The organism is Emticicia fluvialis (assembly GCF_024793945.1).
Taxonomy (GTDB): Bacteria; Bacteroidota; Bacteroidia; order Cytophagales; family Spirosomataceae; genus Emticicia; species Emticicia fluvialis.
Genome location: NZ_JANUSD010000008.1, coordinates 1 through 57671 on the forward strand (window position 1 = coordinate 1; position 57671 = coordinate 57671).

A 57671-nucleotide genomic window follows, 5' to 3' on the forward strand; every position below is an offset into this window, starting at 1 on the left:
AAAATAGGACTATTTATGTACTTTTTGAATCTTACCAGGTAAAATATCGCTACGCCGCTTAGTAAAACCCGAATCATTCCTATCTGAACTAAAAAAAGAAGCTGCCCCTTTTTGGACAGCCTCATTTTTGTTTACGTTTACTCCTGCACATCACCCGTATAAAACTGCAGCAGTTTCTGCTGGTAGCGTACCTGAATGGTAGCGCGGGCTACATTTACTTTGGCTGATGCCAGCGAGTTTTGTGCCGTAAATAAATCTATTAAGGTAGCCAGACCATTCTGAAAGCGGCCTTGCTGTAACTCAAAAGCGGCTTGTGCTGCTGATAACTGCGCCTTTGCAGTGGTGTACTGTTGTTGTGCGGTTTCGTAGTCGGTCAAGGCTTGTTTAATTTCTGCTCTGATCTGGTCTTGCCTGTCCTGAATATCCAGTTGGCGGTTCATTTCTTCTATGCGGTTTTTGGCAACAGCCGTTTTGGTCTGGTTGCGGTCAAATATATTCCAAACCAGATTTAACCCTGCATATACGTTTACCTGATTGCCTAACTGGCGTAGCATATTGCGTTGCTCAATGCTGCTCAATACATCATTACCATTGATATTCTGCTGGAAAAGGTACCTGCCTGCGGTGGTTAAACCTCCCGTAGCAACCAGTTGGGGTTTTAAATTGGCCTTAATAATCGGGGTTCTCAAGGCAATGGCCTCACGTTGCTGCTTCAGTGTCAATAAATCATTTCTTCTGTTATAAGCTGAACTGATTGCCTCCTGCGTTGAATAACCAGGCAGGCTCTCGTCGGGTAAATCCTGAAAATCGTACTCCCCGGCTGGCAGGTTTAATCTACGGATTAAGAATATCTTGTGGCTCTGTAGCAGGTTTCTGGCAGCTATTACCTGTTGCTCGTCCAGTCGGGTTTGTGCCTGTTGCTGGTAAAGTTCATTGGGTAATCTAAGGCCGGCTTTTACCAGCCCTGTCAGCACGGTATCACGTTCTTTAGACAGTTGCCAGTTCTGTTCGGCAATCTCAATTAACCGGCGGTCGAGCGATAATTGCAAAAATGCCAGGCTCAAGTCATTGGTTAGTTGCTGACGCGTAAATTTAAGCTGAGTGGTTGCCGCTTCTTCTGTTTTTTCTGATACCAGCACCTGATACCTACGGGCAGCGCCATCGGCCAACACATAGTTACTGTTGGCCTGCAGGTTTAGCCCTGTATAAGTACTGGCTACCAGAGAAGGCGTAGCCACGGTAAGCAGGTTACTGCCCGACTGGAAATTGAAGCCGCCGTTAAATGTAGCATTAGGCAGGAAGAGGTTCTTGCTTCCGTAAACATCCCATCTGGCAGATTCAACGCTATTCTGTGCTTTTTTAATGCCCACATTCTGCTGTATGGCCATTTGAAGCGTTTCCTGAAAACTTAAAGTTTTTACCTGTGCCGAAAGGGTGAATCCACAGCCCCAGATACATAAAATCAATATGACTCTTTTCATTATTTAGTTGCCGGTTTATTAACCACTTTTACCAGTGTGCTATCTATTAATGAGTTTCCTACGTTCAGGGCCACCACGTCTCCTTCGTTCAGGCCTGCATAAACCCGGTAATGAAGCCCGTCTCCTGCACCTATTTTGATGGGTCTGTAAAACACACGGTTGTCTTTAATAACAGGTGCAAAATACTTATCACCTTTCACCACCAATGCCTGAGCAGGCATGCTTAGAAACTCCTGAGCAGGCAGGTGAATCAGCACTTTCAGAAAACTGCCTGCCAGTATCTGGTTATTGGCGTTGTTGTATTCAATCTCGGCCAGCATCATGCGCGTGCGCGCATCCAGTTCGCCGGTCATACGGGTAATACTGGCATGCAGGGTATCGGCCGAGCCCGGTACAAGAATATCAACCGGTGTACCCGGGCGGATAGAGGCGGCATCGGCCTGCTCTATAAATATTGTAATCCTTAAACGATTTACCTGTGACACCGTAACCACAGGCAACGCACTGGTTTGTGAGGATGTAGCAGCCTGCAATAAAGCGCCTACGTCGGCATAACGTGCTGAAACGTTACCCGCAAAAGGAGCTCTGATGATGGTGTAAGACAACTTCTCCCGCTGGGCATCCAGGCGGGCTCTGGCCATTTCAACATCGGCGCGTGCTTTATCGGTTTCCTGCTCGGTTACATATTTTTTCGACAGCAACGACTCAACCCTGTGCAGGTAGCTTTGCTTTTGTTTCAAATCTGCCTCTAAGGCCAGTTTTTCCTGTTCCAAATCCGGAGACTCAATCACAGCAATGGTCTGGCCTGCTTTTACGTTCTGCCCTTTGTCTACATATAATTTTTGCAGATAACCACTTATTTTGGCAAAAAGTGTAACCGATTGGTAAGGACGCGCCTCTGCCGATAACATCAGGGTTCTTTCTGACTTTTGCCTGCTGATAGTAATGGTGCTTACCGAGGTAGCATCGGCTGTTTTAGAAACCGGAGGTTCGGCAGAATCAGCCCGGTTTATCACAAAAATCCCAACCCCTACAGCCACCACAATGATGGTCAATAATCCGATCCGGCGAAGATTTTGTTGATTTTTCATATTACTTACTTGTTTTAAATGTCTGTTTGTTTCAAGGGTTTTGTTTTATCAGGCTTCTGATTGGCTGTTGTCATCTTGGTCGTCCAGCAGGCTTATATTTGCTTTGGCTTTACCTTTATATAAACCGGCATACACGGCCGGAACTACAAAAAGCGTAAACAGCGTGGCAACAATCAGGCCACCTATAACGGCACGTGCCAATGGTGCATTTTGTTCTGAGCCTTCGCCCAGGCCAATCGCCATCGGAATCATCCCTAACACCATGGCAAGGGCTGTCATCAGAATAGGGCGCATACGTACCTTTCCTGCCTCGGTAACGGCTTTTAGCACGGTATAGCCTTCTGCCCGCAAATCATTGGCATAGCTCACCAATAAGGTTGCGTTAGAAGCGGCAATACCCACCGCCATAATTGAGCCCATCAGCGATACTACATTGATGGTAGTGCCGGTGGCAAAAAGAAACAGGATGATGCCCATCAATGCACCGGGAATTGATACCAGTACAATAAGTGGGTCTTTCAATGACTGAAACAAAACTACCATCAGTACATATACCAGCAATATGGCCAGCACCAGACCCTGAGCCATATTAGTAAATGACTCGTTCATTACCTGACCTTGTCCGCGCACGTTAATGCTGAATCCCTTAGGCAACTGCCCCATTTTTTTTATGATGCGCTCAATATCTGCTGACACTGAGCCTAAGTCGCGGTCTTCTACATTGGCCGATACATTCAGCACACGCTGGATATTCTCATGGTTTATCTGGCTTGGCATAACGCCCGGGGTAATTTCTGATACATTACGCACCGTCTGGGCTATCTGCCTGGGCACGTCTGTTGGCTGAATTGTCGAGTTACTGCTTAAGGCATTGGCCGTAGCGCTGGTGGTGAGCGGCAGATTCATCAGGTCACTTACCGACTGAATCTTGCTGCTTGGTGTTTTTACTACTACCGTATAGTTTACATTATTGGCCGGGTTCAGAAAATAAGAAGGTGCAAACAAACCACTCGACGACAGGTTTACCAATAAATTACTGGCCACGTCTCTCTGGCTAAGGCCCACCTGTGCTGCCCTGATGCGGTCAACGTCTACTTTCAGGGTAGGGTAGTCTAGTACCTGTTTAATGGTAACATCTTTTAAGCCGGCTACTTTTCTCAGTGAATCCCGCAATACTTTGGCCATTTCGTAGCCTTTGTTATAGTCGGTTACTTCTATCTGCACATCAATCGGCGAACTCAAGCCGAAGTTCAATACCTGCCCCACCATGTCGGCTGTCTGAAAATACGACTGTGTTCCGGGAAACTCGTTATTCAGAACCTCCCTTATCTTGTTTCTGTATATCTCGGTTGGTTTGTGGTCTTTCTTCAGGGCAATCATAATTTCGGCGTCCATACCGTTTACGTTGTCAGACTGCACATAGGCCAGGTTAAAGAAAATCGGCACACCGATATTGGCGCTGATAGTACTTAATTCTTCCGGAGGAACAATCTTCCTTACGGCTTCTTCAATTCTTTCTACATATTTTTCTGTTTCTTCAATACGCGTGCCAAAAGGCGCTCTGAAATGCAGTTTCATAAAGCCCGTATCTGTAGTGGGGAAGAAGTCGGTACCTACCATTGGGGTTATGAGTACAACCGTTAGCACTACCAGAACAAGCGAGCCTGCCAATAGCAAGCCCTTCTGTTTCAGCATTTTGCCCAGGCGGCTGGCGTAGGTATTTTGCAGACGTTCAAACTGGCGGTCTCTCCAGCGGTCAAATCGGCTGCCATGTGCTTCATGCGCCCCTGCCGAAAGCATTAATCTTGAAAGCAGCGGCACGAGTGTGCGCGATAGCACGTAAGAGGTAAGCATGGCCACTACTACCGACAAGGCCATTGGCACAAACAGAAACCCTGCCGGGCCAGTAATGAACAAAACCGGAATAAATACAATACAGATAGATAGCGTAGCAACCAAAGCAGGCGTAGCAATTTCGGCTGCCCCGTCTAGTATGGCCCGAACGAGCGATTTACCCATGCCTAACTGGCGGTGGATACTCTCAATGGCCACGGTGGCGTCGTCAACCAGCATACCTACGGCTAATGACAAGCCGCCCAGCGTCATGATGTTCAGCGAGTTGCCCGTCAGGTCTAAAACAATAATGGCTGTCAGGATTGCCAACGGGATAGACGTGATAACGATGAAAACGTTACGCCAGTTACCCAGAAATCCGAATATCATCAAACCAACCAGAAATATAGCCAGAATCATCTCGTGCAACACGTTATCTATGGCTGCACTTACAAATATACTCTGGTCGAAATCGGTCGTTATTTCCAGACCTTCAGGCGCCACTTCTTTTATTTTAGGAATCATGTTTTTTGATGATTCCACAATGGTAAGAGTAGAAGCGCTTGATTTACGCAAAATGGTAAGATAGCTGGCGTGCTTGCCATTAATGCGTACAATATTGGTTGGGTCGGCAAATGAGTCGGATATCTTACCGATGTCTTCAATTTTAATGGTCTGGCCGTTAATTACCTTTACCGGAATATCATAAAACTGGTCAACCGTACTCGGACTGGCGTTCAGTGCTATGTTATATTCGGTTTCGCCCATACGGGCTGTTCCTGCCGGCAGAATAACGTTTGAGTTCTGCAGGGCAGAAATAACATCAGCGGCCGACAACCCTTTGGCTGTTAGCTGGGCAGGGTCTATGTCAATATTAATCTGGCGTTGCTTCCCCCCATAAACACCGGGGGTCTGCAAGCCCGGAATAGTAAATAAACGCAAACGCAGAAAGTTATTGGTGTAGTCGGCCACGGCATCTTCGCCCATGGTGTTACTTGAAATAATCATGTGTAACACCGGCAGGTTAGAGGCATTATAAGGCAGTAAAACAGGTGGCTGCATACCCGGAGGCATCTGCCGGAGGGCTGTGGATGATACTGCCGAGATTTGTGCCAGCGCCTGGCCCAGGTCTGTGCCGGGTTGAAAATACACCCGTAACAAGCCAATACCCGGAATAGAGCTTGACTCAATACGCGACACCCCCTGTACCTGAGAGGAAATACCCCTTTCGTTATTAATAACAACCCGGCGCTCCATATCCTGGGCAGAAAGACCCGGATATGCCCAAACGATGTTAACAACAGGTATATCAATTTTCGGGAAAATATCCGTTTGCATCGAACGGATTGCCATAATGCCCCCGAGCATCATCAAAAATGCCATGACGGCAATGGTATAGGGGCGATTAAGGGCTAATCGAACAATCCACATAAGTAAAGATTTAGGTTTTAATTATAACTATCAGACCGGCAGATTAACTAAGAACCGAGGGCTCCAGTTGCCATACAGCCAGGTTTTCCTGCAAATGTTTTTCAGATGATGTTCCCGGAATGGGAATAATATTTGATGACTTTCTCAAAAGCCAGAGTAACGAAAGTTGAGGCAGGGTAATACCCAGCTCTGCGGCTTTCTGCCGGTATTTCGGGGCTTTATCGGTGTCAATCATTGCTGTGGGGCAATAGGCAATAAACGCAATGTTTTCGGCGGCACAGGCTTTGGCAAAGTCCAGATGTGTCTGGTTAGTAATGCTGAGCGAATTTTGTACCGAAACTATTTTTGTAATGCCCTGCGCCAGCCTTAACTGCGCCGGTTTTACATTAGATAAGCCAATCTCTTTGATTTTCCCCTGCTTCTTCAGTGTTGCCAGCATCCAAACCGATTCCTCAATTGGTACTTCGGGGTCTACATCATCCAGCTGATACAAATCAATGGCTTCCACATTCAGGCGTTTCAGGCTGGCTTCAACAGCGGTTTTCAGATAACCGGGCTTACCACTGGCGAATATCTTGCCGGGAGCATATTTTACTGCCCCTCCCTTGGTAGCTACTATTACTTCATGCCTGAAAGGCTCTATGGCCTCGGCTAAAATCAGTTCAGAACAACCCGGGCCGTAGGCATCAGAAGTATCAAAAAAATTGACACCCAGTTCGTAGGCCTTCCGTATCACTCTGATAACCGCCTGGCGGTCGGTGGGTTCACCCCACAACCCCGCCCCCGTTGTAGCACGCATGGTACCCAGGCCAATCCGGTTTATAACCAGCGAATTGCCGATGGTGTATTGTTTGGTAAGTATGTCCATGAATACTATAATAGAAAATAGGCCACAAAGTTCAGTTTACAAAGCCTGTCAAGCACGGTAAGTATTGCATGAAGAATGGTAAAAATCGAAGATGCAGATACCCAAAACTCATGTATTATATAATTATAGCAAGATTTATTATAATTTGCAAATCATAGCCGTTCTCTTATAGTGTACTTTCAGGCGGTATGCATGCGGTATTCGCGGGGTAGCATTCCTGTTGATTTTTTAAAGAATTTGGTAAAGTTGGTTGGTTCGTCAAAGCGTAGCCGGTAGGCAATCTCTGTTACAGAGAGTTCTGTTGTATGCAGCAAAGATTTGGCCTCAAAGGCCAGTCGTTCATTAATCAGTTGTTTGGCCGACTTCCCCAGCTCGCGGCGTAGCATATTGCTCAGGTGATTAGGGTGTACATTCAGTTGCTCGGCAAATTCGTTTACCGAAAAAACCTTTCCTGTTCTGCCTTTTGATAGCAGCAGAAAGTGTTCTTCCAGCAGGCGTTCGAAAGCGCTGGTCAGTCTTTGGTTTTTTGAATCACCGGCCGTTTGGTTGGTATGTGCCTGGTAGGTTTCCTGTGCCTTAATAAAAAAAATTTGGATCAGATGGCGCAGGATGTCCCAGCGAGACGCACCCGTATTACCTGCTTCTTTCAGCATGAGATCAAACAGGTCTATAAAGGGCTGTTGCTGGTCGGGTGTCAGGTCAAATACAGCCCTGCCTTCCAGCTGATACATGGGCAGGTCTTTTACGCACTGCAGGCCTTCCGGGGTAGAGGCAAAGAAATGCTCGTTGAAAAAGCAAATGTATCCCGTCAGGTCTTCCAGCCGATGGTATTGCTGCAAATGCCAGGGGCTTAAAAAATACAGCGTGCCGGCCTGCATCATAAAGTCTGAAATACCAACTTTAAACGCCAGCCGTCCGCTTGTTATAAGGGCAAAAATGTAGCAGTCGCTTCTGTAAACAGGGCTAAGGGCAGGTCTTGTTTTCATGGCTTCTTCAAACCTGTATAGCTGGAAATCAGACGAATACGGATTGGGTAAGCCTAAAGCCTGCATCAGTTTTGTGATGCCAATAAATACTTCGAAGTCAGGCGTTTTCACAAAAATTGGTTAAAAGCCCAAAAGTACAAAATGAAAGCAGAAATAGAATTTAAAAACTAATTAAATTCGTCCTTAAAAAACCTGATTTGCTCATGTTTTTTGGCCGTTCATCCCAAACGCATAATTTTTTAGACCAAGTATCTTGCATTGCATAGTACCTTTTATTATCTTTGTCATGTTAAATCGAGCAGAAACTGCTTTAAACGATATAGATAATATGGATTTAGAAAATGCTCAAGTGCAGATGCGGAAGGGGATACTGGAGTACTGCATCTTACACATAATTTCGAGGGGTGAGATTTATGCCTCCGAAATTCTGGACGAACTTATCAATGCCAGAATAATGGTAGTTGAGGGTACGCTCTATCCACTGTTGACACGCCTTAAAAACTCTGGTCTTTTAGATTACAAATGGGTTGAGTCAACCTCGGGGCCGCCAAGAAAATATTATGTATTAACCGAAACCGGGCAAATGTTTCTGGAAAACCTTAATGGTACCTGGAATGAGCTGTCAGAATCGGTAAGTACCATTATCAGCAAGAAAACCAAATAATCTTACAATACTGAAGACTTACCTTTCTTTTAAATAAGCCACAGCGGCAATTTCCGGTGGTATTTACAGTTTAAGACAATGAAAAAGACAATACAGATAAATATAGCAGGCGTAGTTTTTAATATTGAAGAAGATGCCTACGACAAATTAAGTAACTATCTGCGTTCTATCCAGCAGTATTTTTCTTCTTATGAGGGCAGTCAGGAAATAGTTTCTGACATCGAAGCCCGCATAGCCGAAAAATTCTGGATCAAGGGCAAGTCAGACACCGTGGCTCAGGTAATAACCCTTGAAGGTGTAAACGACCTCATCCAGTCGATGGGCAGTGTGGCCGACTTTGAGGCATTTCAGGAAGAAGAAGACCTTAAAAGCAAAGCTAATGCCAAAGCAGAAAGTACCGCGGCAGGTTCTGAGCCATCTGGGGCTTCTGCTCAGGATACCACCTCTGCAGGCCAGGCAGCCCAGCCTGCAGCCCCTAAACGCCTGTATCGTGATGTAAAACGCAAAGCACTCGGAGGTGTACTCTCTGGTCTGGCGCATTATTTCAATATGGATGTGGTTTGGGTACGCATCATATACTTGTTTTTATTTCTGGGTATTCCGCCTTTGATTGATGACCTGGCGTCAATTTCTGCTTTTGTTTTTCTTGGCTACTTTGTTTGCTGGATAGTGTTTCCACCCAATGCCAACCTTGAAGAAGACGAGAAAATCAAGAAATTTTATAGAGACAACGACAACAAGGTGCTGGGTGGGGTAGCCAGTGGTCTGGCGGCTTATTTCGGAGTCGACGTTACGGTTATCCGCTTATTGTTCGTTATTGGTGTGCCTATTGTGTTTATTGGTGGTATAACCTATATTATTCTCTGGATTGTGGCGCCTAAAGCACAAACCCTTACCCAAAAGATGGAAATGAAAGGTGAGCCAGTTACACTTTCTAATATTGAAACCAATATTAAAGAGGGTCTTAAAGTAGACAAAAGCGCTCCTGAAAATGCCTTGACCAAGATATTGTTATTCCCATTCCGTTTAATAGCGGTTGTTATTAAGGGTATCGGCGATGTATTAAAGAATCTGGGGCCTGTAGTAAGAATTCTTGCGGGTATAGTGCTGATGTGTTTTGCATTGGTAGCTTTAGTAGCGGTAGTAGGCTCTGTGGCTGCGTTTTTCGGAGTAGCCAGTGGTATAGAAGGTACCGAGTTTTTTGATAACAGCCCTTTCAGGGTGTTTGCAGATGACATTCATCCAACTGCCGGTCTGTTTGCCTTTATGGCTATGTTTACCCCTTTTCTTGCTCTTTTACTGGTTGGTTTAATATTAATAACCAACCGCCGGATAGGTACCCGAAATTTCTGGGTTTCGTTACTCGGGCTATGGCTGGCCGGTTTAATGGGAACGGGTATTCTGGCAACTAAATATGCCATGAATTTCAAGAAAAGCGGCAGGGTTGAAGTAACCAAAAACTTCCCTTTACCAACCCAGACCCTGGTTATTGATTCTTATGACAACCATGATGATGAGTTTGACGGAATAGAAGTTAAAAATCAGGTGAGCGTAGAGCTGAAAGGCTATGAAGGCACAGACCTGAAACTGGAACAACGCTTTGAAGCAAAGGGCCGCACAAAAGCAGAAGCAGAGCAAAACGCCAGAAATGTATTATATGAAGTAAAACAGCGTGACTCGGTGCTTGTGTTTAATGAAGAAATGCTATTGGGAGAAAAGGCGCGTTTCCGCCGCCAAGACCTTGATATGACACTTTACATACCTTATAACAAAGATTTTAAGCTAACAAGAAGATTCTATTATGAGGTGTTTAGTCGTTGGAATAATGAATTTGATGTAAACGATGACGATATAGACCGATATACCTTCGTAATGAAGAGGGATTCTGGTATGGTTTGCCGCGATTGCCCCAAACTAAGCAATGAAGAACGCGAAGCCTTAAGAAACAGAGACAATTATAACGACGATGAAATATCGTTTGATACTGAGGTTTTTGAAGGCAAAGGTCAGTTTGATAAAAAGTTTGATGTACGCAATTTTAAAGAAATTGAAGTTGGAGGCGCATTTGTTGTAACGGTGCGGCAGGGAGAAACGTTTAGTGTTGAGGCTAATTCAGACAGCCAGGATAATATTGATGATCTGGATGTAAATGTAAACGGTGGAACCCTTGAAATAGAATACAGAGATAAATTCAGTTTCAGCCGCCGGAATGAAAGAACACGCATTAATATTACGATGCCAAAACTGGAAGGTCTTGACCTATCGGGCGCATCGAGCGTAAAAGTAATAGGCTTTAAAGACAAAACTCAGGACATTAACATTGAATTGTCTGGTGCAGTAAAACTGGCCTTGGACGTTGATGCACGTGAAATAGGCCTGAACGCCTCTGGCGCCTCTAATGCAGACATGCGCGGTTCGGCTAATAAGGTAGATGTAGATGCATCTGGTGCCAGTCATATTAACACACGCAACATGGCAATTGACCAGGTTGAGGCTGACGCAAGCGGGGCAAGTAGCATAAGGCTGGGTAAAGTAAGAGCGCTGAACTCTTCTCATACCAGCGGCGCAAGTAAAATTACCCGTGAGTAACATAAACACGGAGTAGCCCGGAACAAAAAAACTCCTTTTTATTTTGATAAAAAGGAGTTTTTTTTATTTTTGTAATAGATTGATAGTCAGTAGGCTTATCTATAAAATGTAGTTTTTTTCGACGTTTATATAATATTTTAGAAAAAAAACGTTTGACAATTAGTACATTTTAGCAACAAAATACTTGACAAATTAAAAATTGTTATACTTTTGCAGCCACAAATTTTTTGTAACATTAAATAAGGAATAAACTATGTATTGGACACTCGAACTTGCGTCATACCTTGAAGACGCTCCGTGGCCCGCTACAAAAGATGAGTTGATAGATTTTTCGATTCGTTCAGGAGCACCCATTGAAGTTATTGAAAATTTACAAGAATTAGAAGACGACGGACAACCGTACGAAAGCATCGAAGAAATTTGGCCTGATTATCCGACCAAAGATGACTTTTTCTTCAACGAAGATGAATATTAGGTTTTCAGTTATAAAAAGAGCAATAAACACCGTTTATTGCTCTTTTTTCTTGATGAGGCTTGTTATTTTAATTCTTCTTTCAGAAAATACCCCGTATAGCTGCCTTTTACTTTGGCAACCTGCTCAGGTGTGCCCTCGGCAATAATCTGTCCTCCTTTGGTGCCGCCTTCCGGCCCCAGGTCAATCAGATGGTCAGATACCTTGATTACATCCAGATTATGTTCAATAATCAATACCGAATTCCCCTTATCTGCCAGCTTTTGAAGTACCTCCAATAGCTTTTTGATATCCTGAAAATGCAGGCCTGTGGTAGGCTCGTCTAGTATATAAAGTGTTTTACCTGTATCTTTCTTAGATAACTCTTCGGCCAGTTTCACGCGCTGAGCCTCACCGCCAGACAACGTTGTGGCATGCTGGCCAAGCGTAATATAGCCCAGGCCTACATCAAAGAGCGTTTGTACTTTTCTGAAAATTTTCGGCTGAAACTCAAAAAAATCAAGTGCCTGTTCAACCGTCATGTCAAGCACATCTGCTATTGATTTGCCTTTAAAGCGTACTTCCAGGGTTTCACGGTTAAACCGCTTGCCTTTGCAGGTCTCGCAGGCTATGTGTACATCAGGCAGAAACTCCATCTCAATCTTTTTCATTCCTGCGCCTTCGCAGGCTTCACAACGGCCGCCTTTTACATTAAACGAGAACCGACCAGGCTTATACCCTCTTATTTTGGCTTCCGGTAATTCAGCAAACAAAGTACGTATGTCAGAAAACATACCTGTGTACGTGGCAGGGTTACTTCTAGGCGTACGTCCAATCGGGCTTTGGTCTACCTCAATTACTTTATCAATAGCCTCAAGCCCCTCAACCGATTTATACGGCAGTGGCTCTCTTTTAGAATTATAGAAATGACGGTTCAGAATCGGGAACAGGGTTTCATGAATCAACGAAGATTTGCCGCTACCACTTACGCCGGTAATAGAAACCATTTTACCTAACGGTATTTTCAGGGTAACGTTTTTCAGGTTGTGTCCGGTAGCCCCTTTAATTACCAGCGCTTTATCGTTGCCTTTTCTACGTTCTTTTGGTATGTCTATATTTATACGGCCACTTAGGTAGTCAGAGGTGGTACTTCTGTTTGCCAGAAACTCCTGTGGTGTACCTTTGGCTACAATGTTTCCGCCATGTCGGCCGGCTCCGGGGCCAATGTCCAAGATATAGTCTGACTCCAGCATCATGTCTTTGTCGTGCTCTACTACCAGAACCGTATTGCCCAAATCTCTCAGGTCTTTCAGGGCCTGTATCAGTTTTACGTTGTCTCTCTGGTGCAGGCCAATGCTGGGTTCGTCCATGATATACAATACGCCCACCAGCTGTGTGCCAATTTGCGTGGCAAGACGAATCCGCTGCGATTCTCCCCCTGAAAGCGTTCTTAAAGGCCTGTTCAGTGTCAGGTAGTCTAAGCCAATACCCAGCAGAAACCCCAGCCTCTTTCGTATCTCTTTTAATATCTCTTTGGCAATAATATTCTGGCGGTCAGACAACCTGCTTTCCAGGTTTTCAAACCAGGCAGCAATTTCACTGATATCCAATTCTGCCAGTTCGGCAATATTTTTTTTGTCTATTCTAAAATGCAGCGATTCTTTTTTTAACCGCAAGCCATTACAATCAGGGCAGGTTCTTATTACCAGAAAGTCGCGTACCCAATCCTGTATTTTATCGTTGTCAGAGTCCTGCTGGCGTTTCAGGAAGGTAATAACCCCTTCAAAATTGGTGTTCCATTCAGTGCCAGGATATTTTTTTGATGGCACGGCCACCGGCTCTTCACTGCCATAAAGAATGGTCTTCAGTGCCTCGGGTGGTAGTTTATCAATCGGCGTTGAGATATTGGCCTTAAAACTTTTCAGTATAATTTCTATCTGCTTGAAAATCCACAAATCGCGGTATTCGCCCAGTGGTGCAATACCACCGCGGCTAATGCTCAGCGATTTATCAGGAATAATTGATTCTTCGGTTATTTCTTCAATCGTGCCCAAACCATTACAGGTAGGGCAGGCGCCATAAGGCGAATTGAACGAAAAACTGTTGGGCGACGGGTCTTCGTAAGAAATACCCGATTTAGGGTCGGTCAGGTTCTGCGAAAAATACTGTGCTTTGTCTTGTGCATCTACCAGCATCATAGACCCTTTGCCTTGCTTCAAGGCCGTGCTGACCGACTGGTTTAAACGATATCGGTCTTCAGATTTGGGTACTATTCTGTCAATAACCACTTCAATATCATGTATCTTGTAGCGATCCAGCTGCATTTTTGGCGTTATGTCTGCTATTTCGCCATCAACGCGCACTTTGTTATAGCCCATTTTTGCTATCTGAACAAACAATTCCCGATAGTGTCCTTTCCGGCCTTTTACCAATGGCGCCAGTAAAGTGATTTTCTGGTTTTCGTGCTGTTGCAGAATCTGGTCAATAATCTGGTCCTGCGTTTGCTTCACCATTTTATCGCCGGATACATAGCTGAATGCCTCACTGGCACGCGCAAATAGCAGGCGAAGGAAATCGTATATTTCGGTGGTTGTACCCACTGTAGAGCGGGGATTTTTTGAAGTAGTTTTTTGCTCGATCGAGATAACCGGCGACAAACCATTGATTTTATCTACATCCGGCCGTTCCATGTCGCCGATGAAACTTCGTGCATAAGAAGAGAAGCTCTCCATGTATCGTCTCTGGCCTTCGGCATAGATGGTATCGAAAGCCAGTGAAGATTTGCCACTACCCGAAATACCTGTAATAACGACAAGCTTGTTACGGGGGATGTTGACGTCAATATTTTTTAGATTATGTTCTCTGGCACCTAAAACCTCTATCTGGTCAAAGCCGGTAAGGTCGATGTCGTTCAATTGTTTTTCGCTCACAAGTATAAGGCAGATTATTTAAAACTAACGAAAAACAGGGGCTTGTGGTTCCTGTTTAAAACTAATTAAGCGGCCATAGCCGCTTAATTTCAGTATCATACATGTACAGATTTCTTAGTACACCAGAATCCTGTTATTAATCATCTCCCGGGCCGCTTCAGCTATACCTTCAGGGTCAAAACCACACTCACGGTGCAGCTCAATCTGCTCACCATGTTCCACTATACGGTCCGGAATACCCAGGCGTTTTACCTTGGCGGTATATTCATTATCAGCCATAAACTCTAGTACGGCACTTCCCATGCCACCTTTCAGGCAACCGTCTTCTACGGTTATTACTTTATCAAATTGTCTGAACACCTCATGTAAAAGAGCTTCGTCCAGTGGTTTTACAAATCTTAAATCGTAATGTGCTGCGCTTATACCTTCGGCCTCTAACATTTGGCAGGCCTCTACTGCATAATTGCCTATGTGGCCAATAGTTAGAATGGCAATGTCTGCACCATCTTTTATTTTTTGCCCTTTGCCGATGGTCATTTTTCTGAGTGGTCGTCTCCAGTCAGGTAAAACTCCCTCGCCACGCGGATACCGTATCGTAAAGGCTGTTTTCAGCTTTTGCGACTCATCCAGCTGGAAGGTGTACATCATATTCCGCAGCTCTTCTTCATTCATAGGGGCGGCTATTATCATATTCGGTATGCAGCGCATGTAAGCAATGTCATAAGCGCCATGATGCGTAGGGCCGTCGGCACCGGCAAAACCCGCTCTGTCGAGGCAAAAGATAACCGGTAGCTCTTGTATGCACACATCATGAATTACCTGGTCGTAGGCGCGCTGCATAAAAGTTGAATAGATGTTGCAATAAACTACCATTCCCTGGGTAGCCATTCCGGCAGAGAACGTAACGGCATGTTGTTCGGCAATGCCTACATCAAATGCCCTGTCTGGTATGGCTTTCATCATTATATTTAATGATGACCCTGAGGGCATGGCAGGTGTAACACCAATAATTTTAGTGTTTACTTCGGCCAGCTCAACAATGGTATGGCCAAATACATCCTGATACTTAGGAGGCATTGGCTTGTCATATACTTTTTTCTTTATTTCGCCGGTAACTTTATCAAAAAGCCCGGGGGCGTGCCATTTGGTCTGGTCTTTTTCAGCCGGGGCATATCCTTTACCTTTTACTGTAAGACAGTGCAGGATTTTCGGGCCCGGAATATTCTTCAGGTCTTCCATTACGCTTACCATGTGGTCAAGGTCATGACCATCAATGGGGCCAAAATAACGGAGATTTAACGCTTCAAATAAATTACTCTGGCTAAGCAAGGCGCCTTTCATGGCGTTTTCTACCTTTTGCACAATTTCTCTGGCACTTTTGCCAAAGGTGCTCATTTTACCCAGAAGATTCCAGACATCATCTTTGGCCTTATTGTAGGTCTGTGATGTGGTAATGTCGGTCAGATACTGCTTCAGCGCCCCAACGTTGGGGTCAATAGCCATGCAGTTATCGTTCAGAATAATCAGCAGATTGGCATCTTTAACATCACCGGCATGGTTCATTGCTTCAAAGGCCATTCCGGCTGTCATAGAGCCGTCGCCGATTACGGCAATGTGCTGGCGTTTTTTGTTGCCGTTTTGCAGCGAGCCAACCGCCATACCCAGGGCGGCTGATATTGATGTAGAAGAATGCCCAACACCAAACGTATCGTATATGCTCTCTTTTCGTTTCGGGAAACCAGAAATACCGCCATAAAAGCGGTTAGTATGAAACTGTTTTCTGCGGCCGGTAAGAATCTTATGGCCATAGGCCTGATGCCCCACGTCCCAAACGAGCTGGTCATCCGGCGTATTGAATACATAATGCAGGGCTACAGTTAGCTCAACCACACCAAGGCTTGCGCCAAAATGCCCACCATAAACAGACACAATATCTATAATAAACTGTCGGAGTTCGTCGGCAACCTGCGGAAGTTTTGAGCGGTCAAGTTTTCTTAGATCGTAGGGTTCTTCAATATTTTCCAGAAGTTCGCCGGGTGTGATGAGCATATCTTTATAACAAATTACAAGTCGATTGTTCTGCTTAAACTAAAGAAATTATAAAATGTTTATTTTCATTGTAAAAATTTACATTTTTCGCCCAAACAGTTTGCCAACCATACTTAATTTTGAAGTATGAAGTTAAATGAAGCCAACAAAGGTATAAAAAATAACAGAATTTACTTGAACTAATCTTTCTTTTGGCTGGCACGATAAAGCTTATGCTTTTCTTCTTTGGTAAGGCTTTCATAGCCAGATTTCCCAATTTTGTCCAGAATAGCATCTACTTCATCCTGGTCCGGAAAATAATTGGGGTCCAGGCCGGAGCTGCTCATACCTTTGTTAGATACCGTAGACTCACTGTATCTTCTTTGCGGTATTTTCATTTTGGGCTTTGGTCTCCAGAAATCACTCCACCAGTCAGCAACGGCTTCAATAGGGCTGCCCAAGTTAACCCCTTTGCGCAATAAATAAATGTAAGAATAGCCTGCCAAAGCACCACCCAGATGAGAAATTCCACTGCTGGGCACTATAAAAGAAAGGAGCAGAAAAAACCAGGCAATGTATTTTATTTTAATAAGAAAAAGCCCGAAAAAATAAAACTCGTATTCAGGCAGAAGCGTTACGGCCGCAAACATAACCGCACATACCGCAGCAGAAGCCCCCAGTATTGTTGAATTGATGTTATTAACCTGAGGCGCCAATAAAAGCAGGTTATAAATACCCACGTAAATAATGCCACTGAAAACCGCCCCGAGAATATATATACTTAGCAGTTTACGACTGCCTATAAACTCCTGTACCAGGGTTCCAAACCAGAACAGGGTCATCATATTAAAGAGCAGGTGCCAGAAACTGTAATGCGTAAAACCGTAGGTAAGGAGGGTCCAGGGTTGCATCACAAGCTCCCTTAAAGGCGCAACCAATATAATGTTGTTATTGATGGCTCTTTCAATAACACTGCCGCCGGGAACAAAAGACAATATAAAGCCTGCCAGAATTAAAGACAAGAAAACCACCGCATTGATGAGCATTAGTTGCACCAATGTGTTCCCACGACGAAAAGGTCTTTTTATGTCTTCTAAGAAATTTGCCAACTTCTCTGTTTTCCTTAAACAAATTTAAACAAAAAATTAATACCGCATTTTTCCGAAACCGAAATATCTTAACAGAATGAAGCCTACCAGCAGGCCGCCTACGTGTGCAAAATGAGCTACTCCCATTGATGAGCCATGAACCCCAGAGTATAACTCATAGATACCATAAAAAGCGACCAGATACTTGGCCTTAATGGGTATCGGGAGCGGGAAAATAATCAGCTCGTTATTCGGGAACAGATAAGCGTATGCTATCAGAATACCGAAAATCGCGCCCGATGCCCCCACCATTGGCGTTAAGGCCAGTAAAGCGTAAGCATCTGACTCCGGCGAGAACTGTAGCATATCGTAAATATTTACAAAAGTGTAAATAAAGCTAGCTCCGACCCCCGTTATTAAATAGTATATTAAAAAACGTTTCGAACCCAAAAATGTTTCAATGCCCGAGCCAAAAATAAGTAAAGCAAACATATTACTTATTAAGTGGTTAAGGTTGGCGTGCATAAACATATAAGTAACGGGCTGCCATATCTTAAAATTCGGGTTCAGTAGCATCGATTCGCCAGGCAGAATCGGATTATAGAACGCAAATTGTTGTGTAATGTAATCATCATTGAGAAAGCGCGACAGAAAAAATACTACAACATTTATTATCAATAAATTACGGGCAACAGGGCTTAAATAAAACATATCTTTTGATTTATTTTTTAATAATGAGTTCGGCCAGGCGTTCTACCGATAAAATGGTCATAATCGGTTCTCCACTCGGAGTATAACCCGGAACAGCCGTTTCAAAAAGTTGATGAATCAGTAAATTTATTTCAATTTTCGAAAGTTCGCCAATATATTTGGCAGAAGATTTTTTTGAGAACGAGCGCGCCACATTCTCAATCACATCCAGATGTAAATCGCTTTGGTTGGTCTTATATTGTTGTAATAACCCCTCAAAAATCTCTTTTTCGTTTTCTTCCTGCACCTCCGGTGGTACACCACTTATTTTGATGGTGTTCTGCCCGAATTCTTCAAAAGAAAAACCCAATGCCTTAATCTCATCCTGTATCTCAAGCACCAGTTGAAAATCAGCAGGATGGAGGTCCACAGTTTTCGGGAAAAGCAGTTGTTGCGTAAACGAGTTTTTATTTTTCAGGTTGTTATGATACTTCTCGTAAAGAATACGCTCATAAGCGGCTCTCTGGTCAATAAGCATCAAACCACTTTTGGCCTGCGCCACAATAAACCTGTTCTGAACCTGAATAGCCGTTATTTCTTTTATTTCGGCCAGCCTTTTGCTTTCGTCAAGAATAATATCATTGGCTTTGCTGCCCAGTGTTATGGGTGCATCGGCAGGAGAGGCGGCACTCTGAAAACCCAGCGTACTCTGGTTATTGGGCTTGAAACTCTCCATCCCTTCAAACAGTTTACGCCAGTTTTCGGTATTTCCTCTGTCTCTTAATGAATCAGTCATTGACGCTAGTGACTCAAGCCCCCTTCGTGGTTTTTCAAAATCTGAAATGGACTGGCTGATGGGCGTTGGTGTGTCGCTGAACCTGCCGGTTGAAGTGATATTGCCAAAATTAATATCAGATTCAAAATCAATAGTAGGTGTCAGGTTATATACGCCAATGGCCCGTCTTACTGCCGACCTGATGATGGCATACACGGCTCTTTCGTCATCAAATTTTATCTCCGTTTTGGTAGGATGAATGTTAATGTCTATGTGTGATGGGTCAATCTCAAGAAATAACACGTAAAACGGGCTGCTGCCTTCGGGTATTGTGGCCTCAAAGGCACTTAGCACGGCATGGTGCAGGTAATTATGCTTGATAAACCGTTTATTGACAAAGAAAAACTGCTCACCGCGCCCTTTCTTGGCCGACTCCGGCTTACCCACAAAGCCTTCTACATTTACAAAAGGTGTTTCTTCTTCGCAATTAGCTAATTGCTCGCGGTAGTTTTTGCCAAAAATATCAATAATCCTGCGGCTTAGTTTTCCGGCCGGAAGGTTATAAACCTCCACATCGTTATGGTAAAGCGTAAACTGAATTTCGGGGTGTGCCAGTGCCACACGCTGAAACTCGTCCAGCACATGCTTCATTTCAACCGGGTTCGACTTCAGGAAGTTTCTTCTGGCTGGCACGTTAAAAAACAGATTTTTTACCTGAAAATTAGTACCCTTGGTACAAGATACAGACTCCTGACTTTTTAACTCCGAGCCTTCAATTCTAATCATCGTTCCCACCTCGTCATTTTGTCGGCGTGTACGTAATTCTACCTGAGCCACCGCGGCTATTGAAGCCAGCGCTTCGCCCCTGAACCCCATGGTACGTATGGCAAACAAATCATCGGCTGTTTTAATTTTTGAGGTAGCGTGCCGTTCAAAACTCATGCGTGCATCAGTGGCCGACATCCCCACGCCGTCGTCAATTACCTGTATCAGGGTTCTGCCGGCATCTTTTACAATCAGTTGTATGGTCTGGGCCTGGGCGTCTATCGAATTCTCCAATAATTCTTTTACTACTGAAGCCGGTCTTTGCACAACTTCTCCCGCCGCAATCTGATTGGCAATCGAATCAGGTAGTAAATGAATAATATCTAGCATTTGTATGTATTTTTGCCCTCTTAACTGTTTTTAATTATCTAATTAACCTTAATTTTAAACCAAATTGTTCCTGTCTTGCAAATAAATTCAACCCCAAAGGCTTACACTTGCTCAGGGCCGCTTACAATTTTACACTTATTGGTTTTCAAAAAAAGTACAAAGCATTTGCACCGCAAAATTGACGTTTTCTAAAATGAAAACAGAAAAAAACTTTATTTAATTTTAGTGGCTCTTCAAACGAACCGCTTCAAAGATGAGTTCTTATAAAAAAGCAGCGTGTTTAAATAGTAGCTCAGCTTTAGTCAATCACTTTAAATTCTTCTCGTATGAACAAAAAGATAGGAATACTTCTTGCCGGGGTGGCTGTATTAGCTCTGGCTTTTTTTGGCGTAAGGGCCTATACCAAAAGCAAAAGCCCTGCTGATACCGCATCGTTTAATAAGAATGGCTTATCGGTTCAGGTAGATTACTGCCGCCCTTACAAAAAAGACCGTGTGGTTTTTGGCCAGCTGGTGCCTTATGGCAAAATCTGGAGAACCGGTGCAAACGAGGCCACGCTCTTTATGGTAAAGCAAGATGTAAAAATTGCAGGCAAACCACTAAAAGCCGGATCATATACTTTATGGACAGTACCCAATGCGGATGTATGGACTATAGTGTTGAACAGACAAACCGGGCAGTGGGGCACCAAATATGATGAGTTGCAAGATGTACTAAGGGTAGATGTGCCAGCCGGCAAAACCACCCGAACCGTAGAGCAATTTAAAATAGACTTTGCTGCAGTGGCAGGGGGAGCAAACATGGTTTTGCTTTGGGAGAACACCGAGGTAAAAGTACCTGTTACACTTTAAGATAAATACTTTGTAAGTAAGAAGAATTTCCGAACTTTACAGCATGGATTATATAGAATTATCGTTACAGGCAGATGCCGATTTTGTGGAAATTCTGATGGCAGAATTGGCCGAGTTAGGTTTTGAATCGTTCGTTGAAACCGAAGACGGGCTGGAGGCCTACATTCAGGAAGAAATTTTCAATGATATGGCCGTGAAGCAAATGCTGGAAAGCTACGCTGCGCGCACGGGTATTTCGTATCAGTTTAAAAAGATAGTAAGGCAGAACTGGAACGCAGAATGGGAGAAGAATTTTCAGCCGATTCAGATTGGTGAACAGATTTTTGTTCGGGCTGATTTTCACGAACCCAGGCCAGGGTTTCCTTATGAAATCATTATTACACCCAAGATGTCGTTCGGTACGGGGCATCATGAAACCACCTCTATGGTAATGGAGCATCAGCTTAACATTGACCATACGGGCAAAAAAGTGCTTGATGTTGGCACAGGTACCGGTATTCTGGCTGTTTTGGCGTCAAAACTGCAAGCAAGCCATATTAGTGCATTTGATATTGACGAGTGGTCTGTTGAAAACACCATAGAAAATATACGGCTGAATAATGTAACAAACGTAAGTGTAAGGCAGGGTACCATAGAAGACCAACCACAAGATGTTTACGAAATTGTACTGGCCAATATTAACCGGAATATCCTTATCAGCCAGATACCGGCGTATGTTAAATTCATGGCTCCGGGCGCCGAACTGATAGTTAGTGGGTTTTATGAAAAAGATATTGCTGATATTCAAACAGTTGCCGAGTCGGCGGGGCTAAAAAAACTGGCTCATCTAAGCAAGAATAATTGGGCGGCAGTCGTTTTTAAATATAAGTAATTTAAAAGGGCGAACACAATCGCAGTTCTTTTCATATGCGGCACCTAACTATTATCTTCTGTTGTGGTATTCTTTTGTCGGTTGGGGCAAAGGCACAATCAATCAGGTTGTCAGAAAACCCACAGACCTTTATCAGTGAGATTAAGACGGTAATGGGCGCAGAAAAAAATGCAATAGCCATTGCTATGGGCGATAAGTTTGAGGTTTACTGGACAACCCGCTTTACCGACAGCCAGAAAACGGTATTGATGAACACAACCAGGCGGATGGGGCTGAAAGGGCATAAAATGGCACAGTTTTATTACCTCTTTCTGCTGATTGATAAACTGATAACACAAGAAAACTATAACAATACACGCCTTGATAATTTTCTGGGGGTGGCGCAAAAGACGGTTGAGCAATATGACCTAAAAACAGCTACCCGTGTTTTTGAAACCTTTAAGGATTTTCTGGAGAAGCGCAGAATCTATGCCTCGGGCTTTAACCGGTTATATGTACTTGGGGGTACATTCGATTTCACGTTCTCTGGTAAAATGCCAGAAGCAGCAAAAGCTGCCCCACCTGCCACTACGGCAGCTCCTGCCCCTGAAGAAGAATCAAAATTATTTGATGGCTGGGACGTACCCGTACCCGTAACACCGCCGCTTTCTGCTGGCAATGGGTTACAGGAGTTGACTAAGAAACCCATGCCGGTGTTGTCTGGTGTGGCTGTTGAGTTCAGCAATGCCGACCTGGTTATGGCCACCGCCAGCGACTCAGTGGCTATTAGCCAAACTTCAGGCACCATAGCGTTGAAAGACGGCGTTTTTGTAGGTAAGGCCGGCACAATCACCTGGGCTAATCTCGGACTACCTCAGATTTCAGCAACTTTGGCCGACTATACCTTTGAAGTCAGAAACCCGCGTTTTACAGCAGAAGATGTTACTTTTACCTATCCCGACCGCCTGACAGCCCCGGTAAAAGGAGTGCTGGAGTTTAAAGGCGAAAAGCGCGCCAAAAATGTACCGGCATCGTATCCGCGTTTTATGTCTTACCAGAGCGACGCCTTCATCAAGAATATCGATAAAAGTATTGAGTACAAAGGTGGGTTTTCTATTATCGGCAAAAGAATCTTTTCTTCATCTGCCAGCAATAGTTATGCATACATTACAGTAAAACAAGACGGCAAAACGGTTTTTAAAACCAGTAGTACGCGCTTCGAAATTAATGATGCTTTCATCAATGCGCAGTTGGCCAGCTTTGTAACCTACATCGGCCAGGACTCAATCTATCATCCGGCCGTAAAACTCAATTACATACCTGCCGACGGCCTGCTGAAATTGAATAAAATAGAAGCCGGCAGCTACAGAGATGCCCTGTTTATAGATTCGTATCATCAGTTGGGTATCAAATGCGATGCCATGCGGTGGAATCTGGCAGAAGGCAAAATGGATTTCTATATTGTATCCGGCAAAACGCAGGTACCGGCCTTGTTTGAATCGCTCGATTTCTTTGACGCCCAAAGGTTAGGCAGGCTCAGCGGTGGTGGCAGTTTTAATCCGTTGCTGGTGGCCTCTAATTTTGTGCAGAAAAACAACAAATCTTCTTTCAGTGTGCATGAGGTAGGCGCATTTAATAATAACCGGGTATCGGCCCAGAACCTGAAATCAGGCTTTATGCTGGCCGAGCAGCAAGGGTTTTTATACTATAACCCCATAACAGACCTCTACAGCATTACCAGAAAAGGGCAGCATTATCTGGCTGCCAACACTGGTAAAAAAGATTTTGACGACCTGCTCATACCTTCTATTTATGGCAGCAGTAAAGACTCTACCGCTAATGCTTCCTTAAACCTGACAGACAAATCACTGTTGATAAGGGGGGTGAAGCGTTTTAACCTGAGCGATTCGCTGGAAGCGTATGTATTGCCTTATGATGGTATCGTAAAAGTAGGTAAAAACAGAACCTTTGCCTTTAATGGTCAGCTAAAGGCAAAAAACTTTCGTTTTTCTGGTAAAGAACTGGTACTCGATTACGAGAAGTACTCGCTCTCTTTGCCCAGGATAGATTCAATTACCTTTACACCCCCGGATGCCTATGCCAAAGGCGCTACCAAAGAGATAGGCAGTAAATTTAAATATGATAACGCAGGCGTGGTGTATCTCAACAAACCTGATAACAAGTCCGGCCGGATGCATTTGCCGCAGTATCCTATCCTGAAAATAGATAAGGGTGTAATTGTTTATTTTGATGATGCCTACAGAGGCAACCGGGCATTTAACCGTGAAGTGCGATTTGAGGTGCCGAAAATAGACTTTGACAGCCTGAACGTAAAACCTTTGGAGTTTAGTGGCACCTTCTATTCGGGCAATATATTTAAACCGTTTAAAGAAAAGCTAAAAATTCTGACAGATACCACCATTGGCTTTTCGCATAAAGTGCCCGGTGGTAAGTATCCTATATATGGCAGCGAAACCTCTGTTAAGTTTGCCTCTGAGCTGGTGATGGACGACAAAGGCCTGCATACCACAGGAGACATTAATCATCTGGCTGCCACTTTAACATCTGACGAAATCTTCTTTTTTACCGACTCATTAACAGCCAAAGGCAAGTTGGGTAAAGTGCTGGAAACCGCCAGGCCCGGTGGGGCTTATTACCCTAAAGTAGATGTAAAAGACTACACCCTGAAATGGGTACCCAAAGCAGATTCAATGCTGATTGCCTCTACTGAAGGGTTTGATTTTTATCTGGCATCTTCATCTTTAAAAGGGAAAATACTATTAAGAAAAACCGGATTATTTGGTGCAGGTAACCTGGTTCGTAACGATTCAGAGACCAGCTCTGAACAATTCAAGTTTAATAAAGAGGGCTTTTTTGCCGATAACTCGCAGTTTAAAATCAAGGCCAGTTCTCCCTTAACCAAAGCTGTATTGTTGGCAAAAAACGTAGATATTAATTTCAATATCACCAAAAGTCTGGTAAATATTGTGGGTAATGAAGGCAATAGCTTTAATGATACCACAAGGCAGACCTCTTTGGAGTTTCCGTATGCAGCCTATAAAACCAATATAGACAAAGCAGAGTGGAATATTAAGAAAAAACAGATAAGCATGAAAGGCGATTTAGCCTCTACACTATTTGCATCAACTAATTCTGCTCAGGAAGGGCTGGCTTTCAAAGGAAGTTCGGCAGTTTATGATATTGAGCAATTAACCTTGAATATCGGCGGAGTGCCATACATTCAATCGGCAGATGCCAGAATCATGCCTAACAAAGGGCAGGTGGCTATCAGAAAAGACGCCGAAATGCTGCCTTTTAAAAACGCCCGACTGACAATTGACACCCTGAATGGCTTCCATAACCTGAGCAATGGTAACATACAGATTCTTTCCAAAAGCAGATTTACCGGCGATGCCTCCTATCAGTTTGTGAATGCCAGAAAAGATACTTTCAATATAAAAATGGGTGACTTTGAGTTAAGAGAGGTAAAGCTCCTGGCAGGGCCTGACGGCAGGAAAACAAAAGAGAAGGGGTATTCTACCTATGCTCATGCCACCGTCAGAGACCGCGATAGCGTGTATCTGTCACCAAAAATCATCTATCAGGGAGAAATTTCTATGTGGGCGCCTGTTAAAACCCTGGCTATGGATGGTTTCGTATTGCCGGTACTTAAAAAATATCCTAAACTGGGTGGTTACTGGATACCATACAAAGGAGAAAAATCTGAAGAAGTGGTTATTACAGTTGATAAAAACCTGAAAAGTGATGAAGAACCGCTGTTTGCCGGTTTGCATTTCAGAACTACAACTTCTACCAATGGATTGTACCCTACGTTTTTGTCTGCCAAAGAAACCGAAGAAGACCAGGATGTTTTTGTGGTAAACGGTGTCTTGCGCCGAGACGAAACAAACAGGCTGTTCAGTATAAAACCTGATGACCCCAAAGCCACAGCTGTTAATAAATACGAGCTGATTGAAGACAAGGGTATTATTAATCTTGAAGGCAAATACAACCTGTTGGGTAAAGAACTGGCACAGTATATGCAAACAACAGGTTTTGCTACTTTAAGACTCGATTCGTCAAGGCATCAGTTTAATACCATGATGCTGGTAAACTTCCCGGTGGCACAGCCTATACTGGCTAATATGGCTACTAAAATTGTAAAAACTAACCTTGACCTGGGTGTAAACGAAGCCGCCATTGAGCTTAATTCGCCTGAGTTAATTTCAAAAATCTCGTATATCGTAGGCGAAAAAGACATTGAAGACTACAAGCTGCGGTCTGCTAAAGAATATGTGCCGTTATTCAGGTTTTCGCCCCGCTTTATCAATACCATTGTATTCAGCGACCTGCAGTTGGTCTGGGAGCCTAAGCAGAACGCCTACAGAAGCGTAGGCAAGCTGGGGGTATCAAACATTGGCGAGACAGATATCAATGCCAAAATAAATGGTTATGTAGAGATACGGAAAAACCCAGTTACCGGCGACGAGGTCTATGTTTTTCTGGAGCTATCGCCAGAAAGCTGGTATTATATGGGTTACAAAGAAAATGAAATGGGTATTATATCTTCTGATGATGCCTTCAATGCGCTGGTAACTAAAGGAGAGCGAAGAAAAGACCGTGGGTATCAGGTTATAGCCGTCGACCACTCAGAGGCCATTCTTTTCAGAAAGATGTTCCTGGAAACCTACCGCGGCCTGAAAGAGCCAGCTAAAGGAACCAAAGCTGACCCCAAGAAGCTGGCAGAAGCGCCCAAAGAGGCAACGCAGAAAAAAGAAGAAAAGAAAAAGAAAGAAGAAGCAGAAAAAGAGGGTTTTTAATATGATTAAGGGTTGGCCAACTAAGAAGCCAGCCCTTTTTTGCAAAGCAAACAACCTGAAACAGCAGCAGGAATATTGATTGATCAGCACAGCCCCGCACAACCCGAATAATGAAAACCGAAAGAACAGATAAGATTGAACTAAAACAATTGCAATGATGTTGCATATTTGTTCTATCTTTGTGTCACGGTTTCTGTGATACAATTTCACATGGAGTATGCGGAAAATATTCACTCATTATCATAATCTCAATAAAGTAGGTCTGTGGCTTTCTATACTCTGCATGGTGCATTGTCTGGCTATGCCTTTTATAATAACATCATTACCTTATCTGAGTAAAAATACCATCAGCGAAAAATCAGAGTTTTTTCTGATTGCCATAAGTGCCTGCCTGGCGGTTTATCTTTTGTTAAAAGATTACAAGAATCATCGTAATTCGCTTCCCCTTGCTTTGTTAACTCTGGCATTGGCATTTAATATGCTGGGTATCTTTATTGTTTCTAACGCCTACGAAACCATTTTTAATGTAAGCGGCGGTCTGTTAATGTCCCTTGCTTATGGCTTAAACTGGTATTTTCATAAAAGAGCCTGCCATAGCCACCAGCATTAATCATCCATAAAAAAGGCCCTCATTTTCATGAGAGCCCCGGTATAAAATCTTATTCTTTCCAACGCCAGTCTTTGCCAATTATCAGCTCGTTTTTCAGATTCTGTTTAATCAAAAACTCTTTGGTTTCTTCATCATTCATTTTCTTTGTAGGCAATGCATCAGCATTGGCCAGGGCATAAAGCATCATGGCTGTGAAGCGAACATTATTGTTAATTTGTTTTTTATCAATTAAATCAAAGCGGTCGCAGTTGGCATGATAACAGTTGTAGGCTTTTACCGGGAAACTGCCCGACGGCGAGCAAACCGGCACTCCCTGTATCATAAACGGCTGGTGGTCTGAGTGCAAACCGGCTCCGTTCGGATTGGTGTTGGTATAGCTGGAATCAATTTTTCTGATTTTAGTGCCTACTTCATCAAAGAAAGCCCTCAGTTCAGGGCGCCCCATTGCATTAAACCCGCGGGCATTGTTTACCATGTCCAGATTCATCATTAACTGAACCTTATCCAGTTTTCCCTCATCCAGATATTTTTTCACCATGGCCTTAGAGCCCAGCAGGCCTTGTTCTTCGCCCATAAACATCACAAACTCAATAGTTCTTTTGGTTTTCAGTTTCAATGCCTGAAACACCCGTGCTACGTCTAAAACAGTAAAAGAGCCAATACCGTTATCCATTGCACCTGTTGCCAGATCCCACGAGTCCAGGTGTCCGCCAATTACAATTTTGTCATCTTTAAGTTTTTTAGAACTTCCGGGTAGGGTAGCTATCACGTTTCTGGCTTTAATAGGGCGGCTGAAATTCTGCATATCAATTACCGCCAGCAGATTAGGCTCTTCGTTCATCCATTTCCGAATCTGCTTGCCACTTTCAACCGATACACAAACAGCAGGAATCGGAATCAGCGCGCCGGTAACAGAGGCCGTTCCTGTAAGCAGTACGCCTCCTTCAACCGCGTTGGCAATAATTACCCCCGCTGCGCCGTATTTAATGGCCAATGCTGTTTTTTCAGAGCGGTGCAGGTTTTTCTTGCCTTTGTTTTCCGGCGATTGCAGGTTGATATTGAACAACGCAATTTTACCTTTAACCTGATCTTTTACTTTTTCAAAGTCAGCCTCTACACCGTCGCCACAATCTACAATCGGGCCTTTGATGTGCGACGAAACCGGCGAATGCGCCAGTGCCACTACCTCAACATCTCTGAAATTATCACTGCCTTTGGGTACAATAGCCAGGCTAACGGTGTCTCTTGCCCACGATTCAACCTCAAAAGGCATATATTTCACGTCGGCAAAACCGTATTCCTTCAACAAGTTATAGGCAAAATCCTCAGCTTTTTTACCATTCGGGCTTCCTGTAAGGCGATGCCCGATGCTTGAGGTGGCTTCACCCAGAGTTTCATACGCACGGCCGCGATTCAGGACATCATCATTGATTTTTCCGAAAACTTCTTCCAACTCGTCTTTGGGTAAAGTAAAAGCAGAAAACAACGAGACGCTTACAACAACTGTCAAAAGTAAAATTCTCTTTCTCATCTACACTGTATTTATTTTAATTTCATTTAGTTTATACCCGTAATATTAGGTATAAAAATCGTAATTATTTCTTTGTTGAACAAAAAACCGTTTTTTAACGGTTAATATAAAAACCAAAAGCCGGCGAAGGTATGCCGGTTTAAAATTCATATATTATCTGGATACAGAAAGAAAATTCCTAAAAATAACAATATGAGTACAATACAACTAATGAAACACGATGGGATTACCCCACCCGTAGCAAAACCGCAACCCAAAGAATTATCAGTACATGGCCACACCCGCATAGATGAATACTATTGGCTTAATGAAAGAGAAAACCCCGAGGTTATAGCATATCTGAATGCTGAAAATGCCTACCTTGAGCAGGTGATGGCTCCGGTAAAGGATTTTGAAGAAAAGCTATTTCAGGAAATGAAAAGCCGTATTCAGGAACAAGACGAATCGGTGCCGGTTAAGGAAGGCAACTATTTTTACTATTACCGATATATGGAAGGTGGCGAATACCCCATTTATTGCCGCAAAAAAGAAAGTTTGAATGCGCCTGAAGAAATACTGCTCGACGGTAATAAACTCGGGAAAGCTAAACCTTATTTTAATATCGGCGGGTATGAAATTACCGATAACGATGAGGTGATGGCCTATGGAATAGATACCGTTAGCAGACGCAACTATACCGTCAGATTCAAAAACCTGAAAACAGGTAAATTATATAAGGAACAGATAAAAAACACAGAAGGAGGCTACTATGCCTGGGCGGCAGATAACAAAACATTTTTTTATATCCGCCGTGACCAGCAAACGCTGCTGGGGTATCAGGTATGGCGCCACGAATTAGGTACCGATGTAAAGACCGACGTACTGGTATATGAAGAAAAAGACAACCAGTTTTACATGGGGCTTTATAGAATGAAATCCAAAAAATACATTGCCATCAGTTGCGACCACAACGGCGTATCTACCGAATACAGATTGTTAGAGGCTGCAAAGCCATTGGGCGAATTTAAAGTATTTGCCGAAAGAGAACGCGGGCATGAATACGTAATTGAGCATTTGCATGATAAATTTTATATCCGCACTAATCAGAACAAGGCCGCTAACTTTAAACTATTGGAGGTAAAGGAAAATGAAGCAGCCGATAAAACAAAATGGAAAGAGGTAATTGCTCACAGAAAAGATGTTTTTCTGGAGTCGATGGAGGTATTCACCAACCATCTGGTATTGCAGGAAAGGAGAGAGGGGCTTATTCAATTGCGGGTAATTAATCAGACCAGCGGCAATGACCATTATATTGAGTTCAGCGAACCCGCCTATGATGCCTACATTGGCACTAATCCAGACTTTAACACCCATGTGCTCAGATACATTTATACATCGCTTACAACGCCCGGTTCTACATTTGACTATAACCTTGATACCCGTGAGGTAGAATTGAAAAAACAGCAGGCCGTTTTGGGCGACTTCAATAAAAACAATTATGTATCTGAACGGGTTTTTGCAACAGCTCGCGACGGAGTAAAGGTACCGGTTTCAATTGTTTATCGTAAAGACACACTGCTAAACGGCACGGCCCCTTTGTTACAGTATTCTTATGGTTCTTACGGATACTCAACCGATGCCACCTTTAGTTCGGTACGTTTAAGCCTCCTCGACAGGGGGTTTGTTTATGCCATTGCTCACATACGCGGGGGGCAGGAAATGGGCCGCGAATGGTATGACAGCGGCAAAATGTTTAATAAGAAAAATACATTTTATGACTTCATTGACTGTTCCCGGTTCCTAATTGCTAACCAGTATTGCAGCCCCGCCAAATTGTTTGCCATGGGGGGTAGCGCAGGTGGGTTACTGATGGGCGCCATTAATAATATGCAGCCTGATTTGTACAAGGGCATAGTAGCAGCCGTACCATTTGTAGATGTGGTTACTACCATGCTTGATGAAAGCATACCACTAACCACCGGAGAGTTTGAAGAATGGGGTAACCCCAAAAACAAAGCGTCTTATGACTATATGCTGTCTTATTCTCCTTACGACAATATCGATGCTAAGGACTATCCTAATATGTTGATAACTACCGGTTTACATGATTCGCAGGTGCAATATTTTGAGCCCGCAAAATGGGTGGCCCGATTACGCACCAGAAAAACCGACCAAAACCTGCTGTTATTGTATACAGACATGGAGGCTGGGCATGGGGGTGCATCAGGTCGTTTTTCTTCTCTGAAGCTGATAGCGAAAGAGTATGTATTTATGCTCGATTTAGCCAATGCCTTACATTGAAATTTCGAAAGGCAGGTGTAGTTCAGAAATATTCAGGGCTAAATGCGGTTTTAACCGGGTGTTTTTACCAATTAATCATATTTTCAAAAAAAATGAGCCCGTTTTTTTTAAATTTCTAACTATTTGTTTTTTATTTGCCACCATATTCCGAACAGATTGTGACCTTAATATTTTATTTAGTCCAATTTTTTTACAACATTTTATTTTTGAATTAACAAAAAATTCCCCAACATGAAGAAGGCAATACTAGTATTTGCGTCGTTATTCGTCTTTGCCCTGACAACGCAAGCTCAAGACACCTGCAAAGTTTGCAAGCCATACAAATGGGAGGCAGGCCTCCTGCTTGGAGTTAACCAGAACTATGGAGACATGCAAGAAGATGCATCTTATCTTTCACAAAACCGTCCTATGTTCGGCGCATTTGTTCGTCGTCACCTGGGTAACTATTTTGCGGTAAGAGGTCAGGTCTTCTTTGGTGGTTTAGCCGGAAACGATTTGGATAACCCTAACGGAAGATGGAATTATCGTCGTCTGAAATTTACTTCACCTCTTTCAGAATTATCTTTACTTGCTGAAGTATATCCTTTCGGCGAGCGCAAGTATTTCTGTGACGGAGGCTTTAAAAGAAACCTGACACCTTATCTATATGGTGGTCTTGCAGGTGTTTTCACTAATCCTACAGTAACGGTTCAGTCGGGTGCTACTGCCCCTCCGTTGCAATCATGGATGGATGAAGACAAAGCAAACCTTAAAAAAGGTGCGCTTGCAATTCCGTTTGGTTTAGGTGTAAAATATAATGTAGCAGAAAGATGGACATTGGGTCTTGAAGTGGGTTACCGCTACGCGTTCTCTGATTATCTTGATGGAACAAGCCGCGCTACTACAAGCCTTGTGTCTAATAAAGCTTATAATGATGGTTACGCTGTAGGTAATTTACTGGTATCTTACCGTTTTGGTGATAAAGACACAGATAAAGACGGTGTTGTTGATCGTTGCGACGCCTGTGTAAATGAAAAGGGTCTTCGTAAATTCCAGGGTTGTCCTGACACAGACGGTGACGGTATCCCTGATAAAGATGATGCCTGCCCTACTCAGGCTGGTCCAATGGCCTTGAATGGTTGTCCTGACACAGATGGTGACGGCGTAGCTGATAAAGATGATGCCTGCCCAACTTTAGCGGGTCCTGCTTCTTTGCAGGGTTGTCCTGACCGCGACAAAGACGGCGTAGCTGATAAAGATGACGCTTGTCCTGACGTGCCTGGTTTGAAAGCCTTGAAAGGTTGTCCTGATACAGACGGTGACGGTATTACAGATAAAGAAGATGCTTGTCCTAACGAACCTGGTCCGGCTTCACTGAAAGGTTGCCCTGATACAGACGGCGACGGTATTCCTGATAAAGATGATGCTTGCCCTAGAGTTGCCGGTTCTGTAGCAGCTAAAGGTTGCCCTGACCGCGACAATGACGGTGTAGCTGACGATAAAGATAAATGTCCTGACCTGCCTGGTCTTGCATCAAACGATGGTTGTCCTGAAGGTTACGTAAACGGTATGGCTCCGGGTTACAGAACGCTAAGCGGATGTATGATTACCAAAGAAGAATTGGATGAACTAAGCGCAGCAGCTCAGGGAATTGAATTCTACAGCGGAACCAACAAATTGAAACCAACATCATACAAAAAACTTGACCGCGTTTGTACATTGTTGCAAAGATGCCCTGATAGTATGCTTACTGTAGTGGCATACAACGATGGCCCAAGCACAGCCGCCAACCTTCGTGCTGCTAAATTGCGTGCCTGCGCTGTTTATGCTTACTTCTTGAAAAAGAAATGTATCAGCAAAGCACGCATGACCTACGAAGGAAAAGGAGACGAAGATCCTTCAACTCCTTACACAACTCCGGATGGCAAGAAAACCAACACTCGTATTGAGTTCCAGTTGAAATAAGAGCTAAGTAATAAAGTAATAAATAAACCCCGGCTACGCAGTATGTGTATCCGGGGTTTTGTTTTGTATCAATGCAGATGGCCTGTTTTAAGCGCTATATTATCTTTAAAATAAACTGTTATTGTTGTGTGATATCCACATTGGTTATAATCTAATTCAATATTCAGTCAGCCATACCTGGGGTTTTTATTTGTTTAATTTTAATAATTCAAAACCAATAGGAGCTACTTCTTCGGCTGAGTTAGACAAAACCACAACCGCTGTTTTTTTGGTTTTATCAAAAGCAACCAAGGTTCTGAATCCCCCTGTTCCTCCCGAATGCTGATAAATGTTTCTATTTTTAGTTAAATGCCAGCCCAGACCAATAATCTGTTGGCCCTGTTCAAATGTAATGGCGTGGGTAAGGTCTATTGCTTTTTGTAGATTTGCAGGTGCCTTGTTCATGTTGGCTTGTGTATATATAACCATGTCGTTAATTGTCGACCGTATGCCGCCCGCCCCTGCCAGGCTGTTCAGGTCCCAGGGTGAGGTGGCTTCACCTTTTTCGTTGTAGCCCTGCGCAAAGTTGCCTTCCTGTTTTGCGGGTATAGTAATGAATGTATGTTTCATATCCAGAGGGCCGGTTATTTTCTGAGCCAGAAGTTTTTCGTAGGTGGTGTGGTTTTGTACAGCTAAAATATTACCTAACAATCCCACGGCAAAATTAGAATATTCATAGTTGAGGCCTACTTCACGGAACGGCTTAAAGTGTTTCAGATAGGTGTACATCCGTTCGGTATCATAATTTTTGTAGGGTTCGTCTATTGGGTCTCCTTTTTTGTAAAGGTTAATGGGCAGCCTTGGTAGCCCCGAACTGTGGTTTGACAAACTTTTAAGCGTAATAGGCACACCCTTGAATGCCAATGTAGGAATAGAATCCGGAAGATATTTGTTAATTGGGTCATCGAGCGCCATTTTGCCTTTTACTACCTCATCAGCCAGTAGAATAGCAGTAAAGGTTTTACTGATAGAGCCTATCTCGAACAACGTTTTGTTTGGGTCTGGTAATTGGTGGTTTCCTCTTTTGGTTTCGCCATAATTGTAGGTGTATACCTTGCCATCAGTAACAATGGCCAAAGCCAGGCCTGTGGTATGTTTTAACTGGATATATGGCCTTACTATACTATCAACCTTAACATCTAAGGCGGTCTGCATCTTGTTATCGGTTGCAACCAGATAATCTTTTTTAGGTTTATTATCGGCATTAGGCCGGAAAAGTAGCGTAGATATTTTATCTGATGCGTCTAATGCTAAATAAACGTCCTGGGTTGCTTTTTCAAAAATACCTTTGTAGAAAGCCACACCATCAACGCTTTTTACAAACACTGAAGATTTCCATGTACCCAGTTGGTTATGAAGCTGCGTTATTACATTTTTTAGTTCAGTTTCGGGCAGTTGCTTCCTGAACACTTCTCCGGTCAGTTGAAAGAGATTAGCCGGATTTTTTTCGTTGAATGCGTTCTCGACGAGCACCCTTACTGAATCAATTTTTTTTTGGTTTGATTGCCCGGTGGCAGAAAATGAAAGTAGCAGAAGAAATAGTATTTTTTTCATGAGGTATTGGTTTAACAGGCTAAATGTCGGTCTGTCTGGTTATATCTCAAAGTAAAACTTTATAAGAGGTAAACCGGGTGTCAAACGATTATCATGTTTTTTTGGCGTAACAAACTAAAACTCCGATTTTTATCGTTATTCTTGCAAAAATTTTAAATCGTTTTAGAAATGAATAAAAGATTGTTTCTGGCAACTCTAGGGCTGTTTTTGAGTTGGTCAACCTTTGCTCAGCATTCATCTGCCACAGGTATTAAGTTTGAAGAGAAAACTTCATGGAAAGAAATAATTAAAAAGGCCAAAGCAGAGAAAAAGCTTATTTTTATGGATGCTTACACTACCTGGTGTGGCCCATGCAAGGCGCTTCAGGCAAAAGTATTCCCCGATAAGCAATTGGGCGAATTCTTTAACCAGAACTTTGTTAATGTAGCTATGGATATGGAAGAAGGCGAGGGCGTGAAGTTGTCTGGCATATATGATGTACAAGCCTACCCAACCTTGTTTTTTATTGACCCTAATAACGGGAAAGTGGTGCAGTCGGTTTTAGGATATACCGAAGCCCCCCAGTTGCTGAATACGGCAAAGCGTGCCGCTGCTAAAAGAAAAGTATAATAGCAGGCTGATGCCGGTTTTGTAAGATATGAACGAAAAAGAGGGGCGGATGTTCCTCTTTTTCGTTCACAGGCAATCGGGTTTACTGTTTTTGCAGTAGTGCCATATAAAAACCGTCATACCCCTCTTTGGCAGGTGACGTGCGCTGCTCGCCAATGAGCTCAAAACCTGTATGGGTGGCCAGAAACTGCTGCACCTGCGCTTCGCTTTCAGAGGGCAGTATACTACAGGTGGCATAAACCATTTTGCCGCCGGGTTTCAGCATTTTTGAGTAGTTACTTATAATTTCGGTCTGGGTTTTTCTGATGTTATCCAGAAACTCAGGCTTTAGTTTCCACTTCGCGTCGGGGTTACGTCTTAAAACACCCAGGCCAGAACACGGCACATCTAATAGCAGTCTGTCGGCGCTTTCTTTCAGCCTTTTAATGGTTTTAGCCTCTATCAGTTTGGTTTCCACATTGCCAATACCATTGCGGCGGGCACGTCTTTGTAGTTCCTGCAGCTTATAATCTTCTACATCCATGGCAATAATGCGGCCTTTGTTTTCCATCAGCGTAGCCAGATGCAATGTTTTGCCTCCTGCACCGGCGCAGGCGTCTATAACACGCATACCCGGCTGAACATCCAGAAACGGCGCTATTAACTGGCTGCCGGCATCCTGCACTTCAAAGAGGCCGTTCTTAAAGGCCTCGGTGGCAAATACATTGGCTCTGCGTTTTAATACCAATGCATCATGGGCATCAGGCAGGGTTTCTGTTTCAATACCAGCCTCGTTGAGTTTCTTTTGTAGTTCAGCTACACTGGTTTTTAAGGTATTGGTGCGTAACACTACCGGAGCCTGGTGATTCATGGCCTGCAGTTCGGCGTTCCATTGTTCGCCCAATTCTTTTTCACCGGTTTCATCAATCCAGTCCGGCACCGATTCTTTTATTTTTCTGGTGTGCTGGGCTTCTTCATAACGGGCTGTAATATTTTTTAGATTCAGACCAGCAAATTCCTGCCAGTCGGGTAGTTTATCTCCCTGCAACACGCGCCAGGCGCCGAATATCTGCCAGAATTGAGCCGCCTCTGTAACTTTAGAGCCAGAGAGCTGAGTTACAAATTTCAGTAACCGCCACCAGCGTACAATCTCATAAGTGTTTTCGGCAATAAAGGCTCTGTCGCGGCTGCCCCATTTTTTGTTAGATTTCAGCACATATTCAATTACCTTGTCGGCCTGCCGGTTTTCAATAAAAATTTGTTGCAGCGCGTAAACGATGGCTTCAACCAATACTCTATGGTATTTCATTAATCAATATCTGTTTATAAAAAGCACAAAGTTCAGGCTTTTTTGTGGGATGCCGAAATACAGGGGTGTATTTTTCGAAGGCGTTCAGTTTTCAACATAAATACTGGTTCTAGTAAAAACCTTGTTCAGAAGGCCGTAGCCAGAGTAAAGTACCCTAATTACATACTGATGGGGCGGTATTTAATGCCAAAAATCAGCAAATAAAGAAAAATTTCAAATAATACAAACATTTGTGCAATAAGAATTTGTTATTTAAGTTAATATTTTGTAACTTCGCACCCTATTTAGCGATACTCTCTTTAAAAACGCTTATCATTCATGAGATTTTTGTCCGATACACAACTTGTTTCACGTAGGGCAGTTGAACAGGGGCAATTATTTTCTTCACTACGAAATATATATTTTCAGCTGGTTTTATAAGCATAAGTACCTCACTCTCAAGAGTCTGTCATAAGCTTGTTGCTATTATGAAACAGCATGTAGTTTAAAAAATTATAAACTTAAAACTTTCAAAGCCTTGAGTCTTACAGTAACCGGTAGAAAAAGTTTTGCAACGGTTTTTCCTGCTATTGATTATCCTGATTTTCTGGATGTGCAGGTAAGATCGTTTCAGGATTTCTTCCAGATTGACACACCAGCCGAAAGCCGCAAAAAAGAAGGGCTTTACAATGTGTTTGCTGAAAACTTCCCAATCGCCGATTCACGCGAGAACTACGTATTGGAGTTTGTTGATTATACAATTGACCCACCGAAATATTCGGTAGATGAGTGTATCGACAGAGGTCTTACTTACGCAGTTCCTTTAAAAGCGAAATTACGTTTGATTTGTAATGACGCCGATAACGAGGATTTCGAGACGATTGAGCAGGAAGTATTCCTGGGCAACATTCCTTATATGAACGAAAGAGGTTCTTTCGTTATCAACGGTGCCGAGCGCGTTATCGTGTCTCAGCTGCACCGTTCTCCGGGTGTATTCTTCTCTATGAGCAAGCATACAAACGGAACCAAGCTTTACTCTGCCCGTGTGATTCCGATGAAAGGTTCATGGATAGAGTTCTCTACAGATGTAAACAACGTTATGTATGCTTACATTGACCGTAAGAAGAAATTCCCGGTTACTACACTTCTTCGTGCCATCGGGTTTGGTTCTGATAAAGAAATCCTGAACCTGTTTGGTCTTTCAGAAGAAATTCCGGGTTCAAAAGAAGCCCTTACCAAAGCTATCGGCCGTCGCTTAGCAGCACGTGTTCTGAGAACCTGGACTGAGGACTTTGTTGACGAGGATACAGGTGAGGTGGTATCAATTGACCGTAACGAAGTGATTTTAGAACGTGACTCTATCATTTCGGAAGGTGACATTGATATTATCCTGAGCACAGAGCAGAAGTCGGTTATTTTACACCGCGAAGACGCCAACGTTTCAGAATTCAACATTATTTATAACACTTTGCAACGCGATAGCTCAAACTCTGAAAAAGAGGCCGTTGAGCAGATTTATCGCCAGTTGCGTAACACCGAAGCTCCTGATGAGGCCACTGCCCGTGAGATTATCCAGGGCTTGTTCTTCTCTGACAAACGTTATGATTTAGGAGAGGTAGGTCGTTACCGTGTAAACACGAAACTGAACCTGACAACTCCATTGGAAACAGGGGTGCTAACCACTGAAGATATTGTTGAGATTGTTAAGTTCTTAATCAGCCTTATTAACTCTAAGGCGGTAGTCGATGATATCGACCACCTTTCGAATCGTCGTGTGCGTACAGTAGGCGAGCAGCTATATGCCCAGTTTGGCGTAGGTCTGGCGCGTATGGCACGTACCATCAAAGAACGTATGAACGTTCGTGATAACGAAGATTTCAAACCGGTTGATTTGATTAATGCCCGTACGCTTTCGTCGGTTATTAACTCATTCTTCGGTACCAACCAGCTGTCGCAGTTTATGGATCAAACCAACCCATTGGCCGAGATTACGCACAAACGTCGTATGTCTGCCCTTGGGCCGGGAGGTTTGAGCCGCGAGCGTGCCGGTTTCGAGGTTCGTGACGTTCACTATACCCACTATGGTCGTTTGTGTACTATCGAAACGCCAGAGGGGCCGAACATCGGTCTTATTTCATCGCTTTGTACGTATGCCAAAATCAACAGCATGGGCTTCATTGAAACCCCATACCTGAAAATTGAGAATGGTAAACTTACCAGCGAACTGATTTATCTGACAGCCGAAGAAGAAGATGGTAAAAACATAGCCATGGCTACGGCCGATGTAGATAAAGAGGGTAACTTCCTGGTTGATACCTTGAAATGTCGTTATGAGGGTGACTTCCCGATGAAGACTCCTGATTCAATTGACTACATGGATATTGCCTCTAACCAGATTGTATCGGTTGCTGCATCGTTGATTCCGTTTATTGAACACGATGACGCCAACCGTGCCCTGATGGGTTCAAACATGCAACGCCAGGCAGTGCCATTGTTACGCCCTGAAGCGCCAATTGTAGGTACAGGTCTTGAAGGCCGCCTGGCTCGTGACTCACGTACCCTTGTAGTAGCAGAAGAAGATGGTGTGATTGAGTTTGTGGATGCTAACATGATTAAGGTACGTTATAACTGGACCAAAGAACAAAATCTGGTTAGTTTCGATACCAACGTTACCACCTACGAATTGATTAAGCATCGTCGTACCAACCAGGATACCTGTATCAACATCCGTCCGATTGTATTAAAAGGACAGGAAGTGAAAAAAGGTCAGATTCTGGTAGAAGGATATGCTACTCAGGGTGGAGAACTTGCATTGGGTCGTAACCTGTTGGTTGCTTTCATGCCTTGGCAGGGATATAACTTTGAGGATGCCATCGTAATTTCTGAAAGAGTTGTACGTGAAGATATCTTTACTTCTATCCATATTGAAGAATATGAACTGGAAGTACGTGACACCAAACGTGGTGAAGAGGAGCTAACAGCTGAGATACCGAACGTTTCGGAAGAAACCGTTAAAAACCTTGACGAAAACGGTATTGTACGCATTGGTACAAGAGTAAAAGAAGGAGATATTCTGATTGGTAAGATTACACCAAAAGGTGAGTCTGACCCAACACCTGAAGAAAAACTTTTACGTGCCATCTTTGGCGACAAAGCCGGCGACGTGAAAGATGCTTCGAAGAAAGCGCCACCATCAATGGACGGTGTGATTATTGATACAAAATTATTCTCTCGCCCAAGTAAAGAAGAGCGTTCGAAACACAAAGACGAGCTGAAAGCCCTGATGAAAAAACACAGCAGAGCTTTGATTGAATTGCGTGACAGAATGCTTGATAAAATCGTGGAATTGCTTGACGGCAAAACTTCGGCAGGCGTGAAACATAAATTCGGTGATGAGCTGATATCGAAAGGCGTGAAATTCAACCGTTCGAATATTGCCAACAACTTGTTCCCGGATAAAAACAATTATGTTGACGAAAGCCAGTATAACGTGCCTGAAGAGGTTAACCTTTTGGGAGACGTGATTCTGGATGGTTGGACAGATGAGTTAGACACCAACAAACTGGTAGTAGCGCTTTGTAAAAACTACCTGGCTCGCCGTAGCGAGGTAATCGGCCGTTTCAAACGTGAAAGATTCGTTCTTGAAGTAGGTGATGAGCTACCGGCAGGTATCGTGAAACTTGCTAAAGTTTACATTGCTAAAAAACGTAAACTGAAAGTAGGTGATAAAATGGCGGGTCGCCACGGAAACAAAGGGGTTGTTGCCAGAATTGTGCGTGACGAAGACATGCCATTCCTGGAAGACGGCACAACAATGGATATCGTGCTGAACCCACTTGGGGTACCTTCTCGTATGAACATCGGTCAGCTTTATGAAGTTGTACTGGGTCTTGCGGGTCGTAAGTTAGGTCGTAAATATGCTACACCAATCTTTGACGGCGCTACTGAGCAACAGGTTTCGGCAGAGTTGTCAGAAGCGGGGCTTCCTCCGTTTGGTCGTTCGCAGCTATACAACGGTCTTTCGGGTGAGCCATTCGATCAGAAAGTTACGGTAGGTATCATGTACATGATGAAACTGGGCCACTTGGTTGATGATAAAATGCACGCCCGTTCTATCGGACCATACTCTCTTATTACACAACAACCGCTGGGTGGTAAAGCACAGTTTGGTGGTCAGCGTTTCGGAGAGATGGAGGTGTGGGCGCTTGAGGCCTTTGGTGCGTCTCATATCCTGCAGGAGATTCTGACAGTTAAGTCTGACGACGTGGTGGGCCGTGCGAAAGCATACGAGGCTATCGTTAAAGGAGAAAACCTTCCGAAAGCCAACATCCCAGAGTCATTTAACGTATTAGTGCACGAGCTGAGAGGCCTTGCACTTGAAATTACCCTGCAATAAGCAATATTACCTGCGTGTTTCTTTCGGGAAACACGCATCAGATTTTAAAAAATCATTTTCACATCAATCATAAGGAAAATGTCTTTAAAGAAAAATAAAAAACTTAACAGCGACTTCAACAGCATAACCATCAGCTTGGCTTCACCTGAGTCAATCCTGGAAAGCTCGTTTGGAGAAGTTACACAGCCGGAAACTATCAACTATCGTACATACAAACCCGAAATGGGTGGTTTGTTTTGCGAGCGTATTTTCGGACCTGTGAAAGACTGGGAGTGTCATTGTGGTAAATATAAGCGTATTCGTTACAAAGGCATTATCTGCGACCGTTGTGGTGTAGAGGTAACCGAAAAGAAAGTGCGCCGCGAGCGCATGGGGCATATCGAACTGGTAGTACCTGTGGCGCATATCTGGTACTTCCGCAGTTTACCTAACAAAATCGGGTATTTGTTAGGAATGTCGTCTAAGAAGCTTGACCAAATTATTTATTATGAACGCTACGTGGTTGTTCAGCCGGGTATCAAGGCAGAAGATGGTATCTCTGCCAACGACTTCCTGACTGAAGAAGAATATCTTGACATTGTTGATAAACTGCCAAGAGAAAACCAGATGCTTGACGATAAAGACCCGAACAAATTTATCGCCAAAATGGGTGCAGAAGCATTAGAAATGATGCTTTCTCGTATCAAGCTGGATGAATTGTCTTATGACTTACGCCACGCCGCCGCTACTGATACTTCTCAACAACGTAAAGCTGAGGCTTTGAAACGTCTGAAAGTGGTAGAGGCATTGCGTGACGCCAATACACGTATTGAAAACAAACCAGAGTGGATGGTTATCCGTATGGTGCCGGTTATTCCACCAGAATTGCGTCCGCTTGTACCTCTTGATGGTGGTCGTTTCGCAACTTCTGACCTGAATGACCTTTACCGCCGTGTGATTATCCGTAACAACCGTTTGAAACGTCTGTTGGAAATCAAAGCGCCTGAGGTAATCTTGCGTAACGAAAAACGTATGTTGCAAGAGGCTGTCGATTCACTTTTCGACAACTCTCGTAAAGTAAACGCCGTTCGTTCTGAAGGTAACCGTGCTTTGAAATCACTTTCAGATATGTTGAAAGGTAAACAAGGCCGTTTCCGCCAGAACCTTTTAGGTAAACGTGTTGACTACTCGGGTCGTTCGGTAATTGTGGTAGGTCCTGAATTGAAACTACATGAGTGCGGTTTGCCAAAAGATATGGCAGCAGAGCTGTTTAAACCGTTTATTATCAGAAAACTGATTGAACGCGGAATTGTGAAAACAGTGAAATCTGCCAAGAAAATTGTTGACAGAAAAGATGCCGTAGTTTGGGATATTCTTGAAAACGTATTGAAAGGCCACCCGGTTCTGCTAAACCGTGCCCCTACGCTTCACCGCTTGGGTATTCAGGCTTTCCAGCCTAAATTGGTAGAGGGTAAGGCTATCCAGTTGCACCCATTAGTTTGTACGGCCTTCAACGCCGACTTTGACGGTGACCAGATGGCGGTACACGTGCCGCTTGGCCAGGAAGCCATCATGGAGGCATCTATCCTGATGCTGGCTTCGCACAACATCCTGAACCCTGCCAATGGTGCGCCAATTACGGTACCATCGCAAGACATGGTGTTGGGTCTGTACTACGTAACTAAAGGACGTGTTTCTTCTGCTGATGATCCGGTTCCTGGTGATGGAATGACATTCTATTCTCCTGAAGAGGTAATCATTGCCTTGAACGAAGGTAGAATCTCTAAACACGCACACATTAAATGCCGTGTGAAAGTGAAAGATGAAAACGGCCAGTTGGTATTGAAAATAGTAAATACAGTGGCAGGTCGTATTCTGTTCAACCAGTGTGTGCCTGAAGAAGTAGGTTATCTTGACGAATTGTTGACCAAGAAAAAACTTCAACAGTTGATTGGTCGCGTATTTAAAGAAGCCGGATATGCCCGTACAGCAAAATTCCTTGATGATATTAAAGAACTGGGTTATCAGACGGCCTTCAGAGGAGGTTTGTCAATCGGTTTGGATAACATCATTATACCGGAAGAAAAAACAAAATTGATCACCGATGCCAAAGCAGAAGTAGAAGAGGTACAAAACAACTATATGTTTGGTATCATTACCGAGCGTGAGCGTTACAACCAGATTATTGATATCTGGGGCCGTGTAAACACACGTATCCGTGAGGTATTGTTGAGACAATTAGAAGCAGACCAGAAAGGTTTCAACCCAATCTATATGATGATGCACTCTGGTGCACGTGGTTCGCAAGAGCAGGTGCGTCAGTTGGGTGGTATGCGTGGATTGATGGCGAAACCACAGAAAAATATTCAGGGTTCAGTAGGTGAAATCATCGAGAACCCGATTTTGTCAAACTTCAAAGAAGGCCTTGACGTACTAGAGTACTTTATCTCTACCCATGGTGCCCGTAAAGGTTTGGCCGATACAGCCTTGAAAACAGCCGATGCGGGTTATCTGACACGTCGTTTGCATGACGTAGCTCAGGACGTGGTAGTAAACGAAGTAGACTGCGGTACACTACGCGGTATTCAGGTTTCTGCATTGAAAGACAACGAAGATATCGTTGAGCCGTTATCAGAACGTATCCTGGGTCGTACATCAGTTTATGATATCATTGACCCACTTACCAAAAAACTGATTATCAAGTCAGGTGAGGAAATTACTGAAGAAATTGCTGCTGAAATTGACGAAACAGCCATTGAAACAGTAGAGATTCGTTCGGCATTGACTTGCGAAACGCAAACAGGTGTGTGTTCGAAATGTTACGGACGTAACCTGGCAACCGGCCGTATGGCCGACATCGGTGAAGCTGTGGGTGTTATTGCCTCGCAGTCAATCGGTGAGCCTGGTACACAGCTTACACTTCGTACGTTCCACACAGGGGGTACTGCCCAGAACGTTGCCTCTGATGCCAGCATCAAAGCCAAATTCGGTGGGGTTGTTCAACTGGAAGAGATGCGTACCGTACAATCGTCTGACCGTGAAGGTAACGAAATTACCATCGTGTTGGGTCGTCGTGGTGAAATCCGTATCGTTGAAGAAGGTACCAATAACATCCTGATTACCAATAACGTACCTTACGGTGCTACGCTTGAAGTAAAAGATGGCGATGTTGTGAAGAAAGGTGACCCGCTTTGTCACTGGGATCAGTTCAATGCCGTTATTCTTTCTGAGTTGGATGGTACCATTGAGTACGAAGCCATCGAAGAAAATATTACCTTTAAAGAAGAGGCTGACGAACAGACCGGTTTCCGTGATAAGGTTATTATCGAGTCTAAAGACCGTTCTAAAAACCCGGCCATTATTATCAGAACCGCCAGCGGCGAAGACGAAAAAGCATATAACTTACCTGTAATGGCACGTTTGACTGTAGAAAACGGTCAGGCTATCAAAGCAGGTCAGGTTCTGGCCAAGATTCCTCGCGCTATTAATATGAACCGCGACATCACCGGTGGTTTGCCTCGTGTAACCGAGTTATTTGAGGCTCGTAACCCATCGAACCCTGCCGTTGTTTCTGAGATTGACGGTATCGTTCAGTACGGTAATGTTAAACGTGGTAACCGTGAGATTTTTGTAGAAGCAAAAGACGGTGTTAAAATGAAATACATGGTGCCTCTGTCGAAACTGATTCTGGTACAGGATGGTGACTTCGTTTTAGCTGGTGACCCACTATCTGATGGCGCCATTACTCCGGCTGATATTCTACGTATCAAAGGGCCTACCGCCGTTCAGGAATACCTCGTTAACGAAGTACAGGCCGTTTATCGCCAGCAAGGTGTGAAGATTTCAGACAAGCACATTGAGGTTATTGTACGTCAGATGATGCAGAAAGTTGAAATCGTTGATTCAGGAGATACTTTGTTCCTTGAATACCAGATGGTAGATAAATGGGTGGTTCGTTTAGCGAACGACAAAATTATGGACAAAAAAGTAGTAATGGATGCCGGTGCTTCTGACAAGTTTAAGCCTGGTCAGATTATCACCGCCCGCGAAATGCGTGATGAAAACAGCCGTTTAAAACGTGCTGACCTTGCGCAGATTCAGGTGCGTGATGCCATGCCGGCCGTTTCTCGTCCTACCTTGCAAGGTATCACTACTGCTTCGTTAGGTACAGAGTCATTCATTTCTGCGGCATCGTTCCAGGAAACCACCAAAGTATTGTCAGAGGCTGCTGTAAGAGGTAAGCGCGATATGCTTGAAGGTTTGAAAGAAAACGTTATCGTAGGTCACCTGATTCCTGCCGGAACTGGTAACCGTAAATACCAGAACATTCTGGTTGGTAGCAAAGCTGAACTGGAAGCCGCCGCTGAAAAGCGTCGCTCTCAGGAAGCTGCGAAACAACGCAGAGAATATGTGTAAATAATACAGTGATTTAAGTCTTTGAATCACGTAATGATAAGAACTCCTCCCTGCCTTTTGGTGGGGAGGAGTTTGTTTTTTATTGGGGTTATTAACGTATTCAGCATTACCTTAAGTTGGTAGTTTTATTTTTTTTGTAGGAACAAAATCTACAACAAATGGGGTATTATTACCTTTTTGGGCTAGTAAAAAGGTAGATAAAAGGTGTGGAATGTTTTCTTTATAGTTAATACAGAGCCTGACAGGCTCCGTAACTAATTTTCACATAAACCAATAAAAGCATGAAAACTATATCATTGTTATTAGTGTCTGCTTTCATTTCATTTGCGACACTTGCGCAGCAGTCAGACGCAAGAAAGGTGTCAGTTGGCGGCGCAGAGATGAGTTCTTATAAGAATGTGGTGACAAATCTGGAGAATTCGAGAGACCATACCAAGTTTATTTCGGCGGTTAAAGCGGTAGGGTTATCCAATGCGCTGCAAGGGCCAGGGCTATTTACTGTTTTAGCGCCTACAAATGACGCTTTTGCCAGAATTGCTTCAAGACAATCTAAATCGGCGCTAAACAAGGTTTTGTTATACCACGTAATAGATGGTATCTGGGATTCAAACAGTATAAAAACCGCCGTGAATGGAAACGGTGGATCGGTATCAGTAAAGACTATGCAAGGCGGGTATCTTAAGTTTACAACCAGCGGAGATAACATAGTTATTACTGACGAAAGCGGTGCTATTGCATCAATTACCTCTAAGCCAATATACCAGAGTAACGGTATAACTTATGTGGTAGATTCAATACTGATGCCTTCTGAAAGCAAAATGGTAGTAAGTAGGCAATAAGAAAATCAGCGGGTTAATATATAAAGCAGTAAGAGGTTATTCAGATAACCTTTTGCTGTTTTTGTTTTAGAAGAGGTTGAGTTGTTCTTGTTTTGGCAGGCTGCCTTCATGGCGAAGAAGCCATTCTTTACGCCATAAATCTCCACCATAGCCCACCAGTGTTTTATCAGAACCTATTACCCGGTGGCAGGGTAAGATGATAGTTAAAGGATTATTGCCATTGGCTACGCCCACAGCTCTGATGGCCTTTTCATTACCCAACCGACGTGATAGCTCAAGATAAGAGATTGTCTTGCCGTAGGGTATGCTTTTGAGGGTTTCCCATACCAACTTTTGGAAGTCGGTTCCTGCCGGAAGCAGTGGCAGGTCAAACTCGGTAAGCTGACCGCTGAAATAGGCATCAAATTGCCTGATACATTCATCAATAATGGGTGAATTTTCGAGCGTTTCCTTCAATTGTCGGCTGGGTTTTTTCTGTGCTTCCCGAAAAAGAACATGGGTAAGGTGTGTATGAGTAGCTATGAGCTCCAGCGCTCCCAATGGTGATTGATAATGCCTTACGTAAATCATTCCTGTTGAATTTTACCTGAATATAGGCTTATTAAACAACAAAGTCGCCAAAAAAATCAGCGACTTTGTTAGGTATTGTATCTAAAACACAGGTTAGTCAATCAAAACGGCTTTTCCGCTTATTACGTCTTCTTCCACGTGTTTATATTTTACATCACGTTTTATGGTACCATCTTTGTACTGCACGCTTACACGTTGGTTTCTATCGGCAATTTTCTGCTGGCGGGCCGGGGTGGCGCGTACAGAAGAATCAGAACCACCATCGCCCTCGTCTGCCTTGTTGGTTTGCAATTTCGGTTTGTCTTCTTTCTGAGGAGCCGCCATTTGTTGGAAACGAAGCTCTACCACATTGGCTTTCATCAAGAAACTCACGGTATCGGTATTAACCTTGTTCAGGAAATTCTTAAACAACTCTACCGCCTCAAATTTATAGATTAACAAGGGGTCTTTTTGCTCATAAGAGGCATTCTGAACCGATTGTTTCAGGTCGTCCATGTCACGCAGGTGTTCTTTCCATTCCTGGTCAATTACCGTCAGCGAAATATTCTTTTCAATTTCTTTAATCAGCTCACGGCCATCACTATTTACGGCGCTTTTCAGGTTGCAGTATAAGCCTATATTTTGGGTGCCGTCACCAATAATGGCAATAAACGGCTCATCAACCATTGCACGGCGGTCTTTCAGCACATCAGCCAGCACAGGCACCATGTTTTTACGGATGGCATCATTCTTGGCTTTGTAGGTTCTTTCAGCCTGCTGATACAATCGGTCTACCAGCTTGCTGTTTCCCTTAGTGAACTCATGACGCTCAATTTCAGGCTTTATGCTTAACTTCTGAATGCAGCGCAGCTCAAACTCATCATAATTGCCCTCTGCGTTCATCACGATATCATTACAGGTATCGTAAAGAATATTGGCGATGTCTAAAGAAAGGCGGTCACCAAAAAGCGCATTTTTACGGCGTTTATAGATTGTATCACGCTGGATATTCATTACGTCGTCATACTCAATCAAACGCTTACGGGTACCAAAGTTATTCTCCTCTACTTTTTTCTGTGCTCTTTCAATAGAGTTGGTAATCATAGAGTGCTGAATCACCTCGCCTTCTTCCATACCCATTCTGTCCATTACTTTCGCTATGCGGTCAGAACCGAACAAACGCATCAGCTGGTCTTCCAGCGACACAAAGAACTGCGATGTGCCCGGGTCTCCCTGACGACCTGCACGCCCTCTCAACTGGCGGTCTACACGGCGCGAATCGTGGCGTTCGGTACCAATAATGGCCAATCCACCGGCAGCTTTACTTTCAGGTGTCAGTTTAATATCCGTACCGCGGCCCGCCATGTTGGTAGCAATGGTAACTGTACCTGGTTTGCCGGCCTCTGCTACAATATCTGCCTCACGGGCATGTTGCTTGGCGTTCAATACCTGATGCGGAACCTTCAGAAGTGTCAGTTTTTTACTCAATATTTCCGAGTTCTCAACCGAAGTTGTACCAACCAGAACCGGGCGACCAATTTTTACCAGTTGTTCAATTTCTTCAACTACTGCATTATATTTTTCGCGAACGGTTTTATACACTTTATCTTCTTCGTCTCGGCGAACAATGGCTCTGTTGGTAGGGATACTCACTACGTCCAGCTTATAGATTTTCCAGAACTCTCCTGCTTCTGTTTCGGCCGTACCGGTCATACCGGCCAGCTTATGGTACATACGGAAATAGTTCTGAAGCGTAATGGTAGCGTAGGTCTGGGTTGAATCTTCAACCTTTACGTTTTCTTTGGCTTCAACTGCCTGGTGCAAGCCATCTGACCAACGGCGGCCATCCATGATACGACCTGTCTGCTCGTCAACAATCATTACCTTGTTGTCTAGTACTACGTATTCTACGTCTTTCTCAAACAGGGTATAGGCTTTCAATAATTGGTTAACGGCATGAATACGCTCGGCTTTGGTAGAGTAATCACGAATCAGCTCGTCTTTTTTAACAATTTTCTCCTGCTCGCTTAAATCAGATTTCTCAATGGCGTTCAGGTCAACACCCAAATCAGGCATCAGGAAGAAGTTTTGCTCTTCGCCTTCGCTGGATATAAAATCAAGACCTTTATCTGTTAACTCAATAGAGTTGTTTTTTTCTTCAATGGTAAAGTACAACGGAGCATCGGCTTCCGGCATCAGTTTCTGGTTTTCTGCCAGGTAAGTAGACTCTGTTTCATGCAAAATCTGTCTCATGCCTTGCTCAGACAAGAACTTAATCAACGGTTTGCTTTTAGGTAAACCTCTGAAAGCACGAAACAAGGCCAGGCCACCCTCTTTTTTATTGCCGGCTGCTATCAGTTTTTTGGCTTCGTTCAGGTAGCTGTTGGTAAGGGTTTTCTGTGCTTCAACAATGCGCTGGATACGCGGCTTGAGCGATAGGAACAACTCTTCATCACCGGTGCGAGACATAGGCCCGCTGATAATCAGAGGCGTACGGGCATCGTCAATCAAAACTGAGTCAACCTCATCTACCATAGCATAGTGGTGTTCGCGTTGTACCAGTTCTTCGGGGTCATTTACCATGTTATCGCGCAGGTAATCAAACCCGAACTCATTATTGGTACCATAGGTGATACCTGCCTGGTAGGCTGCTCTGCGAGCCGACGAGTTGGCGGGGTATTTATCGATACAATCGCAGGTGATACCGTTAAACTCAAAAATAGGTGCCATCCACTCCGAGTCACGGCGGGCAAGGTAGTCGTTCACGGTTACAATGTGTACACCTTTACCGGCAAGTGCATTCAGAAACGCAGGGAACGTAGCCACAAGGGTTTTACCTTCGCCGGTTGCCATTTCAGCAATTTTACCTTTATGAAGCGCCGCGCCACCAATAATCTGTACATCGTAATGTACCATGTTCCAGGTTATCATGTTACCTGCTGCCTGCCATTGGTTTTGCCAGATAGCCTTATCGCCCTCAATTCTGATATGCCCTTTCTTCATGGCCAGTTCGCGGTCAAGATGTGTGGCGGTAACAACAATTTCGTTATTTTCAGTAAAACGGCGGGCTGTTTCTTTTACAATGGCAAAAGCCTTGGGTAGTATTTCAATCAGAACTTCTTCCAGTTCTTTATTGCGGTCGAGTTTAAGCGAATCAATTTTTTTGAAAACAGCCTCTTTTTCATCCACCTCCATATCAGGGTTTTCGCTGATACTTGTTCTCAATTGATTGATCTGGTCGTCGATATGAGCCAGTTTCTGGGCAATATAATTTTGTAAATCTACTGTTTTCTGACGAAACTCATCATGGGAAAGATTTTGTAACCTGGCAAACTCTTCGTTTGTCTGTCCTACATAAGGCTGTAACTCCTTATTATCTCTATCAGACTTTGTTCCAAAAATCTGGGTGATTCCCTTGGTTAAAAAATTCAACATTTGTATATCTTGTTCGTTAATTTCTGATGTATAAAAAATATTACCCGTCAAATACCTCTCCAAAGCGGGTAAACCTGCCATTTTGTCAATTATTAAATGGCTGATTGCAAACCGTTTCTGAATGAAAGGCTGCAAATTTAAGATTTTATGACAGTTTAATAACCACAAAAATAGAGGAATATTGTTAATATCTGTCCATGAAATAGGGTGAACGGTAAAATTTTAAACTTTATTTAATACTTTTTCTTTTTAGATACGTAGCAAATCTGCCTTTTCTTCTTCAATTTTGGATTTAAAAAACAGTACCCGATGTTTGAATCATTGCAGAGAGATTTTGAGGGAGAATTGTACTTCAGAAATACCGTTGTTGACGACGCCATAAGAACCGTTTATGCCACCGATGCTTCAGTGTATCAGGAAAAACCCATTGCCGTGGCCTTGCCTAAAAGTGTAAATGATATCCGCAGCCTGATAAACCTGGCCAGTACCAGACAGCTCACCATTATACCGCGTGCAGCCGGAACTTCTCTGGCAGGGCAGGTAGTAGGCAAAGGGCTGGTGGTTGATATCTCCAAAAACTTTACCGGTATTCTGGAAATAAACAGAGAAGAGAAATGGGTGCGCGTGCAGCCGGGGGTGATTCGTGACGATTTGAATGCGTATCTGAAACCTTACGGGCTGATGTTTGGCCCGGAAACTTCAACCTCAAGCCGGGCCATGATAGGTGGTATGATTGGTAATAATTCATGCGGGTTGCATTCAATTATATGGGGCACAACCAGAGATAACCTGCTGGAAGTAAAGGCTTTGTTGTCTGATGGCAGTGAGGCCGTTTTTGGTGCGCTGACAACTGAAGAACTGGATAAAAAATGCGGGCTGCAGAATACTGAGGGCCGAATTTACAAAGAAATACTGGCGCTGGTAACAGATGCAGAGAACAGAGAGGCAATCAGAGAGGGGTTCCCAAAAAAAAGTGTTACCCGCAGAAATACAGGCTATGCTTTGGATGTGCTGGAAGAAATGGCCGCATTTGAGGATGACCGCCTGTTTAACCTGAGCAGCCTGATTGCCGGGTCTGAAGGTACGCTTTGTTTTGTAACAGAAGCCAAATTAAAGCTGATAGACCTGCCACCTGCTGTGGCCGGTATGGTAGCGGTGCATACTTCTACGCTCCATGAAGCGCTTTTGGCCAACCTGATTGCCCTGAAGCACGGGTGTTCGGCTTCTGAGTTGGTGGATGATTTTATTATGGAGTTCACCAAAACCAATATTGAGCAATCAAAAAACAGGTTCTTTATAGAAGGCGGCCCAAAGGCCATACTGATGGTGGAGTTTTTTACCGATACCCCTGCCGATTTGCAGGATAAGGCAGAAAAGCTGATTGCAGCGCTTAAAGAAAATAATCTGGGATATGCCTACCCCATACTTTTGGGCGATGATGCCAGAAAGGCTTGGGATGTACGGAAAGGGGGGCTGGGCTTATTAAGAAACCTGCACGGCGATACGCAACCCGTTAACCTGATAGAAGATTGCGCAGTAGCAGTAGAAGACCTGCCTGCCTATATAGATGAACTGGAAGCATTGCTGAAAAAGCATGAGGTACAATACTCTATGTATGCGCATGCCGGGGCAGGGGAGCTGCACGTTGAACCTATGGTGAACCTGAAATCTACTGAGGGCAGAGCGCTTTTCCGTACTATTCTGGCAGAAACGGCAGCATTGGTGAAAAAATATGGTGGCTCGCTTTCAGGAGAACATGGCGACGGCAGGCTGAGGGGAGAGTTTATACCCTTTATGATGGGCGATAAAAACTATGCGCTCTTTAAAGAAGTGAAGCAGATTTTTGACCCTGCCGGTGTTTTTAATAAAGGTAAAATTGTGGATACTCCACCAATGAACGAGTTTCTGCGTTATGAAGCCGATAAACCTGCACCCCAACAAAAAACGGTATATGATTTTTCGAGGCAGGAAAGTATGCTTCGCCTGGCAGAGAAATGTAGTGGCTCTGGCGATTGCCGGAAAACCGAAATAACCGGAGGCACCATGTGCCCCAGCTACATGGCTACCCGAAGCGAAAGAGACACCACCCGGGCAAGAGCCAATATATTACGGCAGTATCTTACTGCCTCAGAAGAAAGAGAAGTAGCGGGTGAAGAAGAAACCAAAGAGATTCTCGACCTGTGTTTGTCATGCAAAGCATGCAAGTCAGAATGCCCGTCAAGTGTGGACATAGCCAAAATGAAAGGCGAGTTTTTGCAACAATATTATGATAAAAACGGTGTTCCGTTTCGGGCCAGACTGATAGGCAATTTTACCAGACAGATGCGGCTGGCAAGTGTAGCACCCTGGGCTTATAATTTTGTTTTCAAGACTGAATTTACCCGCCGAATAGCCAACCGAATTGTAGGTTTCCACCCCGACCGTAGTATGCCTGCGCTGCATAGTCAGACTTTGAGGAACTGGTTTAAGAATAATAAGCAGGCAAACGGTTTCAGGTCTGACAAGAAAGTGCTGTTATTCTGTGATGAGTTTACTGACTTTAATGATGTAGAAGTAGGCAAAAAACTGATTCTGCTTTTACAAAAGCTGGGGTATCAGGTATTGATACCGAATCATGTAGAAAGTGGCAGAACGTATCTGTCGAAAGGCATGATACGTGAGGCGCAAAAGATAGCTATTCAAAATGTGAATCTTTTGAATGATATGGTAACAAGCGAGGTGCCCATTATAGGCATAGAACCCTCGGCCATTCTGACACTGAAAGATGAATATCTGGAGCTGGTGCCTGAAAATTTGAGAGAAGCAGCGCAAAAGATTGCTGCCAACACTTATATTTTTGATGAATGGTTTGCTTTGGAAATAGACAGAGGGAACATTAGCAAAGAACTATTTACCACTGAAAAGCGATTGATTAAACTGCATGGGCATTGCCATCAGAAAGCATTGTCTTCACTTACACCCAGCAAAAAGAGTTTATCATTGCCAATCAATTATGAGGTGCATCTTATTCCGTCGGGTTGTTGTGGTATGGCTGGCTCGTTTGGGTATGAGGCTGAACACTATGAGGTATCAATGCAGATAGGTGAGTTGGTGCTTTTCCCGACGGTGAGAAAACAGCCGGAAGAAGTGATAATAGCTGCCCCGGGAACCAGTTGTCGGCATCAGATAAAAGACGGCACAGGCCGTATAGCCAAGCATCCGGCTGAGATTTTGTATGAGGCTTTGCTTTAATGTGGGGCGAACTTTCAGTTCGCCTTTATTATAAAAGAAGTATCTATTAAATGGCGATCTAAAAGTTCGCCCCACAAATACTTTAATAAGACTCTCTCTCGTTCGGGAAATCTGATGATTTCACATCTTTTGTGTAGTTCACAACGGCCTCGGTCATTATAGTATGCAAATCGGCATATCGACGTAAAAAACGCGGCGAAAATTCTTTGTTAATGCCCAGCATATCGTGTACCACCAGAATCTGTCCGTCACAATGCGGGCCCGCCCCGATACCAATGGTAGGTATGCTGATACTCTCTGTTACCTGTTTAGCCAATTGTGCCGGAATCTTCTCTAACACCACACCAAAACAGCCGATTTCGTCCAGCATTTTAGCATTTTCTATCAGTTGTCCGGCCTCTTCTTCTTCCTTCGCTCTTACGGCATAGGTACCAAATTTATAGATTGACTGTGGGGTAAGCCCCAGATGGCCCATTACCGGAATACCCGCACTAAGAATACGGACAATCGATTCTTTCACCTCAATGCCGCCTTCCAGTTTCACTGCATGCCCGCCTGATTCTTTCATGATTCTGATGGCCGAGCGAAGCGCTTCTGACGAATTACCCTGGTAAGAACCAAAGGGTAAATCAACCACCACCAGGGCTCTTTTAACGGCTTTTACCACAGCCTGTGCATGATAAATCATGTTATCAACCGTAATTGGCAGAGTTGTTTCATGACCTGCCATGACGTTTGAGGCCGAATCACCCACCAGAATTACTTCTACACCGCCACCATCAATGATTTTGGCCATTGAGTAGTCGTAAGAGGTTAGGCAGGCTATTTTATCGCCTTTACTTTTCATTTCCTGAAGGGTATGAGTGGTAATGCGTTTTATTTCAGAATGAGTAGACATATCAAAAAATGTGAATTTGTGATTGAGCGAATTAAACTTACACTCGTTTAATTATGCGTATATGCAGATTTTCCTATAACGTTTCTGTGTGTTTTTAGTTCTTTCATAGCATTAAGAAACCCCGGGCTATTTCGGTGCCAGCCAGTTTTCGGGGTTCAGCCTTGCCGTATTATGCCATATCTGAAAGTTAATCTCGGTGGCTCCGCCTGACTCACCTGCAGTGCCAATGGTTTCTTTGGTATTTATTTTCTGGCCAACAGCGGCAAATACCTGGCTCAGATTCGCATAAACCGTAAAGTAGTCGCCGTGCTGAATAGCCACTACTTTGCCAAGCCCGGGTATAGAGGTAATGTCTTTAACTACCCCGGCATAAACGGCACGCACCGTGGCATTTGAGGGCGTCTGTATATCTATACCGTTATTGTTTATCATTACTCCGTGCAGCACCGGATGTTCTTTTACGCCGAACCGGTCTGAAATAAATCCTTTTTGCACCGGCCAGGGAAGACGCGCGCGTGAAGCCCCGAAAGAACGCCCCAGTGTAGTTTCGGTTGCGTCCAGTTCAATTATTGCTTTGTTATTCTTTTTGGCTGGCGCTATGTTTTTCAATTTAGCGTCGTTATCCTGCTTTAACTCAGTTTCTTTGTTTTTTCTTGAAATCTCTCTTGAAACAATGCCGGCAATGAGGTTATCCAGTTTGGTAACCGATTGTCTGGTTGCTTCAATTTCTCGCCTTAAATCTTTCTCTTTTTTAGATAGCTCGCCCACCATCAGGGTTTGTTTGGTTTTAAGCACCTCCAGATTTTTTGTTTCTACTACTTTGGCCGTTATTATTTTTTTCTTGTCGGTACGTTTGCCTTCCAGGTTGGTTTGCCGCTCTCGCAGCAAGGCAGTAACCTTGTTCATTTGTAGAACCTGTGCCTTTCGGTTTTCGGTATATTGTTGCAGATACTTGTAGCGCATCAGCAATTCGTTAAAAGATGAGGCTGAGAATAAAAAACTGAGCTTATTAAGCTGCCCACTATGCTTTGAAGCGGCGTAAAGCATGGCGGCGTATTCTTGTTGCAGTTTAGTAAGTCTGTTTTCCAGCGTTCCTTTGGCGCTGATAATATCCTGCATTTCCATGTCAATCAGCTCAATATCCTGCTCCATCAGGCTTATTTGCTCTTCCTGAGACGAAATCTGTTCTTTTAATGCCTTGATATTGCCAACGGTTACTTCTTTTTTAGCTCGTGCAGTTTCAAGCGCTTTTCTGGTTTCGGCAATTTTTTCTAGATTTCTTCTTTTTTCTGCCTCCAGTTGTGCGCGTGTTTTCCGCGTCCGCTGCGCAAACGCCGGTTGGCCTAACAAGAATAAGGAAACAAAGCAGGTAAGTAAGAAATATGTTTTATGCTTCAAAGACATCAGGTATTAAAGGTGGCTTTGCCGGGCTAATTAGACGAGTATCCCTTGGGTATGCTAAACGAGAACCCGGGACTTTCATTTAAAAATTCGACTCTATTATGCTGCAAATTTATGAAAGTCTGCGTTGTTTTATCATCTTTTGGGGTATCAATCTTGGTAATGATTTCCTGGGGGAACAAAAAATTGTTGATTTCCAGAAAATTGCTGTAGTCAATCTGCATTCTGTTGCCGCTGGTTGACTCGGCCGCTGTCAGCTTCTGCAATTTCAGGTTGCTCTCGGCAATGAAGTTTTCAATGGCTATGCCGTTTTCCAGTTGTCTGATCACAAAGTTGCCATCTTGCCTGGTTATATCATCAGTTTCGCGCTTGAGCAAAGGCATATTGCCAATGAGAATAGACTGCACCAGATTATAATTAAGATTGAATTTAAACCGGCGGCTAAGAGAAGCAAAATCGTATTTGTAATAGGTGCGGTGTAGCCTGTCAATAAAAATAACCGAGTCCTGGGTAATAATACCCCTGGCTACTTCAAGACCTACGGCTATAGACAACCAAATTTTATTGTCTTTTTCAACGTGCACCGTTACGGGGAACGACTGAGACTCGGTACCCGAGGTGTAATTAATTTTAGAGCGTATTTTCAGAAATCTGAAATCAACTTCGGCCGGTGTTACATTTATTTTAGCCAGATTAACCGAAGGAACCACACTATCACTTTGGGCCGGGGCACCCTCCTGAGCTATTGCTACATTGGTGGAATCGCTGGTTTCTGTTTTATATATTTTATGACGCTTACAAGCCGATGTAAATATTATTACCAGGCACGAAAATGTAAGAACTATATAACGATTAAGCATGCAAGTGCGGGTTTAATGAATTGATACAGGTTTTTCAAACTAAAAATTCAGAGTAAACATCTTTTTAAAGCTGGTGTATCAAGGTTTTATTAAGGTAAGCAATTACTCAATCAACTGTCCTGATTGTATTTTCTTGTCTATATTCGCGCTGTTTTCACCCAATTGGCGGGCTTTTTTCCATTGTTCTATGGCTTTATCTTTTTCACCCAATTGGTATAGCACGTCGCCATAGTGTTCAATTATGGTGCCACTCACCTCATTGTTTTGCTTTATGGCACGTTCTAATATCTCCCGCGATTTCCGGAAGTCTTTCATCACATACAACACCCATGCATGCGTATCAAGATAAGTGGCATTGTTGCCTGCCTTTTCAATTAACCTTGTAGACATCTCCAGTGCCCGGTTTAGTTTGTCTTTTCTGAGCGACAAGTAATAGGCATAGTTATTCAATACGTGTTCATCATTCGGGTCAATTTTCAGTGCGGCTTCATAGGCGTCGTCAGACTTGCTGTATTTCTTTACCTCATTGTAGGCATCGCCCAGCAAGCCATTTACAAATTTTACAAGTTCTTTATTATCAAGAGCCAGATTACGGGCTTCTTCCAACGACGTAATGGCTTTATCATAGTCTTTCTTTGCAAAATTAGCCACCCCGTTGTGGTACCAGAACAGCGCCTGATTAGGGAAATATTCAATGGCTTCTTCCGAATGTCTGGCCAGATTATCGGTCTCGTTCAGTCTCGAATCAATTTCTACAATGGCCATCCATACTTCAATAATTGATTTCTCCAACCCGGTCGATTGTACATAGCTGTCGCGGGCACCGGCTAAATCGCCTTTTTTCATTAACAAATCGCCCAATACAACATAGGCTTTGGCTTCGTCAGGAGCCTGTTTGATTAACGCTCTGGTAAGGTTGATGAGGCTTTCTGTTGTTTTCTCGTTCTTATCGTCTTCCAGCATCAGCATATAGCTTGACAATATCTTGAACTTTACATCAGACGAAAGGTTTTTATTAGAGAACGCAACCTGGAGTTCCTGACTGGTTTTATCTAAATCACCTTTTTTTCGGTATATTTCAGCAAGTAGAATGTGTGCCTCAGCAAAATCCGGATTGTGTTTTAGTGTAGTTTCAAGCATCTTCAAGGCCTGGTCATACCGCTGGTTAGAAATCAGTATTTGTGCCTGCTGCACTACATATTCTGGTTCGGTTGGCTCAGAGGCAATCAGTTTGTCTCCTTCTTCAATGGCT

At 43.7% G+C, this 57671-nt stretch carries 33 protein-coding genes (1 of these 33 running past the window's edge); 14 read left to right on the top strand and 19 right to left on the bottom strand.

Annotated features, from left to right (window positions below; genetic code table 11):
• Positions 1–137 precede the first annotated feature (137 nt).
• The 5 genes from NZ848_RS10630 to NZ848_RS10650 form a co-directional block, all read right to left on the bottom strand.
• Complete coding sequence (locus NZ848_RS10630) at positions 138–1481, bottom strand: TolC family protein (protein WP_259015470.1); 1344 nt, start codon at positions 1479–1481, stop codon at positions 138–140.
• A complete protein-coding gene (locus tag NZ848_RS10635; RefSeq protein WP_259015471.1) occupies positions 1481–2572 on the bottom strand; it encodes an efflux RND transporter periplasmic adaptor subunit in 1092 nt (363 codons plus the stop codon). Before NZ848_RS10635 ends, NZ848_RS10630 begins: the two co-directional genes overlap by 1 nt.
• Positions 2573–2620: 48 nt before the next feature.
• The gene (locus tag NZ848_RS10640) at positions 2621–5836 is read right to left on the bottom strand and encodes an efflux RND transporter permease subunit (protein ID WP_259015472.1); all 3216 of its coding nucleotides are present in this window, start codon (positions 5834–5836) and stop codon (positions 2621–2623) included.
• 43 nt (positions 5837–5879) lie between these two features.
• Positions 5880–6704, bottom strand: coding sequence for an aldo/keto reductase (locus tag NZ848_RS10645; protein ID WP_259015473.1), 825 nt, complete (start codon positions 6702–6704; stop codon positions 5880–5882).
• A 179-nt stretch (positions 6705–6883) separates the two neighbouring features.
• On the bottom strand, positions 6884–7801 hold the full coding sequence (locus tag NZ848_RS10650; RefSeq protein ID WP_259015474.1) for a helix-turn-helix domain-containing protein: 918 nt from the start codon (positions 7799–7801) through the stop codon (positions 6884–6886).
• 217 nt (positions 7802–8018) lie between these two features.
• On the opposite strand from NZ848_RS10650, the gene NZ848_RS10655 reads away from it, so the two are divergent.
• From NZ848_RS10655 to NZ848_RS10665, 3 genes are all read left to right on the top strand, one after another.
• On the top strand, positions 8019–8354 hold the full coding sequence (locus NZ848_RS10655) for a PadR family transcriptional regulator (RefSeq protein ID WP_253532324.1): 336 nt from the start codon (positions 8019–8021) through the stop codon (positions 8352–8354).
• A gap of 78 nt (positions 8355–8432) precedes the next feature.
• Positions 8433–10943, top strand: coding sequence for a PspC domain-containing protein (locus NZ848_RS10660; protein ID WP_259015475.1), 2511 nt, complete (start codon positions 8433–8435; stop codon positions 10941–10943).
• 253 nt (positions 10944–11196) lie between these two features.
• Positions 11197–11418, top strand: a complete 222-nt coding sequence (locus NZ848_RS10665; RefSeq protein ID WP_015028821.1) for a DUF2795 domain-containing protein — start codon at positions 11197–11199, stop codon at positions 11416–11418.
• A 62-nt stretch (positions 11419–11480) separates the two neighbouring features.
• Here the strand turns inward: NZ848_RS10665 and uvrA are convergent, their stop codons facing one another.
• From uvrA to mutL, 5 genes are all read right to left on the bottom strand, one after another.
• Positions 11481–14324 (bottom strand): excinuclease ABC subunit UvrA, encoded by a 2844-nt coding sequence (uvrA, locus tag NZ848_RS10670; RefSeq protein WP_259015476.1) that lies wholly within the window; start codon positions 14322–14324, stop codon positions 11481–11483.
• Positions 14325–14438: 114 nt separating this feature from the next.
• Complete coding sequence (gene dxs, locus NZ848_RS10675; RefSeq protein WP_259015477.1) at positions 14439–16373, bottom strand: 1-deoxy-D-xylulose-5-phosphate synthase; 1935 nt, start codon at positions 16371–16373, stop codon at positions 14439–14441.
• A 179-nt stretch (positions 16374–16552) separates the two neighbouring features.
• Positions 16553–17461 (bottom strand): rhomboid family protein, encoded by a 909-nt coding sequence (locus NZ848_RS10680; RefSeq protein WP_253532331.1) that lies wholly within the window; start codon positions 17459–17461, stop codon positions 16553–16555.
• Positions 17462–17497: 36 nt separating this feature from the next.
• The gene (locus tag NZ848_RS10685) at positions 17498–18151 is read right to left on the bottom strand and encodes a rhomboid family intramembrane serine protease (RefSeq protein WP_101728186.1); all 654 of its coding nucleotides are present in this window, start codon (positions 18149–18151) and stop codon (positions 17498–17500) included.
• 10 nt (positions 18152–18161) lie between these two features.
• Positions 18162–20060, bottom strand: coding sequence for a DNA mismatch repair endonuclease MutL (mutL, locus tag NZ848_RS10690; protein ID WP_259015478.1), 1899 nt, complete (start codon positions 20058–20060; stop codon positions 18162–18164).
• 326 nt (positions 20061–20386) lie between these two features.
• Here mutL and NZ848_RS10695 point away from each other — a divergent pair, with 326 nt between their 5' ends.
• From NZ848_RS10695 to NZ848_RS10710, 4 genes are all read left to right on the top strand, one after another.
• Positions 20387–20911 carry a DUF2911 domain-containing protein gene (locus tag NZ848_RS10695; RefSeq protein ID WP_259015479.1) on the top strand — a complete coding sequence of 175 codons (525 nt, stop codon included), beginning with the start codon at positions 20387–20389 and terminating at the stop codon, positions 20909–20911.
• Positions 20912–20954: 43 nt separating this feature from the next.
• Positions 20955–21782: a 50S ribosomal protein L11 methyltransferase gene (gene prmA, locus NZ848_RS10700; RefSeq protein ID WP_259015480.1), complete on the top strand. Its 828-nt coding sequence runs from the start codon at positions 20955–20957 to the stop codon at positions 21780–21782.
• Between the two features lie 35 nt (positions 21783–21817).
• The gene (locus NZ848_RS10705) at positions 21818–26581 is read left to right on the top strand and encodes a hypothetical protein (protein WP_259015481.1); all 4764 of its coding nucleotides are present in this window, start codon (positions 21818–21820) and stop codon (positions 26579–26581) included.
• 217 nt (positions 26582–26798) lie between these two features.
• On the top strand, positions 26799–27191 hold the full coding sequence (locus NZ848_RS10710) for a MerC domain-containing protein (protein ID WP_259015482.1): 393 nt from the start codon (positions 26799–26801) through the stop codon (positions 27189–27191).
• 49 nt (positions 27192–27240) lie between these two features.
• On the opposite strand, the gene NZ848_RS10715 is transcribed toward NZ848_RS10710, so the two are convergent.
• On the bottom strand, positions 27241–28722 hold the full coding sequence (locus NZ848_RS10715; protein ID WP_253532349.1) for a M20/M25/M40 family metallo-hydrolase: 1482 nt from the start codon (positions 28720–28722) through the stop codon (positions 27241–27243).
• A 192-nt stretch (positions 28723–28914) separates the two neighbouring features.
• Here NZ848_RS10715 and NZ848_RS10720 point away from each other — a divergent pair, with 192 nt between their 5' ends.
• Both NZ848_RS10720 and porG read left to right on the top strand, forming a co-directional pair.
• A complete protein-coding gene (locus NZ848_RS10720) occupies positions 28915–31002 on the top strand; it encodes a S9 family peptidase (RefSeq protein WP_259015483.1) in 2088 nt (695 codons plus the stop codon).
• 231 nt (positions 31003–31233) lie between these two features.
• Positions 31234–32946 carry a type IX secretion system protein PorG gene (porG, locus tag NZ848_RS10725; RefSeq protein ID WP_259015484.1) on the top strand — a complete coding sequence of 571 codons (1713 nt, stop codon included), beginning with the start codon at positions 31234–31236 and terminating at the stop codon, positions 32944–32946.
• A gap of 186 nt (positions 32947–33132) precedes the next feature.
• Here porG and NZ848_RS10730 read toward each other — a convergent pair whose 3' ends face one another.
• On the bottom strand, positions 33133–34539 hold the full coding sequence (locus tag NZ848_RS10730; protein WP_259015485.1) for a serine hydrolase domain-containing protein: 1407 nt from the start codon (positions 34537–34539) through the stop codon (positions 33133–33135).
• Between the two features lie 168 nt (positions 34540–34707).
• On the opposite strand from NZ848_RS10730, the gene NZ848_RS10735 reads away from it, so the two are divergent.
• Entirely contained in the window at positions 34708–35148 is a 441-nt protein-coding gene (locus NZ848_RS10735) for a thioredoxin family protein (RefSeq protein WP_259015486.1), read from the top strand.
• A gap of 82 nt (positions 35149–35230) precedes the next feature.
• Here NZ848_RS10735 and NZ848_RS10740 read toward each other — a convergent pair whose 3' ends face one another.
• Positions 35231–36436, bottom strand: coding sequence for an RsmB/NOP family class I SAM-dependent RNA methyltransferase (locus tag NZ848_RS10740; protein WP_259015487.1), 1206 nt, complete (start codon positions 36434–36436; stop codon positions 35231–35233).
• A 517-nt stretch (positions 36437–36953) separates the two neighbouring features.
• Here NZ848_RS10740 and rpoB point away from each other — a divergent pair.
• From rpoB to NZ848_RS10755, 3 genes are all read left to right on the top strand, one after another.
• Positions 36954–40811, top strand: a complete 3858-nt coding sequence (gene rpoB, locus NZ848_RS10745) for a DNA-directed RNA polymerase subunit beta (RefSeq protein ID WP_253532368.1) — start codon at positions 36954–36956, stop codon at positions 40809–40811.
• Positions 40812–40889: 78 nt separating this feature from the next.
• Positions 40890–45206, top strand: coding sequence for a DNA-directed RNA polymerase subunit beta' (rpoC, locus tag NZ848_RS10750; RefSeq protein ID WP_253532370.1), 4317 nt, complete (start codon positions 40890–40892; stop codon positions 45204–45206).
• 281 nt (positions 45207–45487) lie between these two features.
• A complete protein-coding gene (locus tag NZ848_RS10755; RefSeq protein ID WP_259015488.1) occupies positions 45488–46045 on the top strand; it encodes a fasciclin domain-containing protein in 558 nt (185 codons plus the stop codon).
• Between the two features lie 66 nt (positions 46046–46111).
• On the opposite strand, the gene NZ848_RS10760 is transcribed toward NZ848_RS10755, so the two are convergent.
• Together NZ848_RS10760 and secA are read right to left on the bottom strand one after the other, a co-directional pair.
• The gene (locus NZ848_RS10760; RefSeq protein WP_259015489.1) at positions 46112–46615 is read right to left on the bottom strand and encodes a methylated-DNA--[protein]-cysteine S-methyltransferase; all 504 of its coding nucleotides are present in this window, start codon (positions 46613–46615) and stop codon (positions 46112–46114) included.
• Positions 46616–46708: 93 nt separating this feature from the next.
• A complete protein-coding gene (gene secA / locus NZ848_RS10765) occupies positions 46709–50029 on the bottom strand; it encodes a preprotein translocase subunit SecA (RefSeq protein ID WP_259015490.1) in 3321 nt (1106 codons plus the stop codon).
• Positions 50030–50338: 309 nt separating this feature from the next.
• On the opposite strand from secA, the gene NZ848_RS10770 reads away from it, so the two are divergent.
• Positions 50339–53260, top strand: a complete 2922-nt coding sequence (locus NZ848_RS10770) for an FAD-binding and (Fe-S)-binding domain-containing protein (protein ID WP_259015491.1) — start codon at positions 50339–50341, stop codon at positions 53258–53260.
• Between the two features lie 82 nt (positions 53261–53342).
• Here the strand turns inward: NZ848_RS10770 and panB are convergent, their stop codons facing one another.
• The 4 genes from panB to NZ848_RS10790 form a co-directional block, all read right to left on the bottom strand.
• Positions 53343–54158 carry a 3-methyl-2-oxobutanoate hydroxymethyltransferase gene (gene panB / locus NZ848_RS10775; protein ID WP_253532391.1) on the bottom strand — a complete coding sequence of 272 codons (816 nt, stop codon included), beginning with the start codon at positions 54156–54158 and terminating at the stop codon, positions 53343–53345.
• A gap of 126 nt (positions 54159–54284) precedes the next feature.
• Positions 54285–55556, bottom strand: a complete 1272-nt coding sequence (locus tag NZ848_RS10780; RefSeq protein WP_259015492.1) for a murein hydrolase activator EnvC family protein — start codon at positions 55554–55556, stop codon at positions 54285–54287.
• A 32-nt stretch (positions 55557–55588) separates the two neighbouring features.
• The gene (locus NZ848_RS10785) at positions 55589–56419 is read right to left on the bottom strand and encodes a DUF4292 domain-containing protein (protein WP_259015493.1); all 831 of its coding nucleotides are present in this window, start codon (positions 56417–56419) and stop codon (positions 55589–55591) included.
• A gap of 102 nt (positions 56420–56521) precedes the next feature.
• A protein-coding gene (locus NZ848_RS10790) for a tetratricopeptide repeat protein (protein ID WP_259015494.1) crosses the window boundary here: on the bottom strand, positions 56522–57671 show its 3' portion. It continues 575 nt past the right edge of the window; 1150 of the gene's 1725 nt are visible here — the last part of the coding sequence; the start codon falls outside the window, past its right edge; its stop codon occupies positions 56522–56524.

Coding starts and splice junctions, on each gene's coding strand:
- NZ848_RS10640 (WP_259015472.1), bottom strand. CDS start 5,836: ATGTGGATTGTTCGATTAGCCCTTAATCGCCCCTATACCATTGCCGTC.
- porG (WP_259015484.1), top strand. CDS start 31,234: ATGAAGAAGGCAATACTAGTATTTGCGTCGTTATTCGTCTTTGCCCTG.
- dxs (WP_259015477.1), bottom strand. CDS start 16,373: ATGCTCATCACACCCGGCGAACTTCTGGAAAATATTGAAGAACCCTAC.
- NZ848_RS10785 (WP_259015493.1), bottom strand. CDS start 56,419: ATGCTTAATCGTTATATAGTTCTTACATTTTCGTGCCTGGTAATAATA.
- NZ848_RS10770 (WP_259015491.1), top strand. CDS start 50,339: ATGTTTGAATCATTGCAGAGAGATTTTGAGGGAGAATTGTACTTCAGA.
- NZ848_RS10695 (WP_259015479.1), top strand. CDS start 20,387: ATGAACAAAAAGATAGGAATACTTCTTGCCGGGGTGGCTGTATTAGCT.
- panB (WP_253532391.1), bottom strand. CDS start 54,158: ATGTCTACTCATTCTGAAATAAAACGCATTACCACTCATACCCTTCAG.
- NZ848_RS10710 (WP_259015482.1), top strand. CDS start 26,799: ATGCGGAAAATATTCACTCATTATCATAATCTCAATAAAGTAGGTCTG.
- NZ848_RS10735 (WP_259015486.1), top strand. CDS start 34,708: ATGAATAAAAGATTGTTTCTGGCAACTCTAGGGCTGTTTTTGAGTTGG.
- NZ848_RS10755 (WP_259015488.1), top strand. CDS start 45,488: ATGAAAACTATATCATTGTTATTAGTGTCTGCTTTCATTTCATTTGCG.
- prmA (WP_259015480.1), top strand. CDS start 20,955: ATGGATTATATAGAATTATCGTTACAGGCAGATGCCGATTTTGTGGAA.
- NZ848_RS10715 (WP_253532349.1), bottom strand. CDS start 28,722: ATGAGAAAGAGAATTTTACTTTTGACAGTTGTTGTAAGCGTCTCGTTG.
- rpoC (WP_253532370.1), top strand. CDS start 40,890: ATGTCTTTAAAGAAAAATAAAAAACTTAACAGCGACTTCAACAGCATA.
- NZ848_RS10665 (WP_015028821.1), top strand. CDS start 11,197: ATGTATTGGACACTCGAACTTGCGTCATACCTTGAAGACGCTCCGTGG.
- NZ848_RS10685 (WP_101728186.1), bottom strand. CDS start 18,151: ATGTTTTATTTAAGCCCTGTTGCCCGTAATTTATTGATAATAAATGTT.
- NZ848_RS10760 (WP_259015489.1), bottom strand. CDS start 46,615: ATGATTTACGTAAGGCATTATCAATCACCATTGGGAGCGCTGGAGCTC.
- mutL (WP_259015478.1), bottom strand. CDS start 20,060: ATGCTAGATATTATTCATTTACTACCTGATTCGATTGCCAATCAGATT.
- NZ848_RS10655 (WP_253532324.1), top strand. CDS start 8,019: ATGGATTTAGAAAATGCTCAAGTGCAGATGCGGAAGGGGATACTGGAG.
- NZ848_RS10645 (WP_259015473.1), bottom strand. CDS start 6,704: ATGGACATACTTACCAAACAATACACCATCGGCAATTCGCTGGTTATA.
- NZ848_RS10705 (WP_259015481.1), top strand. CDS start 21,818: ATGCGGCACCTAACTATTATCTTCTGTTGTGGTATTCTTTTGTCGGTT.
- NZ848_RS10660 (WP_259015475.1), top strand. CDS start 8,433: ATGAAAAAGACAATACAGATAAATATAGCAGGCGTAGTTTTTAATATT.
- NZ848_RS10635 (WP_259015471.1), bottom strand. CDS start 2,572: ATGAAAAATCAACAAAATCTTCGCCGGATCGGATTATTGACCATCATT.
- NZ848_RS10720 (WP_259015483.1), top strand. CDS start 28,915: ATGAGTACAATACAACTAATGAAACACGATGGGATTACCCCACCCGTA.
- NZ848_RS10730 (WP_259015485.1), bottom strand. CDS start 34,539: ATGAAAAAAATACTATTTCTTCTGCTACTTTCATTTTCTGCCACCGGG.
- NZ848_RS10740 (WP_259015487.1), bottom strand. CDS start 36,436: ATGAAATACCATAGAGTATTGGTTGAAGCCATCGTTTACGCGCTGCAA.
- NZ848_RS10630 (WP_259015470.1), bottom strand. CDS start 1,481: ATGAAAAGAGTCATATTGATTTTATGTATCTGGGGCTGTGGATTCACC.
- secA (WP_259015490.1), bottom strand. CDS start 50,029: ATGTTGAATTTTTTAACCAAGGGAATCACCCAGATTTTTGGAACAAAG.